This is a genomic window from Bacillota bacterium, from assembly GCA_009711825.1.
In the GTDB taxonomy this organism is placed as follows: Bacteria; Bacillota; Proteinivoracia; order UBA4975; family VEMY01; genus VEMY01.
The window spans coordinates 1-53,661 of record VEMY01000011.1 but is presented as its reverse complement, the minus strand read 5'-3'; the positions used below and the strand labels follow the sequence as shown (position 1 = coordinate 53,661).

At 48.9% G+C, this 53,661-nt stretch carries 60 protein-coding genes and 2 tRNA genes; 53 read left to right on the top strand and 9 right to left on the bottom strand.

Annotated features, from left to right (window positions below):
* From FH749_06180 to FH749_06165, 4 genes are all read right to left on the bottom strand, one after another.
* Nucleotides 1-892 (bottom strand): hypothetical protein (locus FH749_06180; protein ID MTI95064.1); only part of this gene is annotated, 892 nt, incomplete at its 3' end.
* 109 nt (nucleotides 893-1,001) lie between these two features.
* The gene (gene cysK, locus FH749_06175) at nucleotides 1,002-1,910 is read right to left on the bottom strand and encodes a cysteine synthase A (protein MTI95063.1); all 909 of its coding nucleotides are present in this window, start codon (nucleotides 1,908-1,910) and stop codon (nucleotides 1,002-1,004) included.
* A complete protein-coding gene (gene cysE, locus FH749_06170; GenBank protein ID MTI95062.1) occupies nucleotides 1,900-2,499 on the bottom strand; it encodes a serine O-acetyltransferase in 600 nt (199 codons plus the stop codon). Before cysE ends, cysK begins: the two co-directional genes overlap by 11 nt.
* A 128-nt stretch (nucleotides 2,500-2,627) precedes the next feature.
* A tRNA-Val gene (locus FH749_06165) sits at nucleotides 2,628-2,702 on the bottom strand.
* Nucleotides 2,703-2,821: 119 nt separating this feature from the next.
* On the opposite strand from FH749_06165, the gene FH749_06160 reads away from it, so the two are divergent.
* Nucleotides 2,822-4,987, top strand: coding sequence for a M20/M25/M40 family metallo-hydrolase (locus FH749_06160; GenBank protein ID MTI95061.1), 2,166 nt, complete (start codon nucleotides 2,822-2,824; stop codon nucleotides 4,985-4,987).
* Between the two features lie 27 nt (nucleotides 4,988-5,014).
* Nucleotides 5,015-5,875, top strand: a complete 861-nt coding sequence (locus tag FH749_06155; protein MTI95060.1) for an HAD family phosphatase — start codon at nucleotides 5,015-5,017, stop codon at nucleotides 5,873-5,875.
* A 49-nt stretch (nucleotides 5,876-5,924) separates the two neighbouring features.
* Here the strand turns inward: FH749_06155 and FH749_06150 are convergent, their stop codons facing one another.
* The gene (locus FH749_06150) at nucleotides 5,925-6,617 is read right to left on the bottom strand and encodes a manganese catalase family protein (protein MTI95059.1); all 693 of its coding nucleotides are present in this window, start codon (nucleotides 6,615-6,617) and stop codon (nucleotides 5,925-5,927) included.
* 115 nt (nucleotides 6,618-6,732) lie between these two features.
* On the opposite strand from FH749_06150, the gene FH749_06145 reads away from it, so the two are divergent.
* The 3 genes from FH749_06145 to FH749_06135 are packed head-to-tail and all read left to right on the top strand — an operon-like array spanning nucleotide 6,733 to nucleotide 8,655.
* Nucleotides 6,733-7,179, top strand: a complete 447-nt coding sequence (locus tag FH749_06145; GenBank protein ID MTI95058.1) for a hypothetical protein — start codon at nucleotides 6,733-6,735, stop codon at nucleotides 7,177-7,179.
* A gap of 26 nt (nucleotides 7,180-7,205) precedes the next feature.
* Nucleotides 7,206-7,880, top strand: a complete 675-nt coding sequence (locus FH749_06140; protein ID MTI95057.1) for a TIGR01906 family membrane protein — start codon at nucleotides 7,206-7,208, stop codon at nucleotides 7,878-7,880.
* A gap of 46 nt (nucleotides 7,881-7,926) precedes the next feature.
* Nucleotides 7,927-8,655: an Mrp/NBP35 family ATP-binding protein gene (locus FH749_06135; protein MTI95056.1), complete on the top strand. Its 729-nt coding sequence runs from the start codon at nucleotides 7,927-7,929 to the stop codon at nucleotides 8,653-8,655.
* A gap of 65 nt (nucleotides 8,656-8,720) precedes the next feature.
* Here the strand turns inward: FH749_06135 and FH749_06130 are convergent, their stop codons facing one another.
* Nucleotides 8,721-9,194, bottom strand: a complete 474-nt coding sequence (locus tag FH749_06130) for a flavin reductase (protein ID MTI95055.1) — start codon at nucleotides 9,192-9,194, stop codon at nucleotides 8,721-8,723.
* Between the two features lie 122 nt (nucleotides 9,195-9,316).
* On the opposite strand from FH749_06130, the gene FH749_06125 reads away from it, so the two are divergent.
* The 9 genes from FH749_06125 to FH749_06085 all read left to right on the top strand — a co-directional run bounded on the left by FH749_06125 (nucleotide 9,317) and on the right by FH749_06085 (nucleotide 17,142).
* Nucleotides 9,317-10,093, top strand: coding sequence for a hypothetical protein (locus FH749_06125; protein ID MTI95054.1), 777 nt, complete (start codon nucleotides 9,317-9,319; stop codon nucleotides 10,091-10,093).
* 36 nt (nucleotides 10,094-10,129) lie between these two features.
* Nucleotides 10,130-10,549 (top strand): DUF296 domain-containing protein, encoded by a 420-nt coding sequence (locus FH749_06120; protein MTI95053.1) that lies wholly within the window; start codon nucleotides 10,130-10,132, stop codon nucleotides 10,547-10,549.
* A gap of 12 nt (nucleotides 10,550-10,561) precedes the next feature.
* Complete coding sequence (gene nrdR / locus FH749_06115) at nucleotides 10,562-11,044, top strand: transcriptional repressor NrdR (protein MTI95052.1); 483 nt, start codon at nucleotides 10,562-10,564, stop codon at nucleotides 11,042-11,044.
* Entirely contained in the window at nucleotides 10,920-11,723 is an 804-nt protein-coding gene (locus FH749_06110; protein ID MTI95051.1) for a Crp/Fnr family transcriptional regulator, read from the top strand. The genes nrdR and FH749_06110 overlap by 125 nt, the downstream gene beginning before the upstream one ends.
* Nucleotides 11,710-12,321, top strand: coding sequence for a hypothetical protein (locus FH749_06105; protein ID MTI95050.1), 612 nt, complete (start codon nucleotides 11,710-11,712; stop codon nucleotides 12,319-12,321). The genes FH749_06110 and FH749_06105 overlap by 14 nt, the downstream gene beginning before the upstream one ends.
* An 11-nt stretch (nucleotides 12,322-12,332) precedes the next feature.
* A complete protein-coding gene (locus FH749_06100; protein MTI95049.1) occupies nucleotides 12,333-13,739 on the top strand; it encodes a TldD/PmbA family protein in 1,407 nt (468 codons plus the stop codon).
* The gene (locus tag FH749_06095) at nucleotides 13,729-15,081 is read left to right on the top strand and encodes a TldD/PmbA family protein (GenBank protein ID MTI95048.1); all 1,353 of its coding nucleotides are present in this window, start codon (nucleotides 13,729-13,731) and stop codon (nucleotides 15,079-15,081) included. The genes FH749_06100 and FH749_06095 overlap by 11 nt, the downstream gene beginning before the upstream one ends.
* 4 nt (nucleotides 15,082-15,085) lie before the next feature.
* Nucleotides 15,086-16,108, top strand: a complete 1,023-nt coding sequence (locus FH749_06090; protein MTI95047.1) for a hypothetical protein — start codon at nucleotides 15,086-15,088, stop codon at nucleotides 16,106-16,108.
* A gap of 326 nt (nucleotides 16,109-16,434) precedes the next feature.
* Nucleotides 16,435-17,142 (top strand): DUF421 domain-containing protein, encoded by a 708-nt coding sequence (locus tag FH749_06085; protein ID MTI95046.1) that lies wholly within the window; start codon nucleotides 16,435-16,437, stop codon nucleotides 17,140-17,142.
* A gap of 1 nt (nucleotide 17,143) precedes the next feature.
* On the opposite strand, the gene FH749_06080 is transcribed toward FH749_06085, so the two are convergent.
* Both FH749_06080 and FH749_06075 read right to left on the bottom strand, forming a co-directional pair.
* Nucleotides 17,144-17,218 (bottom strand) — tRNA-Arg (locus tag FH749_06080).
* Between the two features lie 63 nt (nucleotides 17,219-17,281).
* The gene (locus tag FH749_06075) at nucleotides 17,282-17,725 is read right to left on the bottom strand and encodes a DMT family transporter (protein MTI95045.1); all 444 of its coding nucleotides are present in this window, start codon (nucleotides 17,723-17,725) and stop codon (nucleotides 17,282-17,284) included.
* A gap of 84 nt (nucleotides 17,726-17,809) precedes the next feature.
* Here FH749_06075 and FH749_06070 point away from each other — a divergent pair, with 84 nt between their 5' ends.
* The 35 genes from FH749_06070 to FH749_05900 all read left to right on the top strand — a co-directional run bounded on the left by FH749_06070 (nucleotide 17,810) and on the right by FH749_05900 (nucleotide 47,400).
* A complete protein-coding gene (locus FH749_06070; protein MTI95044.1) occupies nucleotides 17,810-18,217 on the top strand; it encodes an OsmC family protein in 408 nt (135 codons plus the stop codon).
* Nucleotides 18,213-18,944 carry a prolipoprotein diacylglyceryl transferase gene (locus tag FH749_06065; GenBank protein ID MTI95043.1) on the top strand — a complete coding sequence of 244 codons (732 nt, stop codon included), beginning with the start codon at nucleotides 18,213-18,215 and terminating at the stop codon, nucleotides 18,942-18,944. The genes FH749_06070 and FH749_06065 overlap by 5 nt, the downstream gene beginning before the upstream one ends.
* Complete coding sequence (locus FH749_06060; protein ID MTI95042.1) at nucleotides 18,944-19,147, top strand: heavy-metal-associated domain-containing protein; 204 nt, start codon at nucleotides 18,944-18,946, stop codon at nucleotides 19,145-19,147. Before FH749_06065 ends, FH749_06060 begins: the two co-directional genes overlap by 1 nt.
* 65 nt (nucleotides 19,148-19,212) lie before the next feature.
* On the top strand, nucleotides 19,213-19,872 hold the full coding sequence (locus tag FH749_06055) for a cytochrome c biogenesis protein CcdA (GenBank protein ID MTI95041.1): 660 nt from the start codon (nucleotides 19,213-19,215) through the stop codon (nucleotides 19,870-19,872).
* A gap of 17 nt (nucleotides 19,873-19,889) precedes the next feature.
* Nucleotides 19,890-20,339, top strand: coding sequence for a TlpA family protein disulfide reductase (locus tag FH749_06050; protein MTI95040.1), 450 nt, complete (start codon nucleotides 19,890-19,892; stop codon nucleotides 20,337-20,339).
* A gap of 79 nt (nucleotides 20,340-20,418) precedes the next feature.
* Nucleotides 20,419-21,291, top strand: a complete 873-nt coding sequence (locus FH749_06045) for a hypothetical protein (protein ID MTI95039.1) — start codon at nucleotides 20,419-20,421, stop codon at nucleotides 21,289-21,291.
* 360 nt (nucleotides 21,292-21,651) lie between these two features.
* Complete coding sequence (mraZ, locus tag FH749_06040; GenBank protein MTI95038.1) at nucleotides 21,652-22,077, top strand: division/cell wall cluster transcriptional repressor MraZ; 426 nt, start codon at nucleotides 21,652-21,654, stop codon at nucleotides 22,075-22,077.
* Entirely contained in the window at nucleotides 22,077-23,030 is a 954-nt protein-coding gene (gene rsmH, locus FH749_06035; protein MTI95037.1) for a 16S rRNA (cytosine(1402)-N(4))-methyltransferase RsmH, read from the top strand. Before mraZ ends, rsmH begins: the two co-directional genes overlap by 1 nt.
* Before the next feature lie 5 nt (nucleotides 23,031-23,035).
* Complete coding sequence (locus tag FH749_06030; GenBank protein ID MTI95036.1) at nucleotides 23,036-23,395, top strand: hypothetical protein; 360 nt, start codon at nucleotides 23,036-23,038, stop codon at nucleotides 23,393-23,395.
* A gap of 12 nt (nucleotides 23,396-23,407) precedes the next feature.
* Nucleotides 23,408-25,504 carry a PASTA domain-containing protein gene (locus tag FH749_06025; protein MTI95035.1) on the top strand — a complete coding sequence of 699 codons (2,097 nt, stop codon included), beginning with the start codon at nucleotides 23,408-23,410 and terminating at the stop codon, nucleotides 25,502-25,504.
* Between the two features lie 114 nt (nucleotides 25,505-25,618).
* Nucleotides 25,619-26,998 carry a UDP-N-acetylmuramoyl-tripeptide--D-alanyl-D-alanine ligase gene (locus FH749_06020; GenBank protein ID MTI95034.1) on the top strand — a complete coding sequence of 460 codons (1,380 nt, stop codon included), beginning with the start codon at nucleotides 25,619-25,621 and terminating at the stop codon, nucleotides 26,996-26,998.
* Nucleotides 26,995-27,948 carry a phospho-N-acetylmuramoyl-pentapeptide-transferase gene (locus tag FH749_06015; GenBank protein ID MTI95033.1) on the top strand — a complete coding sequence of 318 codons (954 nt, stop codon included), beginning with the start codon at nucleotides 26,995-26,997 and terminating at the stop codon, nucleotides 27,946-27,948. Before FH749_06020 ends, FH749_06015 begins: the two co-directional genes overlap by 4 nt.
* Before the next feature lie 12 nt (nucleotides 27,949-27,960).
* Nucleotides 27,961-29,316, top strand: a complete 1,356-nt coding sequence (locus tag FH749_06010) for a UDP-N-acetylmuramoyl-L-alanine--D-glutamate ligase (GenBank protein MTI95032.1) — start codon at nucleotides 27,961-27,963, stop codon at nucleotides 29,314-29,316.
* Nucleotides 29,317-29,318: 2 nt separating this feature from the next.
* Nucleotides 29,319-30,419 carry a stage V sporulation protein E gene (spoVE, locus tag FH749_06005; protein ID MTI95031.1) on the top strand — a complete coding sequence of 367 codons (1,101 nt, stop codon included), beginning with the start codon at nucleotides 29,319-29,321 and terminating at the stop codon, nucleotides 30,417-30,419.
* Nucleotides 30,420-30,451: 32 nt separating this feature from the next.
* Nucleotides 30,452-31,759, top strand: coding sequence for a UDP-N-acetylglucosamine 1-carboxyvinyltransferase (gene murA / locus FH749_06000; GenBank protein MTI95030.1), 1,308 nt, complete (start codon nucleotides 30,452-30,454; stop codon nucleotides 31,757-31,759).
* A 14-nt stretch (nucleotides 31,760-31,773) separates the two neighbouring features.
* Nucleotides 31,774-32,601 (top strand): FtsQ-type POTRA domain-containing protein, encoded by an 828-nt coding sequence (locus FH749_05995; GenBank protein MTI95029.1) that lies wholly within the window; start codon nucleotides 31,774-31,776, stop codon nucleotides 32,599-32,601.
* 66 nt (nucleotides 32,602-32,667) lie between these two features.
* Complete coding sequence (gene ftsA, locus FH749_05990; protein MTI95028.1) at nucleotides 32,668-33,888, top strand: cell division protein FtsA; 1,221 nt, start codon at nucleotides 32,668-32,670, stop codon at nucleotides 33,886-33,888.
* A 12-nt stretch (nucleotides 33,889-33,900) separates the two neighbouring features.
* Nucleotides 33,901-34,956, top strand: coding sequence for a cell division protein FtsZ (ftsZ, locus tag FH749_05985; GenBank protein MTI95027.1), 1,056 nt, complete (start codon nucleotides 33,901-33,903; stop codon nucleotides 34,954-34,956).
* Nucleotides 34,928-35,890 (top strand): hypothetical protein, encoded by a 963-nt coding sequence (locus FH749_05980; GenBank protein MTI95026.1) that lies wholly within the window; start codon nucleotides 34,928-34,930, stop codon nucleotides 35,888-35,890. The genes ftsZ and FH749_05980 overlap by 29 nt, the downstream gene beginning before the upstream one ends.
* Before the next feature lie 5 nt (nucleotides 35,891-35,895).
* Nucleotides 35,896-36,615: an RNA polymerase sporulation sigma factor SigE gene (gene sigE / locus FH749_05975; protein MTI95025.1), complete on the top strand. Its 720-nt coding sequence runs from the start codon at nucleotides 35,896-35,898 to the stop codon at nucleotides 36,613-36,615.
* 7 nt (nucleotides 36,616-36,622) lie between these two features.
* Nucleotides 36,623-37,483 (top strand): RNA polymerase sporulation sigma factor SigG, encoded by an 861-nt coding sequence (gene sigG / locus FH749_05970; GenBank protein ID MTI95024.1) that lies wholly within the window; start codon nucleotides 36,623-36,625, stop codon nucleotides 37,481-37,483.
* Nucleotides 37,484-37,551: 68 nt separating this feature from the next.
* Nucleotides 37,552-37,803 (top strand): YlmC/YmxH family sporulation protein, encoded by a 252-nt coding sequence (locus tag FH749_05965; protein MTI95023.1) that lies wholly within the window; start codon nucleotides 37,552-37,554, stop codon nucleotides 37,801-37,803.
* 56 nt (nucleotides 37,804-37,859) lie between these two features.
* Nucleotides 37,860-38,816 (top strand): hypothetical protein, encoded by a 957-nt coding sequence (locus tag FH749_05960; protein ID MTI95022.1) that lies wholly within the window; start codon nucleotides 37,860-37,862, stop codon nucleotides 38,814-38,816.
* Nucleotides 38,809-39,492 carry a YggS family pyridoxal phosphate-dependent enzyme gene (locus tag FH749_05955; protein MTI95021.1) on the top strand — a complete coding sequence of 228 codons (684 nt, stop codon included), beginning with the start codon at nucleotides 38,809-38,811 and terminating at the stop codon, nucleotides 39,490-39,492. Before FH749_05960 ends, FH749_05955 begins: the two co-directional genes overlap by 8 nt.
* A 12-nt stretch (nucleotides 39,493-39,504) precedes the next feature.
* On the top strand, nucleotides 39,505-39,762 hold the full coding sequence (locus FH749_05950; protein ID MTI95020.1) for a YggT family protein: 258 nt from the start codon (nucleotides 39,505-39,507) through the stop codon (nucleotides 39,760-39,762).
* Nucleotides 39,763-40,542, top strand: coding sequence for a hypothetical protein (locus FH749_05945; GenBank protein MTI95019.1), 780 nt, complete (start codon nucleotides 39,763-39,765; stop codon nucleotides 40,540-40,542).
* Between the two features lie 69 nt (nucleotides 40,543-40,611).
* Nucleotides 40,612-41,103: a DivIVA domain-containing protein gene (locus FH749_05940; GenBank protein MTI95018.1), complete on the top strand. Its 492-nt coding sequence runs from the start codon at nucleotides 40,612-40,614 to the stop codon at nucleotides 41,101-41,103.
* 56 nt (nucleotides 41,104-41,159) lie between these two features.
* On the top strand, nucleotides 41,160-42,206 hold the full coding sequence (locus tag FH749_05935) for a chorismate synthase (GenBank protein MTI95017.1): 1,047 nt from the start codon (nucleotides 41,160-41,162) through the stop codon (nucleotides 42,204-42,206).
* Nucleotides 42,173-43,231 (top strand): 3-dehydroquinate synthase, encoded by a 1,059-nt coding sequence (locus FH749_05930; protein ID MTI95016.1) that lies wholly within the window; start codon nucleotides 42,173-42,175, stop codon nucleotides 43,229-43,231. Before FH749_05935 ends, FH749_05930 begins: the two co-directional genes overlap by 34 nt.
* Nucleotides 43,195-44,511: a 3-phosphoshikimate 1-carboxyvinyltransferase gene (gene aroA, locus FH749_05925; GenBank protein MTI95015.1), complete on the top strand. Its 1,317-nt coding sequence runs from the start codon at nucleotides 43,195-43,197 to the stop codon at nucleotides 44,509-44,511. Before FH749_05930 ends, aroA begins: the two co-directional genes overlap by 37 nt.
* 72 nt (nucleotides 44,512-44,583) lie before the next feature.
* Entirely contained in the window at nucleotides 44,584-45,249 is a 666-nt protein-coding gene (locus tag FH749_05920; GenBank protein ID MTI95014.1) for an amino acid racemase, read from the top strand.
* A 17-nt stretch (nucleotides 45,250-45,266) separates the two neighbouring features.
* Complete coding sequence (locus FH749_05915; protein ID MTI95013.1) at nucleotides 45,267-45,563, top strand: hypothetical protein; 297 nt, start codon at nucleotides 45,267-45,269, stop codon at nucleotides 45,561-45,563.
* A 14-nt stretch (nucleotides 45,564-45,577) separates the two neighbouring features.
* A complete protein-coding gene (locus FH749_05910; GenBank protein ID MTI95012.1) occupies nucleotides 45,578-46,036 on the top strand; it encodes a hypothetical protein in 459 nt (152 codons plus the stop codon).
* Between the two features lies 1 nt (nucleotide 46,037).
* Nucleotides 46,038-46,496 carry a signal peptidase II gene (gene lspA / locus FH749_05905; protein MTI95011.1) on the top strand — a complete coding sequence of 153 codons (459 nt, stop codon included), beginning with the start codon at nucleotides 46,038-46,040 and terminating at the stop codon, nucleotides 46,494-46,496.
* Complete coding sequence (locus tag FH749_05900; protein MTI95010.1) at nucleotides 46,486-47,400, top strand: RluA family pseudouridine synthase; 915 nt, start codon at nucleotides 46,486-46,488, stop codon at nucleotides 47,398-47,400. The genes lspA and FH749_05900 overlap by 11 nt, the downstream gene beginning before the upstream one ends.
* Here FH749_05900 and FH749_05895 read toward each other — a convergent pair.
* Nucleotides 47,327-49,066, bottom strand: coding sequence for a fibronectin-binding domain-containing protein (locus tag FH749_05895; GenBank protein ID MTI95009.1), 1,740 nt, complete (start codon nucleotides 49,064-49,066; stop codon nucleotides 47,327-47,329). The two genes, FH749_05900 and FH749_05895, sit on opposite strands and share 74 nt — an antisense overlap.
* Nucleotides 49,067-49,170: 104 nt before the next feature.
* Between FH749_05895 and FH749_05890 the strand changes: the two genes are divergently transcribed.
* The 4 genes from FH749_05890 to FH749_05875 are packed head-to-tail and all read left to right on the top strand — an operon-like array spanning nucleotide 49,171 to nucleotide 53,212.
* Nucleotides 49,171-51,813, top strand: coding sequence for a cation-translocating P-type ATPase (locus FH749_05890; protein MTI95008.1), 2,643 nt, complete (start codon nucleotides 49,171-49,173; stop codon nucleotides 51,811-51,813).
* Nucleotides 51,814-51,864: 51 nt separating this feature from the next.
* Nucleotides 51,865-52,728, top strand: a complete 864-nt coding sequence (locus tag FH749_05885; GenBank protein MTI95007.1) for a YicC family protein — start codon at nucleotides 51,865-51,867, stop codon at nucleotides 52,726-52,728.
* A 14-nt stretch (nucleotides 52,729-52,742) separates the two neighbouring features.
* Nucleotides 52,743-53,006, top strand: coding sequence for a DUF370 domain-containing protein (locus tag FH749_05880; GenBank protein MTI95006.1), 264 nt, complete (start codon nucleotides 52,743-52,745; stop codon nucleotides 53,004-53,006).
* Nucleotides 53,003-53,212, top strand: coding sequence for a DNA-directed RNA polymerase subunit omega (locus FH749_05875; GenBank protein ID MTI95005.1), 210 nt, complete (start codon nucleotides 53,003-53,005; stop codon nucleotides 53,210-53,212). The genes FH749_05880 and FH749_05875 overlap by 4 nt, the downstream gene beginning before the upstream one ends.
* The last annotated feature ends 449 nt before the right edge of the window (nucleotides 53,213-53,661 follow it).

Genomic DNA, 53,661 nt, shown 5'->3' with positions numbered 1-53,661 from the left:
ATGATTTGCGGAGCAAGTGAATCGCAGCTGAAAAGAATTTTTCATTGGCGTACACACAGTTTATAGGGTGAAAACTGATTTGCTTGCAGGTTACGGGCGATTTGCCTGAAGTGTGGAGAATTTTTATTGCTCCAATATCGGGGAGATTCTCACAGATTGTAAACGGGTCTTTACACCCAATCACCAAAGGGATTTCGCGGATACCCCCTGCTTTAACCACCTCAATCAGGATGGGGGGCAAGGTGTCTTTAATAATCAAGATACCGTGGATAAATCCATCTTTAATGAGTTGCGGAAGCAATGGATCTGAAACATCAAAACCAATGTAATTCAGACCTTTTGCCTGTAGTTTGCGGTTGATTTCATTCTGATTGCAAGAAGTTATCACTCCTACCAACGGTTGTGCGGAACCGTAATTGCAGATATTGTTCAGGGTCATGCCGCTGAGGGCAAATACAGCATTGGAGAGCGTAATCTTCCGGACTGAATTGAAGTTCCCGGAAGAACCCGGAATCGGAATTTTAACGATATCACGTCCGCCTAGTGGTGTGATGCCGGGGTCACCCACCAAAAATTTCGGAATCCCAAATGGAAAGCCGGAAAAGACGGCATCGTGTAAGGATGTATCGCTTTTGAGGCCGGAGCTGAGAAAGAGGACTCCATCGACTATGCCCTGGGCATAAAATTTCTTAGTCATTTTTTCTATTGCCACGGCCAGCTCCGAATTGTCAAACAAATATTGCACATCAGCACGATTCAGATCCGCATTACAACTTTCATTGCCTAAATTCACCGTGATTACCCGCACACCGGTAAAGCTGAGCATATCATGGATAAACTCAGCTTCCGGCTGCCATCGTGCCAGGTCGCCAATGAGCATTATTTGTTTCATTTGATCCCCTCCCGTCGAGTATAACTATACATACGCAGGGGGGGCACGGAGTATAACATAAAACGGGCCGACCCGATTATGCTTCGGTCATGGCCCGTTTTTGCACATTCTATTGTGAAAATAACTCAGTTGATAAATAACGTTCTCCGGTATCCGGGGCCAGGGTGACGACATTTTTGTCCGAGCCCAGAGTATTTGCAACTTCGGTGGCTGCCCAGATGGCAGCACCGGATGAAATGCCTGCCAACACCCCTAGCTTTCTGGCCATTTTTCGGGCTGTTGCAAAGGCATTTTCGGCTTCAACCGCAATGACTTGATCAATCAGGCTGGTGTCTAGCACCGCTGGAATAAAGCCAGCGCCGATGCCCTGAATAGGATGGGGCCCCCCTTGCCCGCCGGCGAGCACGGGAGAAAGGGAAGGCTCCACAGCGAAAATTTTCAATTCAGGGATTCGTTCTCTGAGGTAGCGGCCAATGCCTGTCAAGCTGCCGCCGGTGCCGACCCCTAAAACTAGCGCGTCGATTTTTCCCGCTAATTGCTGATATAGTTCGGGGCCGGTTTGGGAGTAATGGATAGCAGGGTTGGCTGGATTGGAAAATTGATCTACATGCCAGTAATTTTTATTCTCAGCCACAAGTTCGCTGACGCGCTCAAGCGCTCCCTTCATGCCTTTGCTTCCGGGAGTTAGCTCCAGGCGGGCGCCATAGGCAGCTAATAGCTGGCGGCGTTCAATACTCATGGTATCCGGCATCACCAGAGTTAAGGGTAGGTTCTGGGCCGCCGCCGCCATTGCCAGGCCAATGCCGGTATTGCCACTGGTAGCTTCAATAACGATAGTTGCTTCAGTAATGAGACCCTTGGCTTTTCCCGCTTGCAGCATCGCGGCGGCGATTCGATCTTTAACACTACCGCCGGGATTGGCGTTCTCCAATTTTACCCAAATCGCTGCCGCCTCCGAGTTTTCACAATATTTGAGGATGGGAGTGTTGCCGATTAAATCAGTAATCTTAGTTTTCATGTTTTGCCTCCAGCAGTTTTTCCAGGTTTTCAACTCGGGAACGGAGTTCGGAGAGTTCACAACGGTGAATACGTCTGCCGCGTTGAACCGGGACCGCAGGAACCCCAACCATTGTCGTTCCCGGCGCCACATCATGCATCACTACCGCCCCGGCGCCGATTCGGGAGTTTTCACCGACATGAATTGGCCCCAGTACTGTGGCGCCAGCGCCAATCAGGACATTTGCGGCCACAGTGGGATGCCGCTTGCCCTTATCCTTGCCGGTTCCGCCGAGGGTGACACCGTGATAGATGCGTACATTCTCTCCAATTTCTGCCGTTTCCCCGATTACGATACCCATTCCATGGTCGATGAAGCAACTGGGGTGAACCTGTGCACCGGGATGAATTTCAATTCCTGTGATAAAGCGGTTTAGATTGCTGATTACTCTTGCCAACAAACAGAATCCCAGTCGCCACAGCCAGTTGGCGGGATAATGCAGCATCAGGGCATGAAGACCGGGGTAGCAAAAAAGTACTTCTAATACCGAGCGGACAGCCGGGTCATGTAAACGAATTGTCTTGATTTGCATAAGGAAAAAAGTAAACATTATCTTTGCCTCAATTCCTAGTAAAATGCTCTGTTTTTTTGCTGTGAGTATACCAGCATCAGCTCGGGGTGTCAATATTACTAAGGGGATAAAAAAACAGGGCTTTTCGCCCTGTTATGCATGAAAGGTGGTGGGGCTGGCGGGTTTCGAACCTGCGGCCTCTTGAATGTGAGTCAAGCGCTCTCCCACTGAGCTACAGCCCCATAACATTATTATAGCAAGTAGGTATTGTATATGCAAAGGGATGTGTAGATAAATTTTGGCAAACCGAATATAATCAATATTAATCCAGGCAGTTCAGGAATGAAGGGGGTAATCACCGGTGAAGATTGCAATTGTCTATAATCACGACAGTCAGGCGATTATTAATTTGTTTGGCGTTCCCAACCGGGAGAAGTACGGTTTGGAAACGATTGACCGCATAAAATCTGCGCTTGAGGCTGGCGGTCATCAGGTTCAGGCATTTGAAGGGGATAAAAACATCATCCATGCATTAGAGGATTTTATGCCGGCTGTAATTTCCGGCGAGCGGCCGGGACTGGTTTTCAATCTCAGCTACGGCATCCAGGGGCGAGCCCGCTATACTCATATACCGGGTATTTTGGAGATGCTGGGCATCCCCTATGTCGGCTCCGGACCCGAGACCCATGCAATCGCACTGGACAAAGTACTGACGAAGATGGTTATGCTGCAGAAAGGGTTGCCCACCCCCAAATTCGCCGTTTTAGAAACGCCGGATTTTCAGTTTCCACTGCCTGAAGGACTGAAATTTCCGTTAATCGTAAAACCCAAGGATGAGGCGGTCTCCATGGGATTGAGGATTGTGCGCAATGCCGATGAACTGAGAGAAGGAGTGCGCACAATCTATGAGACCATGGGCGCCGTTACGCTTGTCGAGGAATACATCGAAGGTCGGGAAATTAATGTTGGCTTGCTTGGCAATTCACCGGTGGAAGCGTTGCCGCCGGTAGAGGTAATTTTTGAGCGCGGGGAGGCAATCTTTACCCATGAGGATAAGGTTGGGCAAAGTACCGACAGGATAAAGAAGGTGTGTCCTGCGGACCTCAGTCCCGACCAAATTGCACAAGTCCAAAAGTTGGCTGTTCAAGCTTTTAAAGCTCTGGGCTGTTTTGACAGCGCTCGGGTCGATTTCCGCTTGGACCGGGCAGGAAACCCTTACATTTTGGAGATCAACTCCATGGCCAGCTTGGGACCTGGCGGGTCATATGTTATGGCCGCGGCCCAAAAAGGTTTGGATTATACGGCGCTGACGAACCGATTAATTGAGATTGCCAGCCAACGATATTTTGGTCCTTTGATACCGGAGGCTGGGAAGCTGGACCAGGTATCAGATGTGCGACAGTCCGCTTTTACATATCTGGTGCAAAATCGGGATTATCTAGAGGAAGAATTGAAGGTTTGGACAAATCTTCAAAGCAGAACCGGGGATCCCACTGGATTAGGAACGGTGTTAAGAAAATTTGAAGCTGAAATGAAATTATTGGATATGGAGTCCAACGCCCAGTTTACCAATCGTCAATCGGCGTGGACCTGGCAGACCCGCTCCGGTTTAGCGGGGGGAACGCTGTTGGTGCTGTGTATTGATGTCCCACGGGAGATAAATAGCTTGCAAGTGCCTTTCCGCCGGGAACCTGAATGGTTGTATGGCGAGGGTGTGGCCTCCAGCCGGGCAGGTTTGACTGGTGTTCTGTTCGCACTGAAGACATTACTGTCGACAGACTCTTTGCATGAGAAACCGGTTGGGGTATTTGTTTATACAGATGAAGGCCGGGGCATGCGCTACTCCAGTTCGTTGCTACAGCAAGCCGCTTGCCAGGCAGCAAGGGTGATTGTGTTTCAACCGGGTTTTCAAGGGGGAAAAATTGTTGACCAGCGCCGGGGGCTGCGGAAATTCAGCATCCTGGTTGAAGGCGCCTCCCGCCGCATTGGCTACCGCCGAGGGGCGGAGGATATTATGAGCTGGTTTTTGAAACGGGCCACAGAGCTTGGAACACTAAGCCAGCCCAATCAGCAATTGAGTTTAGCTGTTCAGGACGTACAATCTGAACGCTATAGCGTTTTGCTTCCCCATAGAATACGGACAACAGTGTATATAACATACCTCTGCTCCGAGCTGGCGGACGCGGCGGAAGCTGAGATTCGTCGCCTTTTCACTTCACCGGCAGATGAACTTTCAGAAACTGTCTGCTATGTGGAAAAACTTGAAGAGCGCCCAGCCCTTAACCGTTCACTTGTCAATCAGGATTTGCTGTCACTGCTCAAAAGAATCAGTTTCGAATGGAAGCTGCCCTTTGGAACAGAATCCGGGCTGCTCCCGTCGGCAGCAGGAGTGATCCCGCCGGAAGTGCCTGTTGTTTGCGGCTTTGGGCCTGCCAGCAGGGACTTGTTCACTCCTGATGAATGTGTGCATCGGGGCGAGTTGCTCCAACGCACCCTGTTGTTGACCTTGGCTCTATTGTCGGTTTAGGTCTGCTCATCGGGCCAAGAATATGTTATGATGGTTTTAGAATTTCTCGGGAGTGGAAAATGCATGACAATCAAATTAGTGGTTACAGATTTGGACGGCACCTGTCTTAACAGCGAAAAACGGGTGTCAGTGGCCAATCGCCGGGCAATCTCCGCTCTCCATGAGCGGGGGATTATGGTGGCGATTGCCACCGGTCGAATGGACAAGAGTATTTGGTCTTTGGCCAGGGATTTGAAAATTGATTTGCCGTTGATATCCAGTAATGGCGCCCTGGTTCGCGATATGCACAGCGGTGAGATAATTTTTGAAAACCCCTTGCCTAAACCGGCGTACAGAAAGATACTGGACAGCTGCCAACAAGCTAATGCCCATTGGATTGTAACTTGTGGCAATGATTTCATCGTCTCTGCACCGGATAATCCCCGCCTACCGGCAGTGGAACAATGGAATTCTACCCTTGCTCCGGATGAACGGGTGGACATATTGACCACAGATGACCCGTATACCGTGATCAATTCCGATGTGACGGTCTATAAGTTGGTGGTATATTCGCAAACGCCACAATTTCTGGCCGGACTTGCGGAAGATTTTTCGTCAATTGAGGGAGTAGCTCCTGTTTTTACAGACCATACCCTGTTGGACATTTGTGGCGCAGGAGCAGATAAAGGACGGTCGGTTGAAATACTGGCAACAAAGCTAGGTCTCACAAGCGACCAGGTGATGACAATCGGGGACCAACAGAACGATATGAGCATGTTGAGCTGGGCAGGTCTTGGCATCGCCATGGGCAATGCCACTGATGCAGTAAAAGCAATCGCAGATGATGTAACAAGCACCAATGACCAGGACGGACTGGCTCTGGCGATTCAGAAGCATCTATTGTCCTAAACTCCAGGAATTATAACAGCCGCTCTTTTTGTGAGCGGCTGTTGTTGTGCTAATGTTGTCCGGGAGGTCGCTGCGGACTGTTAAATGATGGGGACTGAGGATTTTCCAGTTTTTTGCCCACATAGTTTCCTGGTGTGGACAAATCGAAGTAGAGACGTGCATCCTCGTCCACCCCCCAATCCCGGGTCGAGCCAGTGTCTTGGACTTTTTGAAAGCATTCTCTGAACATAGTATTATGGGCTTCTTCGCGGTTGAGCAAAAAGTCAATCATATTGCGGACATGTTTGTCATTGATTTGCCTGTAAAGCAATTCATAAACGACCTTCGCCCTCTGTTCAGCCGCGATGTTGGACAAGAGATCAGCGGGTAAATCACCGGTAACATTGATATAACCGGCTGTCCATAATTGTCCGGACGCATTGTTCAGCATCGGGTTGAGCCCAGTGAGAACATGGGCTTCAATATTGCCCACTGTCGCATTGACCGCTTGGGGGTCATGTCCGTTTAGCAAGTTGATTGCTGTGGCCACCATTTCCATGTGACTTAGTTCCTCGGCTGCTATATCCAGAAATATATCTTTTATCTCCGGATCTTTAATTCGAAAACTTTGGGCCAGATACTGCATAGCCGCTTTTAGTTCACCTTGAGGTCCGCCCAGTTGCTCTTGCAGCATTGCAGCATAGTTGGGGTTTGGCGCCTCTACTTGAACATTCTCCAATAATTGTTTTTCATGCTTGAACAAAATATCACCTCCTGCACTTAAACTTCCAAAATTTTTTATGTAATATGTGAGGAAATACTGTTGTCTTTTGGAAACCAATGCTATACCATTTTAGTGGCAGGTATAGCTCCTGCTCATGCCGAAACTATCAGACGAGGTGATGAATATGCTGCGCAGGGTGTTCCCCGCAATGATTTTGAGTATTTTGCTTATATTGGTGGCCGCTTGTTCGCCCCTGGACTCTTTGGAACGATATCGAACCGGATTGTTGGAAACATGCGTGCAGACTGAATCATATCTGGATTTAGCTGTCAAAGCAGATTCCATCGACGACGCCTTGAGTTATGCTGAAATTGCCCGGCATTATATCGAAGAGGCGTTGACAATCGAACTCCCTGAAGACGTGGATTCTAATTTGCGTTCTGCCCATGCTGCCTTGTTTACACAGATAGAAGCGCTTGACAGCTGGCTTGCTGGACTTAATACTGACTTTGACAGTACCCTTGGCGCTAAACATCTAAAAGACCTGCGCGCAGTACGCCAGGAACTGTTTTTGGTGCTAGACGACTTGGATGTCCAGTGACATGATGCGGGGAGGAGAAACAAGGTATGTTAAAAACCAAAATTGGTCTTTTATTATTTGCAATCTTTTTGTCGCTGACAGTGCTGTTAACTGCGGTGGAATTGGTGGCTTTTAACATCAATCATTATTTGAGCGCCTATGAGCGGCACCAGGTGGTTGAAGCCACCGGAATGGATATGGAAAATCTCGAGCATGTTACACGGGAGATTATTAACTATCTGCGGAACCGTCAGGATGTCCTTAATCCCCAGGCAGTTGTTGATGGTGAACTGCGCTATGTTTACGGAGAACGTGAACAACTGCATATGGTAGACGTAAAGGATTTGTTTAACGCCGGGCGTCAGGTGCGAAATTTCAGTGTGCTTGCGCTCCTGCCGCTTTCCATCTGGTTATTTGCCGGGCGACACCGCGAGAGAAGGATTTTTAAGGGAGTGCTCACGGCCTTTTTAATCAATGCTGGTTTGTTGTTGGTGCTTCTGGCATTGATGTTTATAGATTTTAACCAAGCTTTTACTTGGTTTCATTTGCTGCTCTTTGACAATGATTTGTGGCTGTTACCGTGGTCATCGCTGATGATCCGCATGCTGCCGGAAGTGTTTTTCTTTGAGTCCGCTGTGAAGATACTTGCGATTCATTTTGGTGTCTTATTGGCTTCCACACTTGCTTGTTATGCCCTGTACAAAAAAAAGGGTGAAAATTAAGCAATTGTCACATGCTATATACAGATGATGACAGGAGGTTGAGAACATGAGTTTCAAACACATGTTAGCAATTGCCAGCGGCAAAGGCGGGGTAGGCAAAAGCACAGTTACTGCCAGTCTCGGCTTGGCAGCTGTAGCAGCCGGACACAGTGCCGGCATTATTGATGCTGATTTGCACGGCTACAGTATTCCTCAAATTATGGGCGCCGATACGCAACCATATTATGATGAAAATGAGAATCTGTTTCCCGGGGAAGCAGGCGGGGTAAAGATTGTCTCCATGGGGTATTTTGTTGAAGATAATCCGGTGATCTGGCGTTCACCCTTGTACAGTCAAGCTCTGAACCAATTTGTTAATGATTTTACCTGGGGCGATGTGGATTTGTTATTGCTGGATCTGCCTCCGGGCACCGGTGATATGCCCCTCAATGTTTTGCAACGTTTTCCTAAAACACATATCCTGGTTGTAACAACTCCGCAACCGGCCGCGGCGGAAGTTGCTGCCCGGGTCGCGGTGATGGCTGAGAAGATGAATGCCAGTGTATTGGGTGTTGTAGAAAACATGTCCTGGTTTGAATGCGAGGACTGCGGACATCGGCATGAACTGTTCGGGGCCGGAGGGGGAGCGAAGATGGCCAAAGATTTAAATACCGAAGTCCTGGGTCAATTGCCGTTGCGACCTGACCTCCGGCAAGAAGCCGATGTCGGCCAGTTACAGCTCAGATCTGAGTTCTCGGAGGTATTTGACAGAATCAAAACTAAATTAAATATGTAGACGTTGTTAGGGGCAGCAATGGAAGCACTAAGACCCTGCGTGAGCAGGGTCTTAAATGTGCGACTTTATAGGGATATTAAGTCTCGGTCCACAAAGACCAGTGGTCTGTGCTTTTGTTCGGAAGCTACTGCCCCAGTCACTTCCGCCACGTATAGCACATGGTCGCCATGTAGATTCTCTTCGATAACTTTGCATTCCAAGTTGAGCAAGGCATTTTTTATCCAAGGTGTTGTCAATGCTTCACTATTTACTATTTCCAACCCGGCGGCCTTGATTTTATCAGGTTCCCGGGTTTGATGATGTCCGCAAGTTCTCGCCACAGTTTCTTGGTCACCCCTTAATATGGCCAAGGTGAACTTTTTTTTGGCGGCTAAAGACGGTGTGACCGATGTTTGGGGAGCAATACTTAGAGCAATTAACGGCGGGGTGCGTGAAATTTGAGTAAACCAGGATACTGTGATGACTTCTGGTGGCTGCAGCACAACTCCCACGGGGCAGGGGATTCGATCCAGAGCAGTCTGGATATCTGACATTTTCATCAGCTCCTTTGCAACCCTAGTATTGGTAGCTCAGGAGTAAATAATTCCTGCTTCGGGGAGGGAAAGGTTTTCCGAAAAGCGAATATATACTAACTGAGCTTGTGTGTTTGGAGGTAACGACAGTGAAGCTGCCATTGATTTTACGGAGGAACAAGGCGGAAATTCGTACCGCCACCATGACAATATTCGAGAAACCGCTGCATACATACTTTGTTTCCCCACATGTTCCGACAATCTCTAGACAGCGGGCAGCCTTGGCAAAAGTTGGTCATTTGGGCATCGCGCCCAGCATCTGTAAAGAGTTTCGCCTACGTGGTTTCAATGTTTTGATGGCAAATCACATGCGACTGCAGCCCTATCAACCCCGTCTGCTCGAAGGGTCGCGGGCGGAAAAAATTCAGTTGATTCGCCGCCTGGGGGCTGCAATTGGGATGGGTCATTCAATTCGTGAAGAACGGATTGGCCTGTTGGGCAGCAACACTAAACCATCTGTGGCTGCAATGTTACATCACCTAAATAATATGAGTATGAACGGCGGACGCAAGCGCGAAGTGAGTGAGATTATCAGTAGTTTGTGGACTGAAAGCGGTGGTGCTTTGGTGCTCAATTTTCGTCAATGGCCGCAAGTTAATTTGGCTGACGGCGCTTTATTTTTCATGGATTTTTCCCGAGCGATGATCTTTGATCCCCTATGGGACTTGGCGCGGCTTAACCCCGGAAGTATTGGTTTAGAAGAACTTTTTTTCTGGGAATACTTCCTCCAAGGGTATTGTGCAACTGGGGAACTGCCGGCCAATTGGAAGGAACGGTTGGAGGTATTGACAGGTATTTTGTCCTTGCACTCCAAAACTGCTCGACCGGCGGATTTAAGACGCAAGTGGTGGAAACAATTAATATAATTCAGTAAAAAATTTAATAAACTCGGAGGTAAAGCTATGTATAGTTTTAATATTGAAAGGGTTTTGGTCGGACTGTTGCCGGCGGGAGGCGATCTCTTGTCAGAATTGGAGAGCTTGGCGGTCCGGGAAAATATCGAAGCTGCTGATGTGCAGTTAATCGGGTTCGCCGACGGGGCGACTTTCGGGTACTATGATTCAAAGAGCCAGGAATATATCGAGAAAAAGCTCGCTGGCGAGCTGGAAATTATTTCAGCGGTGGGTAATATCAGCATTAAAGACGGTAAACCCTTTGCCCATTTGCATATAGTGCTAGGTGACGAAAAGGGCGAACTCCGCGGCGGGCATGTTCTGCCGGGAACTAAAATTCTTGTGGCAGAAACGAGGATTACCGTTCTTGCCGGTGGCAGTTTGGTGCGTCAACATGACCGCGATACAGGGCTTTGGTTGTGGAGATAAGGGGGAGTTAAATTGCGTTGTCCGTATTGCAATTTTCTAGAAAGCAAGGTGGTGGACTCCCGGCGCACTGAAGATGACGCTGAGATTCGCAGACGTCGGGAGTGTCTGCACTGCCAAAATCGCTTTACTACTTACGAACGGGTAGAAAAGATGCCCATCATAGTTGTGAAGAAGAATGGGGCCAGGGAGATTTTTGACGGCGGCAAATTACTGCGCGGCCTCATCAAAGCCTGTGAAAAAAGACCGGTATCTGTTGAGACCCTGGAACACTTGGTTGACAATGTAGAAAAAGAAATACGTAATCAGCTGGAACGGGAAGTAACCAGCCAGCAAATTGGTGAACTTGTGATGGACAGGCTCCGAACGATAGATGAGGTCGCCTACGTCCGATTTGCTTCTGTGTACCGACAATTTAGCGATGTCGGCAATTTTTTGCGGGAGTTGGAATCATTGGTTAATAAGCAGGGAACAGGAAATACCAACGGGAGTGATTGAAATTTTATCCGAATTAAAGAATATAAAGCTCTTTTCCAACATACCCCTGGAGCAGGTGAAACAGCTTGCAGCGTTGGTGGAGCCCAAGACTTACAAAAAAGGCGAATTGCTATTTATCGAAGGGGAACCCGCTCGGGGGTTGTTCTATATTCTCCGGGGTAGCGTACAGATGAGTAAAACCAGTATTGAAGGCAAACACCATATATTACAGATATTTGGCCGCGGCGAAGTGTTGGCCGAGGCTGTTCTTTTTTCTGATGCTCCTTATCCAGCCACCGCTGAGGCCTTGGAATCAACGGAAGTTTATTTTATAAGCGTGGCGGGGGTAACGGATCTGATTTTAGAACAGCCGTCGCTGGCGCTCTACATAATCCAGGTCCTCAGTGAACGTCTGCGTTCGGCCCAGGAGAAATTAAAGGCCTGGGCTTTCGCCGGCGCTAATGAGCGTGTCGCCCGTTTGCTGCTGGAACTTGCGGTTAAGCATGGTAAACCGGTCCCCGAGGGTATAATAATAGACACCGAGTTAACCCATGGCCGTCTCGCAGCCCTATTGGGATTTACCCGGGAAACAGTGAGCAGAGTTATCAGTGGTTTACGGACTGAGGGTTTAATTGTCAGTGAGAGCAGAAAGATTACCATAACTGATGTAGAGAGACTCGAGCGCTATGCAGACAATTAAGTATATTTGGAGATTGATGCAGGCAGTTTTCGGGTTAGCCCTGCTGGCGCTGGGACTCGCTATGCTGATTGCAGCCGAGGGCCCTGACCCATGGGGCGTGTTTTTGTTGGGATTGCAACGTTTTCTGCCCCTGACCCTGGGGGTTGTCGCCCAAATTGGAGGCTTGGGTCTGATCATTCTGAATGTCGTTTGGGGGCGGAGAATGCCGGGTCTGGCCACAGTTATGAGCATGTTGCTGGTGGGCTGGTTCCTGGACCTGTTTTTGGCGCGAGGCATTGCGCCGGAACCAGCCAGTTTGCCGGTGCAAATATTGGTGTTGGCGTCCGGAATTTTAATTTTTTCCACAGGGATTGTCACTTATGTACGCGCTGGCTTGGGGGAAGGGCCGGTTGAGGCAATGATGTTTGTGCTTAGCAAACGGCTCAAATTACCTGTGGGGCGGGCAAAGGTGCTTCAGGACTGTATGTTTGTTGTGGGCGGACTTTTTTTGGGCACTCCGTTGCGTTTGGGTACACTAATAACTGCCTTTTCAGTGGGACCAGTAACGGGCTGGTTGTTGGATGTTTTTGAGCGCAGAAGCAATGTAAAGTCTGGATAGGAGGTCGTGATTTGCTGGACAGGAATCTTGTTGGCGATGTATTGGCGGAAACACTGCGCTTCGGCGGCGATTATGGAGAATTTTTTTTGGAAGATCGGTACAGTACCAGATTGGGTTTGGTTGGTGGAAAGGTAGAAACCGGCATTTCCGGACGGGAGTATGGCGTCGGCATCCGGGTATTTGCCGGTTATAACTCGGTCTACGCCTACACCAACCAAGTCACGCGCGAGAACCTGCTAACGGTTGCCAGGGACGCAGCTCAGGCCTTAAACAATCAGAATTCATCGGACACGGTGAGGTTTCGCCACGGAGAGTTTGAGAATCAGCATCCAATCAGAATCTACCCAGAGAGCAAAGATCAACGCTATCGGGTTGAGTTAATGCGCACGGCCTATCACGAAGCCAAGACCTATAACGAACTGATTGAACAGGTTCGTATACGGTTTATGGACGAGGATCAGAAGGTGCTGATTGCCAACACCGACGGCGATTTTGTGGAAGACAGAAGGGTACGAACACGGATGGCAATTGAGGCGATTGCCGCAAAGGGATCGGAAAAGCAATCCGGCTTTTACGGCCCGGGCGCCCATATGGGCTTGGAGTTCTATGATAGGATTGATATCAGTGATTACGCTCGGGAGGCAGCTAGAATTGCCGTGACAATGATTCAGGCTGATCAGTGCCCCAGCGGACGGTTCCCAGTGATTATCGACAATGAGTTCGGCGGTGTTATATTTCATGAAGCTTGTGGCCATGGTCTTGAAGCCAGTTCGGTGGCCAAGAAAACCTCAGTATTTGCTGACAAGCTGGGGGAACAGATTGCATCGCCCCTGGTAACCGCCTGGGATGACGGGACAATTGTCAACGCCTGGGGGTCGCAAAATGTTGACGATGAGGGCACTCCAACCCAGCGAACATTATTAATTGACAAAGGCATTTTGCGGGGATATATGGTCGACAAACTCAATGGCAGACGGATGAACATGCATTCCACAGGCTCCGGCCGTCGCCAATCTTACAAGTTTGCCCCCACCTCACGCATGTCCAACACTTTTATCGATGCTGGTGAATCCACGCCCGAGCAAATTATTGCCAACACTGAATATGGACTCTATGCTCGTTACATGGGAGGCGGTTCTGTAAATCCGGCAACCGGCGAATTTAATTTTGCTGTAAATGAAGGATATATGGTGCGAAATGGCAAAATCGCCGAACCGGTACGGGGCGCTACTTTAATCGGCCGCGGTGCTGAGGTTTTGAAGCAGATCGATATGGTAGGAAACAATCTTGCGCTGGGTCAGGGAATGTGCGGCGCTGCCAGCGGTTCAATCCCAGCCAATGTGGGTCAACCTATGCTGCGCGTCTCAGAGATGACGGTTGGCGGCAGAAAGGGAAAAGGGGATCGGCATGAAGCTTGACGAATTCAAAAACAAGACATTTGCAATGGCAAAAGATAAGGGCTTTGATGCAGTGGAATTATATAATCAAAGCGCCAATCAAGTTCAAATTAAAGTTTTTCAAGGTCAGGTGGATGATTTTGCCCGTGCTGATACAGGTGGCTACTCTTTTCGGGGTTTGTTCAATGGTCGGATGGGCTATGCATTTACTGAGATTCTGGATGGAGAAGCTGTGTCCATGGTTGTGGAGGACGCCAAGGCGAATGCGCTAATCATCGATGAAACTGAACAATCTCCGATCTTTGGCGGGTCTGAAAAGTATCCACAGTATGACGGTTATTCGCCGGAATTGGCCGCAGTATCAACAGAAGATCAAATTGATTTTACCCGGGAGCTGGAAGCAAAGGCGCTGGCCGCCGATAAGCGTGTCAAGACAGTGAGCAATTGTGCTTTCGTCTACGGGGAAAGCAAGACAGGTTTAGTGAACAGCCGGAGACTAGAGTTGAGTCAAAAGGGAAACGGTTGTTATTGTTGGCTGTCGGTGGTGGTAGTTGATCAGGGTGAAACCCGCAGTGCGTTTAAATTCAAATCGGAGCGGGATTTTGCTGCGCTGGACGCCAATGCATTGGCGGAGGAAGCTGTTGGAGAAGCAATCGGTCAGTTGGGGGCCAACTCCGTGGCTTCAGGCGCATATCCGGTGATTCTACGTAACCAAGCGGCAGCCAGTCTTCTAGCCGCCTTTGCCGGTATTTTTTCAGCCGAAAATGTCCACAAAAATTTTTCGCTTTTGAAGGGCAAGCTTGGCCGGCAAATAGCCAATTCTCAAATAACGATTATTGACGATCCGTTATTGCCGGACGGACTGTACTCAACGCCTTTTGACGCAGAAGGTGTTGCAGCCCGAAGGAAAGCCATCGTCAATGACGGCACCCTAGAGACCTATTTACACAACCTGAAATCTGCTGCACGAGACAAGGTGGAGTCGACGGGCAACGCAGTCAAGCATTCGTACAAATCAGAGGTCTCGGTGGCGCCAACCAACCTGTTTTTTCAAAACGGCGGAGCAGGTTTCGATCAATTGGTTCAGACCCTGGACTCTGGATTGATTATTACCGAACTTCAGGGAACACATGCTGGAACAAACCCGGTGTCCGGAGACTTCTCCCTGGCGGCAAATGGCTATCTGGTCAACAAAGGAGAGATTGTTTCCCCTGTGGACCAAATTACTGTTGCCGGTAATTTCCTGGAAATGTTTCATAATGTGGAGGCCGTTGGCAACGATTTGGATTTTGGATTGCCCGGCGGTAGTATGATCGGGTCTCCGTCCCTGTTGATAAACGGATTGGCCATCGCGGGGAAGTAACAGTATGTTTGAGTACAGGGGAAATTTGCATGTTCACAGCAGCCAATCAGATGGTAGTTTGGCTGTGGAAAATATAGCTGAACTTGCAGATAAGTTAAATTTGGATTTTGTGGGATTGAATGATCATCACGTGTTTTATGACTGCGACAAATATTTTGGCCGGGTTTTAGTTTTAATGGGGACGGAGTTTAATGACACCCATAATCATTACCTTGCCTATGGCGCCCCCTTGCCCTTAGATGGTAAACAGTTGGCTGCCAAGGAAGTTGTTGACCATGTAGCTACTCAGGGTGGCCTGGGAATTATTGCCCACCCGTTTGAGAAAGGATCGCCTTTGGTCAGCGGCGGCCGTCACTACCCGTGGCGGAATTGGGATATCGAGGCTGTTGCAGTGGAGATTTGGAACTGCACATCGCAGTGGCGGGATGCTATTAAAGGTTGGACGCAGGCTTTAGGGATGTACCTCTTTAATCGCAACCAACCCTTCGCCAGTGGCCCGTGCCCCTTGGCGCTTGAGCGCTGGGACCAGTTGTGCCGCAAGCGACACGTAACCGCTGTTGCCGGCAGTGACCTTCATGGCCCCCGGCTTGGGCGAGGACTGTTTTCGATTGAGGTCCTGGGCTACAAAATGCTCTTGAAGCTGGTGAATAATTATGTGTTGACGGAAAAACAAATGACAGGTGAGGCGCAAGCTGACGCTGAGCTATTATTGAATGCTTTGCGCAGGGGCCGTGTTTACATAGCGGCAGACTATCTCGCTCCAGGGTCAGGGTTTCGTTTTTGGGCCACAAACAGTAAGCGCATAGTCACCATGGGCGACAAACTCAACTCCGCTGGCGCGGAGTTACAGGTTCAAAGTCCTGCCCCAGCGAGGTTGGATTTATTGCGCAATGGCGAGCGCATACTTAGTTGCCGTGGAACTGAGTTAAACTATTGCGCTCTCGGTCCCGGAGTATACCGGGTTGAGGCGTTTATAGGACATTCCGAAAGGCCCTGGGTGTACACGAATCCGATTTATCTCGATTAAATTAAAAGAGCAGGCGTTGGGCCTACTCTCCAGGGAAAAACTCCATGTCATGGCTTAGTTTTGTGTGCCGGGAAGGACTTCGTTTTGACTCTGCCTTACGAATTGGTTCGACAAATTCTTCAGCGAATTCTTCATCACTGTACCGTAAACCAATGTCCTTACGGGGACGATAACGGGCATATTTACTCTTATACATACACAGCCCTCCTTATGGGTTTGGACTTAGTATGTGCATAATCGCCAATCCTATGACTTAGGTTATTTTTCTGCCGGCGTGGGTACACTTAGACTAAAATGTCTGCGGCGGTGATGTTGTGAGCAGAGAAATTTTAATTATGTTTTTCCGGACAGTTGTCCTCTACTCTTCGGTGTTATTCATGATGCGTCTAATGGGGAAAAGGGAAGTAGGCCAGCTGTCCCTCTTTGATTTGGTTGTGGCGATTATGATTGCCGAATTGGCGGCGATTCCCATGGAAGACACAAGCAAGCCGTTAATTAATGGCTTGCTACCAATTGCTACTTTGGTGCTGATGGAGATAACCCTGTCGTTTATAACCTTAAAAAGCCGTCGTGCACAGGCGATTATTGAAGGCACGCCCAGTATTATTGTCGAACGAGGCCGGATCATCGAAGCGGAAATGCGGCGACTCAGGTACGCTGTTGATGATTTAATATCTCAGCTGCGACAACAGGGCATTCATAATCTTGAGGATGTTGAATATGCAATATTGGAGACAAATGGGAAATTGAGCGTGATTCTTAAGTCTGATCGTCGACCCGTAACGCCCCGGGATATAGGGCTCAACCCCGGCTATGAGGGGTTGCCGATGCCTTTAGTTGTTGATGGCGAACTGCAGACCGAAAACTTGGCCAGGGCTGACAAAACCGTGCAGTGGCTGGAACAGGGTTTAATAAAAGAGGCAAATTGCACAATTAATGAAACTATCTATGCCGTCCTCGACACCAACGGCAAATTATACGTTTACAAAAAGGGAGAAACAAAAAAAACGCCGACTGGCGTTGAAAAAAACTAGATGGTGCGCCTACCAGGACTCGAACCTGGGCTCCCGGCTCCGGAGGCCGGTGCTCTATCCTCTGAGCTATAGGCGCATTTGACAGTCGTAAGCGACATCACTTATTATAACAATAGCAAGCAGCAAAAGCAAGAACCAATTATTTATTAATCGTAAGCCGGGCGCCGATTAACATTAAGGCAACTCCCACCAATCGAACCCATGATATGGGGATTCTTTCCAATGTAAAAATCCCCAGATGGTCTAAGACCACCGCTGTTGTCAATTGACCGATAAGAATTGCACTGATTCCCAATGTGGCGCCGGTCCTGGCAATCGCATAGGCGACACCGCCGATAATAGCGACGTTGAGAATCCCACCTGCATATGCCCAGAGGGGAACGTTTTTAAACTCCTCCAATCTGGGAAACCCGGTGACTGCAATGACTACAAATAAACTGAGGATTGTGCCGACCACATGTACTATCAGCGACATCGGTCCAACACCTATTCGTTTTGAAAGCGCGGAATTGATGGTCCCCTGAAAAGTCATCGCCATACCACTGGCGGCAGCCACCAATAGCGGTACAAGAAAGCCCAGCATATTACCACCCCTTAAATAAACTGTTGTTAGTATTGGCCTTTTGCAGCGGGAATATTTTATAGTTTTAATAAGGAGGAATTGTAAATGAAAGTAAATTTGACCCTAAAGAATGACAATATTTTTGAAGCCACTAATGAGCGGGGTATTACTATCGACCTGGGCGCGGGTATTGAGTCCGGTCCTTCGCCAATGGAAGTGTTGCTGATGGCCGTTGGCGGCTGTTCAGGCATCGATGTGCTCTCTACTTTAAAAAAAATGCGCCAGCCAATCTCAGGTCTGAAGATTTCTGTGGCAGGGACCAGGCGGGATGAGCATCCAAGATACTTTACTGAGGTGCAAGTGACCTACAAGCTTTCCGGAGATCTGGAAAGCGCAAAGGTTCAACGGGCGATAGAATTATCCCTGGACAAATATTGCTCAGTATCTAACATGATTGAACCCAAAGCAAAAGTAAGCTATAAATATGAAATCATTGGAGGCGATTCTAATTAACCCGATTGCTTTTGAGCTGGGGCCATTGCGGGTGCATTGGTACGGCATCATAATCGCTGTCGCGGTGGCCATTGGCTTGCTTGTTGCGCGGCGACTGGGCAAACGCTTTGACTACCCTGCTGGGATTTTTGAGGATTTTCTAATTTACGTTTTGCCTGTCGCTTTAATCGGTGCCAGATTATACTATGTTGCCTTCAACTGGGCGCCCTATGCGGCAGACCCTGCAAGAATTATCGCCGTATGGGAAGGCGGGCTCGCCATCCATGGAGCAGTGCTGGCAGCCATACTGGTCGCCCTTTGGTTTTGCCGCCGCCGAAACATGGATTTCTTCCGCTTTGTCGATATTGCAGCGGGACCATTGATTTTAGGTCAGGCAATCGGCCGGTGGGCAAATTATGTAAATCAGGAGGCATATGGAACGCCAACGGATCTTCCCTGGGCCATGTATATTGCCGGAGAATACAGGCATCCAACCTTTCTCTATGAGTCACTGTGGAATCTGCTGATTTTTGGTATACTGGTCTGGTATCTGCGCAAGCAGCCCCAGCCCGGCCGGGTCTTTGCCATGTATCTTATTGGTTACTCAATTGGCCGTTTTTTTATTGAGGGATTGCGCACAGACAGTCTGATGCTTGGGCCGTTGAGGATTGCCCAGGTAATTAGTATTGCCTTTATTTTGATTGGTATCGGCTATTTTGTTTACACAAAAAGACGGAGGGAAGTCTAATGAAAGAAATTACTTTAAACATTGAGGGCATGAGCTGCAATCATTGCAAACAGGCTTTGGAGACCGCGATTGGTCAATTGGATGGCGTCGAATCGGTGGAAATTGATTTGACCGCCAATACTGCCCAGATTAGGATTGACGATGACAGCCGGATAGAAGAAATTAAGCAAACCGTGACTGAAGCGGGATACTCCGTCAAATAAGTCTTGACGCTGTCTAAGCTTTAGTGATACACTATACCCACTAGGGGTATAGGAGATGATACTTTATGAGCATACCGGCGGCCTTTTTGGCTGGGATTATCGCGTTTTTGTCCCCTTGTGTGTTGCCGTTGTTGCCGGTGTATCTGGCGTTTTTGGGTGGGGGAGGCAACCAATCCCGAAAGCAATTGGCGATAAACATTTTGTTTTTCACCTTGGGTTTTTCGCTTGTGTTTACGGCTCTGGGAGCAGGAGCCACAGCTGTCGGCAGGTTGTTATTTGATATTCAGCCAATCCTTATCAGGGTGGCGGGTATTGTTCTGGTTATTTTTGGCTTGCAAATGTTGGGCTTTTTACAGTTTAAAGCCTTAAGCCACCACCTGGGAATAAATATCCGACCTGCTCGGAGTAAAATTGGTTACTTTCTGTTCGGTGTTACCCTGGCCTTGGGGTGGACTCCATGTATCGGCATAATGCTTGCTTCGATACTGATGTTGGCCGGCAGTCAGGAAACAGTTTATCAGGGCATGCTGCTTTTATTCGTTTTCTCTTTGGGATTTGCAGTACCGTTTTATGCAATCGGTCTCGTCTTTGGGACTGACGGGTTTGGCGTGAAATCACGCCGTGCGGCATTTTGGATTCAGCGTATCGCTGGCGTCGTTTTGCTAATCATGGGCGTACTGTTGTTTTTTAACCTCTGGCAGGTTATCCAGGGTTTGTTTATCTAAACAGGAGGTGGGGCTTTATGCGGAAAGCTATTTTGCTATTTGTGCTTATGTCTTTGGCGGTAAGCGCCGGATGTGCCGCTACTTCAGATAATACCGGCGACTTACCTGAATTCATTGATTCTGCAGACTTGGACCTTCGAAATCTTAACGGCAAGCATATCCTTTATTTCTGGCAGGCATCTTGTCCCCCCTGTGTAGATAAATTGCCGGAGTTGAATGAACTGGTTACCCAACTGCCGGAAGACGTTAAGTTGCTCTTGGTTAACAACCGCGATTCCCAGTCCAGGATGGAGCGCGTACTGGCCGGATATGAGCACCTCACAGTATACAGAAATGGCAATGATATTTTTCAAGCCTATCAGATACGCTATACACCGACATATGTCTTTTTAGATGCAGATGGTGCCGAATACCATCAGCATGTCGGGCCAATTGAAAATAGCGAGATTCTCGATTTGATTAGTTAGGGCAGGCCGTGCGGCCTGTCTTTTGTTTGTTCTAATTTAAACTCCTGGGCAATAAAATTGCACTGGGGAGGGAATAGACATGTCTGGGAAATACTTTTTTCTGGTGTTGTTCCTCAGTAAAAACAGGCGCTTGCTATGGACACTTGCTGTTTTGCTGGGTATTGTTCTTGCCGTTTGGCTCTTAGTTTCGTTCACGAACTTTTTGGTCGCCACCATGGGCCAGGAAGCAGATTTGCCATTTACCGTAGTCTATCAAGATCCGACATGGAAAAGCCAGGTTGAAGATCAGTCATTGCCTCAGTTTTTCGTTGCCGGCGGAATAAGTTATGATGAGGAAATTCTAGTTGAAGGGTGGGGACTTGCCCGGGAGACCCTGGTGCCGGTCGATTACTTTAATGACTTGGGGATCCATGTCTTGCATGGACGAATTGAGCGGGTTAGTTATAGCGACCAACGTCTAAATATTTACATTAACCAAGCCGATGCGGGCTATCAGATGGCAACAATATCAAAGAAACATTTCACAGAAGGCGATTTGCAGGTGGTGTTTGTTGACGAAAAGGGTGTTCCGCTGGCTTATGAAGAAGAATACATCTATTCTGTACCGGTCGAGTATGTTGTGCTGCAGCAAGAGGAGAAGGCGGTAAAGACAGTGTTTATGGAAGTTATTGATGCTGGCGCTTTGGAAGCTGCAACCGGTAGCGATTTGCAGTATGCTGCTGTCCAACCGTATCTGAATGACGACTATTTGGTGCTTTGGGTCCAAGGTGGAACAGTTTCAATTGCCCAGCGTCAGCAAAACACCCTGCGCCTGTATATGAATACAGGTTCTACCACTCAGGTATTGGCTTTCCAACGGGAACAACTGGCCTCGGGCCAGGTCACAGTCCGTCTGATTGATTCAGAAGACCTGAGTTTAAAGGAGCAAATTGACATCCTCAATAATAATTAATAATAGAGGATTGAACTTTTGGAGAAAACTAATTACAACTTACCGAACGGAAAGGGGCTGTTTCCGGTGCAGAAACCAGAGCTGGTGGAGTTTTTATGTTTGAATTGTGGTTTGCAAGGACTACACACAGCGACGACGGCGGTTGAGCAATGTCCCAAATGCGATGAAAAATTACTGACATTATCCAGACCACAGCCCGAGGAAGTTGTTCTGTAAACAATACGATCATTTTAGTTTTCATATTTAGCTTAAAACGGCTTAAAAAGTCGTTTTTTTTTTGTTGTTAGCAGGATTTTGGAGGCGGGGGGAGAATAGTAAAGGTAAAGTGGTGGAAAGTGGTGGACAGTGGGGGGTGGGCACATGTTTTTAGGTGAATATCAACATAGCATTGATGACAAAGGTCGTTTAATTATGCCTGCCCGTTTCCGTGAACAACTGGGTGAGAAATTTATTATCACCCGTGGCCTTGACGGCTGTTTGTTCGTGTACGAACAGTCAGAATGGTCCAAACTGGCACAAGAAGTGCGGGACTTGCCTTTGGCCAAGAAAGATGCCCGAACTTTCAGTCGGATGCTGTTTTCCGGTGCGGTTGAATGTGAATGTGACAAACAGGGCAGGGTTTCAATACCCTGTTCTCTACGCGAGTATGCAAAAATAGACCGGGAAGTGGTTACCATAGGGGTGTCCACCCGTATAGAAATCTGGGCCCATGAACGTTGGGAGGAATTTAATTCTGATGCCGGGGACAAATTTGAAGAATTGGCCGAAAAACTGGAGGGTTTTTAATGGCTGCTGATTTTTCCCACTTACCGGTACTGCAGGACGAGGTTATTTCTTTTATCAAACAAACGCCGATGCGAACTGTTGTGGACTGCACCCTTGGCGGCGGCGGTCACACCTTGTCAATTTTGGAAGCTGCCAGCGCGGAAAGGGTGATTGGAATTGATCAGGATTCCGAGGCCCTGGCAGCGGCCCAGGCCCGGCTCAAGCAATTTGATAATATTGAGTTTGTAAAAAGTAATTTTGGTGATTTGAGGCAGGTGTTGGCAGATTATCAAGCTCCAATTGATGCATTTTTGTTTGACCTTGGTGTTTCGTCTTGGCAATTAGACAGCGCCCAGCGGGGTTTTAGTTATCAGCATAGCGCTCCTCTGGACATGCGCATGGACCAAGACTCTGCTTTAACTGCCCGGGAAATAGTCAATAATTGGTCTCAACAGGAGCTGACCAGGATTTTTCGAGAATTTGGCGAGGAACGTTGGGCATCTCGAATCGCACAATTTATTGTGGAAAGGCGCAATAATCGGGAGATTGTAACCACAGCCGATTTAGTTGAAATAATTAAGGCGGCAATCCCTGCCGCAGCCCGCAGGAAAGGTGGGCATCCTGGACGGCGAGTGTTTCAGGCCTTGCGAATCGCAGTTAATGGGGAGCTGGATAGTTTAGCGGCCGGTTTAGAGGCGGCAATAGATTTGCTGGCGCCGGGTGGAAGAATTATCGTGATTTCTTACCATTCTTTAGAGGACAGGATTGTCAAACGGTTGTTTCGGGAGCAGGCCGAGCCCTGCCGCTGTCCCAAAGAGATACCTGTATGCGTTTGTGGAACTTTGCCGGTGGTACGGGTTGTAAATCGCAAACCAGTTGTTCCAGAGTCCCAGGAGATTGAGTTAAATCCCCGGGCCAGAAGCGCCAAACTGCGGGTTGCCGAAAAGCTCAGTTCTAAAGAAAATCGGGGGTGAATAGCATGGTAGTAGCAAAACGGGCACATGTAAACGTTCCACAGTTTCCAAGACATCAACCTCAGCCCCGAAGGCATGTGCGGCCCAAAAATAAGCTGGATGTACAATTGCTGTATAAAGTAATTACCAGCTTGATAATTGTTGGCCTCGCATTACTTGTGGTATACCGATACGGAGTTATCACACAAAACAATTTTGAAATTCGTCAATTACGGCAAATACGATCCACTCTGGTTGATGAACAGCACCATTTGGAGATACGAATTGCTCAATTGACCAGTTTAGAGCGTCTCGAGTCTATTGCCAGAAGCGAGATGGGATTAAATGACCCGCGCCCGGAGCAAATCAAATTTTTGGATCAGTAAAGTGAGGGATTTATGGTGGGGAACAGGGTCTCATATGTAATGGTCCGAAAAAGACTGCTGGTTTCCTTTGCAGTCTTTGCTTTTTTTCTCACGTCGATGGTAGGCCGCGTGGGCTGGCTGCAATTTGTTCGCGGGCCGGAATTGCAGGGGTTGGCGGTGGAGCAATGGAATAGGCGGCTTACTGTGCAGCCCCAACGGGGAAGAATTTTTGACCGCAACGGCAATTTGTTGGCCGGGAGCGCCACAGCGGAGTCAATTGTGGCTATTCCTGCGGATTTGGGAGACATTGAAGAAACTGCGCGTCTGTTGGCGCCAATTTTGGAGATGAGCGAGGAGTCTTTAATTTCCCGGATGGAAATGAATATGTTTGAGGTTTTTTTAAAGCGAAAGGTAGAAGATGAAGTTGCCCAGGCCGTAAAGGAATTACGGTTACCGGGTATAAGAACCACGATTGAAAGTAAACGTTTTTACCCCCGTGGCAATTTGGCCAGTCATGTCCTGGGATTCGCCGGTGTTGACGAGGGGCTTGAAGGAATAGAGGTTTATTATGAAGAGGAACTGAAGGGCAAACCCGGTTATATAATTTTCGAGTCAGATGCCCGTGGCCGTGAACTACCCGACAGTGTTCAAGCATATCTGGACCCCATAAACGGATATGACCTGGTGTTGACAATCGATGAGGTTATTCAGCATATTGCCGAGCGGGAATTGGATAAGGCCATGGAGGAGTTTGCGCCCAAAGCGGCCGGTGTCTTGGCTGTGAATCCTCAAACAGGCGAAGTGCTTGCCCTTGCGGCACGGCCTGATTTTTACCCTGAACGTTACGGGGACTTTCCCGCTTCCAGCTGGCGAAATCCGCTAATTGCCGATGCTTTTGAGCCCGGCTCCACATTTAAAATTGTCACAATGTCTGCCGCCCTGGAAGAAAATGAAGTGAGTTTACATGATGGTTATTTCTGTAGTGGCGGTATAACAGTATCCGGAACAACGCTCCATTGCTGGCATAGCGGCCATGGGTCCCAGTCCATTCCGGAAGTGGTGTGGAATTCCTGTAACCCGGGCTTTGTGTCCTTTGGCCTCCGATTGGGAAAGGAACGGCTGTTTAATTATATCCACGGTTTCGGATTTGGTTCCCGAACAGGCATTGATCTGTATGGAGAAGCAACGGGAATTTTGTTTAATGTAAATACAATGAGCAATGTGGATCTGGGCGTAACAGCATTTGGCCAGGGCAACGCCGTAACGCCAATTCAGCAGGTGATGGCTGCCGCGGCGGTTGCCAACGGCGGTAAGCTTATGCGGCCGTATCTGGCCAAAGAATTTCGGGATGAGGATGGAAACGTCGTTCAAACTACAGAACCGGAGGTTATCAGGCAAGTGATCTCTTCCGACACTGCGTACGAGGTTACGACGGTGCTTGCCGACGGTGTGGGGGTTGGTTCAGGTCGCTTTGCCGCTGTGGAGGGTTATCGGGTGGCAGGTAAAACTGGCACTGCCCAGAAGATCTCTCCCGACGGTGGTTACCTTGCCGGTCGTTACATGATGTCTTATGTTGGTTTCGCCCCGGCAGAAGACCCGCAAATTGCATTATACGTTATGATTGATGAACCGACACGGGGGCCCCAATGGGGCGGTCAGACGGCAGGGCCGGTGTTTAGGGATATTGTCTCCGAAGTGATGCGCTATTGGAATATACCGCCCGACACTGAATTGCCGCGTCCGGAAATCCCCAGTCAGGCAGTTGTGCCCAATCTGGTTAATTTGACAATTCCAGAGGCACAGGAACGTTTAGAGGTGGAAGGGTTCAATCTGCGCATTGAGGGCGATGGCGAATTGATAATTGCCCAGACGCCAAAGCCGGGAGCAACCGTGCCCATTGAAACGACGATTGTTATTTATACCGGTGGGGCCGGCGATCTGGCTGAAGATGAAGTGACTGTGCCCAGTGTGCTGGGCCTGTCCATGCGGGAAGCTGGCGAGCTCTTTGCGTTGCTGAGCCTGCGAATGGAAGCTTTGGGCAGCGGTATTGCTGTGGAGCAATCTCCCCAGCCCGGGGCCCGGGTAAAGAGTGGTGAAAAAATTCAGGTGAAGTTTGCCCACCCTGATTAACTGGACTGTAATCGGGAACAATGCGGGATAAACATTGATGCAGCCTGAGGCTAAATGTATTATAATGAACAGGTGCTTTAATGTTTGTTAGTAAACGTTGTGAGGGTGAGCATAGTGAATATTCAGGTTTCAACTTTGGCTGCTGTCGTTAATGGTCGCTTGATGGGCGGCGATCCCCTGGCTGCTGTTACCAGCGCATGTATCGACAGTAGAAAAGTGGCGCCCGGCAGTTTGTTTGTCGCCTTTAAAGGAGAAAATACTGATGGGCACCTTTATCTGGAAGATTGCCTGGGCCGGGGCGCCGTAGCGGCATTGGTCGAAAAAGCAGTCGAAGCCCCCGAAGGGTTGGCAGTTATTCATGTACAAAATACATTGATTGCTCTGCAAGAGCTGGCCGCTTGGTGGCGGCGTCGCTTTGCGCTCCAGGCAATAGGGGTCACCGGTAGCAGCGGCAAAACTACAACCAAAGAACTCATAGCAGCCGTTGTCGAGGCTGGATTTACTACCATAAAGACTTTGGGAAATCACAATAATGAAATCGGCTTGCCTTTGCGTATGTTAGATCTCGACGAGAAGCATCAGGTGGCTGTTTTAGAAATGGGTATGGATGCCCGTGGCCAGATTGCCAGATTATGCGAGATCAGCCAGCCGGGAATCGGGGTCATAACAAATATTGGCGACTCCCATCTGGAAAAGCTGGGCTCCCGGGAAAATATTCGTCTGGCAAAGATGGAACTGGCCCACAATCTTACCGAGCCAAAGATTTTAATCGTCAATGGCGATGATCCTTTCCTACGCGATTATGCCTTGGATACGGCTTCAGATTGGACAGCCTTGACCTATGGATTTGGACGCGGCAATAACTTTCGGGCCGGAGAAGTTAAGGAAGGCCCGCGTGGGGTCGATTTTACTGTTTTCTGGGACGATAAGTGTATTGACGTCTCTGTCCCCATGCCGGGTGATCACAATGTCCTCAACGCACTGGCGGCATTTACAGTAGGCATTCAGTTAGGTATGGAGCCGGCGACAATTGTTCGGGGGTTGGAAACTGCCCGGAACGCCGCCGGTCGGCTGAACATCAAACATGTGGGAGAACTTACAGTAATTGACGACTCATATAATTCCAATCCTGATTCAGTGCGGGCCGCGTTTAAAGTTTTACTCCGGCAGCCAGGCAAGCGTCATGTAGCTTTTGTCGGCGATATGTTGGAGCTGGGCTCGTCCACAGAAACCAGCCATTATCAAATGGGGCAAATTGCTGCAAATCTGGGCATAGATTTACTTGTTGCCGTTGGCGACTGGTCCGAGACTGTGGCCACCGGTGCGCTGGCAGCAGGATTGGATGCCGGACAGATTCAAACATATACCGACAGCAGGGCCGCTAGCGCGGCGTTGGCTATGTTGAAGCCAGATGATGTAGTGCTTTTTAAGGGGTCCCGCGGCATTCAAATGGAAACCCTTGTCGCTCTGCTGGAAAATGGAGGACAAAAATGACACTTGAATTGACATTACTGATTTCTGCATTTGTCGCTTCTTTACTTTTGGGTTGGTTGATAATACCACTTTTGCGGCGTTTGAAGATCGGCCAGACTATTCGGGATGTTGGACCGCGCACCCACCTGTCCAAGGCAGGAACACCAACCATGGGCGGACTAATTTTTGCGCTTGTCGCATTAATTTTGGGTTTCGTTTTTTTGCCTCGTGAACCTGCAGGTTTTGTGGCTTTATTTGCAACCCTAGGCTTTGCCGCCGTTGGGTTTGCCGATGACTATTTAAAGGTGGTGCTCAAACAGTCGCTTGGGCTAAAGGCCAGATTTAAGCTCGGTGGACAATTCTTGGTGGTCGCCTTCGTTTATCTGGCGCTGCGCAATCTGGGTGTTGAACATGTGGTGAACATACCTGGAGTGGGCGCTCTGGAGTTGGGTCTTTTTTACCCCCTCTTTATTACAGTCGTTTTTGTCGGGACATCGAATGCAGTTAATCTTACCGATGGCGTGGATGGTCTTGCCGGTGGCACCGCTGTGATTGTCCTCTCCGCCCAGGCGTTGCTGGCCGCGCTCCAGGGGCAGACCGATGTAAGTATATTTGCCCTGCTTCTGGCCGGCAGCATTTTAGGGTATTTGGTGTTTAATCTGCATCCCGCCCGTGTGATTATGGGAGATACCGGAGCCTTGGGTATAGGTGGCGCCATCGCCGCGATTGCTGTTCTCACCGGCACCGAATTGTTATTAGTGCTTTTAGGCGGAGTCTTCGTGCTGGTGACCTTATCGGTAATCATACAGGTAGCAAGCTTTAAGCTCACTGGGCGTAGGGTTTTCTTGATGAGCCCGCTTCATCATCATTTTGAACTTCTGGGCTGGAGTGAGTGGAAAATTTGTCTGGTCTTCTGGTCGTTTCAGCTGGTATTCGCTGGCTTAGCTATATTAATCTGGTTTATTACCTGACAGGAGGCGGCTATGTTTATTGGGAGGCAAGTCTTGGTTGTCGGGGCCGCCCGCAGTGGAATTGCGGCGGCCGAAGTGTTGCTCCAACAGGGAGCACAGGTGACCCTTACTGATATTGCGCCGCTGGAGAAAATGCCCGTTGATGATCAACGGGCGCTTAAACACCTCAAGCTTCGGCTTGTATTGGGAAGTCATCCTTTGTCCTTGTTGGACGGGGTTGATTTAATTGTCAAAAATCCCGGCATTCCACCCGGTATTCCGTTGCTGGATGCTGCACGTCGGCAGGGGATTGAGATTATTAGCGAATTAGAGCTGGCCTATCTGCTCACAGAGGCAGAAGTTGTTGCCGTTACCGGGACCAATGGTAAAACCACCACCACTGCTCTCATCGGCACCTTGTTGGGCTACGGCCGACGGCCGGTTGCTGTGGGCGGTAACATCGGTTTACCTTTGACCAAAATCAGTCAGGGCAAGTCAAAAGATTGGCTGCTTGCTGTAGAGGCGTCTAGTTTTCAATTGGAAGATTGTTATCAATTCCATCCCCGGGTGGCTGTTTATACGAATATCACACCGGATCATTTGGACCGGCATGGCACCATGGAAAGTTATATCGCGGCCAAGGCCCGTCTGTTGCGCAACCAAACCAGCGAAGATTATGTAGTGCTTAATCTTGATGACCCATTTCTTTCCGCACTGCCCACTGGCGCCAGCCGGGTCATTGGCTACAGTTTAAGTTCTGCTCGCGGCGCTCACGCTTATATTAGCGAGGGCTGGTTCTGTTGGGAGGAACGGGGAGCGGTGGAACCGATTGCCCCTCTGAACGCTCTACACTTGCCCGGAGTTCATAATCAGGCCAATGCTTTGGCTGCCATTGCCGCGGCAAAGGTAAGTGGCGTTACTATTCAGCAGATCCGTCAGGGTTTGCAGGATTTTCGGGGCGTCGAGCATCGGTTGGAATTTGTAGCGGAAGTGGGAGGGGTTTTGTATTATAACGATTCAAAGGCAACCAATCCCGATTCGACCATAACTGCGCTTCGATCTTTTGAAGACAAAGTGATTCTATTGGCTGGCGGTTTTGACAAGGGAGCAGATTTTGACGCATTGACCGCCCAGTTTGCGAATAAAGTAAAACTGATGGTTACATTTGGGGACACCGGTTACAAGTTATGCCAACAGGCGAAGGCCGCAGGATTTGCTGCATGCAAGCAGGCAGATGATCTTTCAGATGCATTTGCAATTGCCGCTGAAAACGCCCGGGAAGGCGACTGTGTTCTTTTGTCCCCGGCCTGCGCCAGCTGGGATGCTTTTAGCAGCTTTGAAGAACGGGGATTGCTGTTTAAAGAGCTGGTATCCAAATTGGGGGGGTAAGCATGAAACGGAAAGGGGCGCCGGACTCCCTGTTGATTTTAGCCACTTTTGTTTTGCTGGCTATTGGGCTGGTGATGGTCTACAGTTCCAGCTCGGTTAACTCATTGTATTTATATGGAATCAGTTATTACTATCTTCGGCGCCAGTTTATCTTTGTGGTTCTCGGGTTAGCAGCGATGTTTGTCTGCATGAATTTTAACTATTGGCAGTGGCGTCGATTCGTAAAGTTGTTCTTCTTTATAAATTTTATCCTTCTGGGATTAGTGCTTATCCCCGGGATTGGCGTAGCAAGAACAGATGCCCAGCGGTGGATTGATTTAGGGTTCATGCGTTTTCAGCCTTCTGATTTCACAAAATTTGCCCTTGTTTTGTTTACCGCCAATTACCTGGTTGTAAAACGGGAGATGATTCAGCAATTTAGACGTGGCTTGCTGCCCGTATTACTAATCACCGGTCTTAACTTTGGTTTGATTATGCTCCAGCCCGATTTGGGGACCGGATTGGCAATTGTCGGCAGTATCGTGGTCATGCTCTTTGGCGCCGGTGTTAATGTCTGGCACCTGATTGGCCTGGCTGCGGCTGCAATTCCCGGCATCGTGGCGTTGATTTGGATTGCGCCGTATAGATTGATGCGCTTGTTAATCTTTACTGATCCCTGGCGGGATCCGACCCAGCACGGTTGGCAGATTATCCAATCACTGCTGGCAATCGGCTCCGGCGGCTTTGCCGGTGTGGGATTGGGCGCTAGTAGGCAAAAATACCTATATTTACCGGAACCATGGAATGACTTTATCTTTGCGATTATTTGCGAAGAAATGGGATTTATTGGCGGTGCCACTGTAATTTTATTGTTTTTGATTTTAATATGGCGGGGATTCCGGATAGCGATGAACGCGCCCGATTCCTTTGGCCAGTTCCTGGCCTTGGGACTAACAGCGATAATCGCCGTTCAAGCCAGTATCAATATCGGCGTGGTCACCGGCTCGCTGCCAGTGACAGGAATAAACTTGCCACTAATTAGCTACGGGGGGTCTTCATTGTTAATTACCCTCGGTTGCATTGGGATTTTATTAAACATATCCCGGTATTCAATGAATGGGTAAATAACACACAGCCCACTTTCCATGTGCATACAATGATTCAGAATAGAGCTGCATGGGAAAGGGGAAGAACTGTGGGACGATATATAATCAATGGTGGAAAACCTTTACGCGGTTTGATGGATGTGCATGGCGCCAAAAACTCAGCTTTGCCGATAATGGCTGCTTGTTTGCTTAGCCAAGGTGTTTGTACTATTGGCAATGTGCCTGCTTTGTCAGATGTTGAAATTATGGCAGAGATTCTTGAATGTTCAGGAGCTAAGGCCTCATATGCAGAAGGTGTGCTGCGCATAGATAGCAGTTGTCTTGCCGACGGCGAAATACCTGAGCCACTGATGCGAAAGATGCGCTCGTCCTTTATTGTTGTGGGACCGCTGCTGGCAAGATTGGGCAGAGTAAAGGTAACTTATCCGGGTGGGTGTGCAATTGGAACCCGGGCCATTGATTTGCATCTGAAGGGGTTGGCACGCCTGGGGGTTACAGTCAGGGAAAGCTATGGCTCAATAGAATTTGTTGCAAAACAGCTTCAGGGGGCAAATATCTACCTTGACTATCCAAGTGTGGGCGCTACAGAAAACATAATGATGGCAGCGGTCACAGCGAAAGGCACCACCATTATCAGCAACGCAGCCCGGGAGCCGGAGATTGTCGATTTACAAAACTTTCTTAACCGGCTAGGCGCGAAAATTGCCGGAGCCGGCACAGATCAAATCAGAGTAGATGGAGTTGAGGAACTGGGCAGCGCCACATATGATATTATTCCGGACAGGATTGTTGCCGGGACATTGTTGGTGGCTGCGGCAGCAACAGGTGGGACAATAACACTCCAAAAAGTTATTCCCGAGCATCTGACTTTGGCCACCGGAAAACTGGTGGAGATGGGCGCTTGGATAGAAACAGGAGAAAACTGGATAACTGTCACCGGACCCGAACGTCTGGGGCCGGTAGACAAAATCACCACAGCGCCCCATCCCGGTTTCCCCACCGATATGCAGCCCTTTTTTATGGCGGCATTGGCGGTGGCAGACGGGGTCAGTATTGTTACTGAAATGGTGTTTGACGGTCGCTTTAAACATGTGGATGAGCTGAGACGTATGGGGGCGAATATTAGCATTGATAACCGGGCTGCAATTATCAGGGGTGTCCCCGAATTGACCGGGGCGCTAGTTGAAGCAACCGACCTGCGGGCCGGGGCGGCCCTGACCGTAGCGGGGTTAATCGCCCAAGGAACTACAATAATCGACTGCATTGAGCATGTCGATCGGGGTTATGTTTCACTGGAGGAGCAATTACGTTCATTGGGCGCAGATATCCGGAGGACAGAAGGTGGGGTTTGCTCTTGAGAGACAATATTGTTATGTATCCGCACAGAGCGAAAGTAAAAAAGAAGCGACGGGGAGCCAGAAATGGGTTCTGGCTCCTTTTTACCTTGTTTGTTGTACTGGGTCTGGGCGCCTTGTACCTGGCATCACCACTGGCCTTAATTGCGGATGTGACGGTTATAGGCACTGATAATCTGGAAGCTGAATCGCTGATTATGCAATCCTCGATTCGGGAGGGCGAACATTTTTGGCGCATCAATCTGGGACAAGCCCGAAAAGATCTGCTCAGCAATTATTGGTTGCAATCGGTCCAAATTAAAAGGCAGTTTCCCAATTCAATCTTGATTGAAGTGACGGAGCAGCGTCCGCTGGCTTTAATTGCCGATAGTGAATCTAGTTCCGAATACATAGTCAGTAAGACAGGATTAATTCTTTCGGAAAATAGCGGCTTTTCATTGCCCTACATAACCGGCCACGAGATCCGTGTAGATGCAGGCGTTGACCTGTCTCTCCACGACTCGGTGACGGCTGCCCTCAGGTCGATTGAGAGTTTATTGCTGATAGAAACCGAGCTTTCAGAAGTAAATATAGAACATTATCCGGTGAATTTACAATTATTTACCACCGACGGCTACCGAATCCTGGCCAGCCCTCACCAATTAGATGACAGGGTAAATGATCTCCTGGCTATGTTGGCTCAACTGCGGAGACAAGCACTCAGGGGAACGATCGATTTACGGGGCAAACAAGGTGTAGTTAGTTTTACCCCATACGAAACAACGGAGCCGGATGATTCTTTACCTGACCCAGAGTCGGAATCTGAGCAAATTCCAGAGCCAGATGCGGATAATGATAATTTTTAAGCGAATAGAAAGGGAAAATACAACATGTGTTGAATACATTATTTAGAACGATGCGGGGGGATAGAGATGTCAAAAAACCAGTTTTTATGCAGTTTAGATATTGGGACTACAAATACCCGCGCAATAGTTGGCGAATTCGACCGCGATGGCCAGATTAATGTTGTCGGTATCGGCCAGAGTCGCTCCAGCGGCCTGAAAAGGGGCACAATTATTGATATTGATGCTACCGTCAAGGGAATTTCGGAAGCCGTAGAGCAGGCAGAGCGTATGATTGGTGAAGAAATTGACCAGGTTTATGTTGGAATTGGCGGACCCCAGACCAGCTTATTGCGCAATCGGGGTGTAGTAGCCGTTCAAAATGAAGACCGGGAAATTACCGATCAGGATATTGAGCGGGTAATGCAGGCAGCTCAGGTGTTGGCAATTCCACCGGAGCGGGAAATAATCAATATCCGGCCGATTACATACGTTGTCGACGGTTATGATGGGATTATAGATCCTAAGGGGATGATTGGTGTCCGCCTTGAAATGGAAGCACTGATTGTAACCGGCAAAGCCACCTATGTGCAAAATATCAAACGTTGTGTGGAACGGGCCGATTTAGAGGTGGGCGGCATTGTCTTAAAGGGGTTGTCCTCTGGTATGTTGGCCATGAATCCGGATGAACGGGAGTTGGGGTGTGCCCTGATTGACATTGGCGGCGGGGTGACAGAGATATCAATCTTTGAAAATGATGTTCTCCGGCACTTTGTGTCCATTCCCCAGGGCGGCGATTTAGTTACCTACGATTTGGCTCACGGTTTAAAGGTTCCCTATGCACAAGCTGAACAGATAAAAATTGTTTACGGAGCTGCCAGTCCGGAACATGCTGGTGACGGTTCAATCAGCATTGAGAGTGTCGGTGCATCTCGACCCGTTGATGTTCCGGCTGCTGAGTTAGTCTACTATATTCAGCCGCGGGTGGAAGAGATTTTTGACTATATCCGGACAGAATTGATTAGGGCTGGCTTTCAGCAACCACCCACCGGCGGTGTAGTTCTCACCGGAGGTGCTTGTCAGCTCCCCGGGCTGCTGGAAATAGCTGAAAGCAAGCTGACAACGAATGTCCGTCTTTACCGTCCCGGTCAGGTCGGTGTGGCAGATCCTTCATTTACTGCCAGTACATCCTTGCTGCATTATGTTGCCGGTGTGAGCCCGGTTGTCCCACAGAAGAAACCTGCCCGCAAGGGAAACAGCCGGCCTGTATTTAACAAAATCAAATCATTGTTCTCAGAATTGTTCGGATAGGGAGGGACGGTAATGGTTGAGTTTTTAGAGATTGATATGGAGCAATATGCGCATATAAAAGTCATTGGCGTTGGCGGTGGCGGCAATAATGCCGTAAACCGGATGATTAATGCTGGCGTCAAAGGGGTAGAGTTTATCGCTGTTAACACTGATGCCCAGGCATTGCATATGTCTCGGGCTGATATCCGCATCCAGATTGGCGCCAAATTGACCCGGGGATTGGGGGCAGGCGCCAACCCGGAAGTGGGCCGTAAAGCTGCTGAAGAAAGCATTGAGCAGCTGCAAAAACATGTCGCTGGTGCGGACATGGTATTTGTCACTGCCGGCATGGGGGGCGGCACTGGTACAGGTGCTGCACCGGTAATCGCTGAACTGACTAAAGCTTCGGGCGCGCTCACCGTCGGAGTGGTCACCAAGCCATTTTCCTTTGAGGGGCGTCGCCGGGAGTTATATGCCGAAAAGGGTATAGAAGCTTTGCGCGCAGCTGTGGATACCCTGATTGTTATTCCCAACGACAGGTTGTATGAGGTGGTGGAAGAAAGCACACCGATTGTCGAAGCCTTTCGCATCGCCGATGATGTGCTCCGCCAGGGCGTCCAGGGGCTGTCGGATTTAATCACCAATCCTGGTCTGATTAACCTGGATTTTGCCGATGTGCGCACAATTATGGAGGAAACCGGCGCCGCGCTGATGGGAATCGGACGGGCCAAAGGTGAGAACCGTTCGATTGAGGCGGCGAAAGTAGCCATCAATAGTCCTTTGCTGGAAACCTCGATTGAAGGGGCCAAAGGTGTCATCCTTAACGTCACTGGCGGTGAAAACCTCAGTATCACTGAGGCAAAGGAAGCTGCGAGAATAATTAAGGAGCACGCCGATAAAAACGTTAATCTAATCTATGGATTGGTGATAAATCAGGAATTAAAGGACGAAGTTTGCGTCACTGTTATCGCCACCGGCATCGAGGGCAAAAGACAACAAAAGACAACGGAAAATTGGAAGCCCCTGGAAGAAAGGGAGAATCAAATCGAAATCCCGGCCTATGTGCGAAAAAAAAACCGGACAGATTAAGTTCTGTCCGGTTTTTTTGACATTTTTCGCATATTTTTTTTGCTATTCTGAGGGGGGAAGGTGTTGCCCGGTGATTGTTTATTTAGATATCTTGTTGACAATAAATTTTTTGATAAACTTGCTGCTAATATTTGTCGGCGGCTGGATTCTGCTGCAACCGCCTCGGTGGAAGCGGTATCTGTTGGCGGCCCTGGCCGGTACAGGAATCTATTTCATATTTTTTGTGTACAGCCAATACATATTTATAGAATGGATTTGTCGGCTCGGTGGCGTTGTGGCGATGGCCTGGATTGCCTATGCTCCCCGTTTAAAAAGCTTGTTTGCCCGCAGCCTGACCTTGCTGATAGTGGGGCAGCTCACAGGGGGAGTGATTTACAGCTTTATTTTTTCTGTATCAGGCACTGTTTTGGGTAACGCCAAATTGGACAATGTATCTGTATTCTGGGTTTTGGCTGGCTCGATAGTTATATTATGTTCCGCTGGATTGATTAGCGCTGTTGCCCAGCGCTTTAAAAAGCAAGTATCCTACCTGGGTGTGGTCAGTATCGCATTAGATGGGCGAAGGGTTGAGGCAAAGGCATTACTGGATTCAGGAAACACGCTCCGCCATCCCGTGAACGGATGGCCAGTTATACTCTGCGAGCAAAATGTCATTGCCCAATTGGCTAAGGATCTGGCCGTTTGGGCGGAGGATTTTACCCGTCCGCCGCCCCCGCCGGTGGCCACCCGGGTCGCGCTCTTTCCTTACAAATCCGTGGGCGGAACTGGTATGTTACCAGGTTTTCGCCCTGATTCTATTACAATTGCCGCCGCAGGGCAGCGGATTATGTTGACCCAGGTGTTTGTGGCAATCCGCAGTAAAGCCGAAAAATCGCTCTCATACCCAGTGATTGCGTTTCCTATTCATTCTTTGGAAGAAGGTGATATTAAGTGAGAAAGATGTGGATTAGGATTTATTGGTCGGTAAAGTTGTGGTTCTACAAGCTTACGGCCTGGATTATGCCGGAAGCAGATTTTGACTTTGTCGGTAGTAATGAAGCATTGCCGCCCCCCCTTTCCGTGGATGAGGAATCTTATTTAATTCAAAAACTCAGTGATGGCGAGGAAACTGTCAAACGGGTCTTGATTGAACGCAATTTACGGCTTGTGGTCTATATTGCCCGAAAGTTTGAAAACACGGGGATAGGGTTGGAAGATCTCGCCTCTATAGGTACGATTGGATTGATTAAGGCAGTCAATACCTTTGACCCGGAAAAGAAAATCAAGCTGGCTACCTATGCCTCCAAATGTATAGAAAATGAAATACTTATGTACCTGAGGCGCAATAATAAGCTTCGGGCGGAGGTGTCTTTTGACGAACCGCTTAACGTAGATTGGGACGGCAATGAATTGCTGTTGTCAGATGTACTGGGAACAGAGCCAGATGTGATCCACAAAAATCTTGAATACCAGGTTAACAAGAAATTGCTCTTGGGCGCTCTGGATAAACTTTCTGCCCGGGAGCGAAAAATAATGGAGCTTAGATTTGGTTTAGGCGACGGCATGGAACGGACGCAGAAACAGGTTGCCGAATATCTGGGAATCTCGCAATCTTATATATCTCGGCTTGAGAAAAAAATTATTGTGCGTCTTAAGAAAGAGATGGCCAGACTGGGATAAGATGGGGATGTTCCCCCCGCATATTTTAAGCCGCCCGGGAGATACTTTATGCTGTACTGGCATACCATACAGGGAGGCAACATCTGTGATTAACAAAGTTGAGATATGCGGGGTCAATACAGCGAAGCTCCCGGTCCTTAAAAATGCACAAATGCGCAGTCTATTTGTTTCTCTGCAAAAGGGTGATTATTCTGCCCGACAGCAGTTGATCAATGGAAATCTGCGCTTGGTTCTCAGTGTGATTCAACGGTTTAACAACCGCGGTGAATGTGTTGATGATTTGTTTCAAGTCGGTTGTATCGGTCTGATGAAGGCAATTGACAATTTTGATCTCAGTCAGAATGTAAAGTTCTCCACCTATGCGGTTCCGATGATTATCGGTGAAATCCGCAGATATTTACGGGATAATAATCCAATTCGAGTCAGTCGTTCATTGCGGGATGTTGCATATAAAGCGCTGCAAGTCCGGGATGAGTTGGTTAATAAAAATGCCAGAGAACCAACAGTGGCCGAAATTGCAGAGGCGCTGCAGGTAAAGCGGGAAGAGGTAGTGTTTGCCCTAGATGCTATTCAGGAGCCCGTCTCACTTTTTGAGCCAATTTATCACGACGGCGGCGATCCGATTTTTGTCATGGACCAAATCGGCGATGCCAAACAGAGCGATAAGATCTGGTTGGAAGAAATCGCCCTCAAAGAGGCGCTGCATCGGCTGAACGTACGTGAGAAATCTATTTTAAACCTGCGTTTTTTCGAAGGTAAAACGCAGATGGAGGTTGCCGATGAAATTGGCATCTCCCAAGCCCAGGTTTCACGTCTTGAAAAGGCGGCGTTAAAAAATCTACGGAAGTATATTAAAGAAGATAATTAAGGTCCCGGCGGACCTTTTTGTTTTATCTGATGAGGCTCTAGTCATATCATGTACTGGGAGGGAGTGCTATGAAAATATCAGATTTAAAAAGTTTACGGGTTGTAAATTTGGAAAACGGTAAGGTATTGGGCCGAATTCATGATTTAGTTCTGGACGTCAATGAAGGAACTGTGAAGGCAATGATACTCCCGGGAGAGGGCAAGTGGCGTTTATTTTCCTCCACCGAAAAGGAATTGGAGGTGCCGTGGGAGAAAATTAGGAAATTGGGCAAGGATGTTATTTTAGTCGAGGTCGCCCAGTCCTGGCCGCTTAAAGAATGAAAGCTTAATTTGCACTCTGTTCTATGTTATAATTACTGGGGCAGAGGTGGAAGAGAATGAGAAAACGCCAGTTCACAGTGGTAAAAGGCGGCAAAACAGCCAAACGAAGATTAAATCTCCGACGGAATTTATTAATTATTACCGTCTGTTTCGTTATGCTGTTATTAGGCTTTCAGCTCCTCGACCGCTTGCAGGTAAGTTTGGTGCAGAAAGTTGTAGTTCGCTATACCAACCATGAGGTTGTCACCGAGACCGGTTCGGTGGTACTGCGGAACGAACATATAGTGGCGGCGCCTGTTACGGGCACATATGAGCCAAGTATTGATAATGGGAGCAGGACTAGGGTCGGTCAGACAATTGCTGTGTTCAACGAACAGGCTGGGTTGGCCGTTACAACACCGATGGCGGGCTTAGTAAATTATCATCCCGATGGGCATGAACAAAAACTAGGGCTGCAAACGCAATTGAGCCCGGATACCATTATCGCTGCTGAGGCAGTTATTGAGCATGGCGTCGAGACCCAATCTAGCTTCGGTGTTGACAAGGGACAGGCTCTTGCAACAATTATTGAGAACATTTCTTTTCAATTGTTGACCCCTTTGGCTGGTTATCCTGAGTATTCGGCGCGCACTTTGCTTATTTCTTCATCGACAGGCAGCACAGTGCGGGCACGGGGCATTGTCCGGGATGTACTTTTAAAGAATGATAGATTTTGGGTGCTCTGGTCTGTCCCCGAATTGCCAGATCGGTTTGTCTTGGAACGTCAACTTTCTGTCTCTGTGGTTGAAGATAATATTTTCAGGGCAGAATTGCCTAAGGAGGCGCTTTATTCCGACGGCGATCAGACGGGGGTTTTTGTGCTTAGAGGCAACACGCCGGTATATGCTGCAATTGAAGAATACTATGCTGATGGTGAATCTGTATATGTGTCCTGTCTCCGTGAGGGCCAGCAAGTTCTTGTTCCGCCGAGATGGGCTTCATTCTTGAAACGGTGGTGGCTAAGGAATGGATAGTTTACAAACCAACTTAATCGAGATTCGCAGGCGAATAGAGCGGGCTGCCCAGTCGGCAGGGAGAGACCCCTGTGATATTCGCCTGATTGCGGTCAGTAAAGCTGCGTCTGTAGATGCAATTCAAACTTTAATTGCTGCCGGACATTGCGATTTTGGCGAAAACCGATTGCCGGCAGGATTGAAAAAGCTACAGGCGGTGGAAGCGGAGGTTCGTTGGCATATGATTGGCCGTATCCAAACTAACAAAATTAAGTATTTACCACAGTTTTCTTTGATTCATTCACTGGACCGCTGGCCGCTTGCTGTGGCGCTAAATGAATACGCTTTAAAAAAAGATCTGCGCTTCCGCTGTTTGGTTCAGGTGAATATTGCCCGGGATCCCAATAAGGCAGGAATTTTGCCTGGCGAACTTCCGGATTTCATCACATCTCTATCGGAGTTGAACAATCTCGAAATCCAGGGATTGATGACTATTCCCGCCCTGGAAGCCGATAGTCAGCAAACACGCTCGTGGTATGCTAACCTTGCCAATCAATTCGCTGAAACAGGCGCCGGCAAATTGCCGGGCAATGTTAAGATGCGCTGGCTTTCCATGGGTATGTCCGATGACTTTGAACTGGCTGTGGCAGCTGGGGCTAACATGGTCCGGGTCGGCAGTGCAATTTTTTCTAATTAAGGAGTGACTAGGATGCCAATAAACTATTTCTTAAGCAGGCTGGTTGTTTTTTTCACATATTTGCTCTGGGCTAGAATTATCCTTTCGTGGTTTCCCGCCCGCCCCGGTGGGTTGCTTGGTGAAGCGTTCGCTGTCTTACATGCAATCACTGAACCTGTGCTAGCGCCGCTGCGGAAAGTTATTCCACCAATCCAAATGGGACATGGTTACCTTGATCTGGCGCCGATAATTTTGCTGATCTTACTAAGCTTTCTCCGGGGAGCGTTGTAAGTGAATCGAAAATTTTTGGATGGACTGCCCCAGGGTGTAGAAAAAATTCTAATCGCAAGAGTGCTTGATTGTTGTGATATTGTCAGTGAACGCCAGCAGACGAAGTTTACAGATTTTCTCGACCCTTTTCACCGGGACTTTGTTCGCCCATTGGTCGGAAATTATTTTGGCGTTAGATTTTCAGAGTCAGGGGGCTATCCTGACGCAGAATATCAAAGACTTGCCATTTACCCCGATTATTTACGTCCCGATGATATCGAATTTCCGATAAATCTCCTGGAAATCTCACTCTCAGACCACACCCGGCATTTATCGCACCGGGATTATCTAGGTGCACTTTTGGGATTGGGGATCAAGCGCAATATGGTTGGCGATATCTTAACATTTGATGGTGGCGCACAGGTCTTTGCGGCTGAGGAAATCAGCGCAACTTTACTGTCAATTGATCAGATTAACCGCCTGAAGGCCACTGCGGTGGAAGTGCCGCCGTACACAGTAAAATATAATCAAGAGCCGGTACGAACTGTATCGACCACTGTCGCTTCCGCCAGACTTGACTCGGTATTAGGCGCCGGACTGGGAACTAGCCGTAACCGAGTTGTAGATTTAATTAAATCCGAAAAAGTCAAGGTTAATTGGCGTCAGATCAGCCAACCCTCTTTCCAACTGAATGCCGGCGATGTGATCTCTGTTCGTGGCAAGGGCCGGGTTGAGTTGGCCGAACTGGGGCCTGAGACGAGAAAGGGCCGCCTGAAAATAATCGTAAAAAAGTATATGTAGCTGAAGGATAAATTCGGAAATTGTCGAATTCTAGTGTATCAGCGCAAAATCAGGATGGGGGTGAAGAATATGCCATTAACGCCATTGGATATTCACAACAAAGAATTTAGCAAGGGTTTTCGTGGATATGATGAAGATGAAGTAAATGAGTTTCTCGATCGGATTGTTAAAGACTATGAGGCAATCGTCAAAGAAAATATGGCAATGAAGCAGAAAATCGAGGAATATAAAGACAAGCTCGAGCATTATACAAAGATTGAGGAAACCCTGCATAATGCGATAGTTGTCGCTCAACAGACTGCCAAAGAAGTCAAGGAAACTGCGATGAGCGAAGCGGAGCTGATTCGTAAGGAAGCTGAGCGAGAGTCCCGCCGGGGTATTGAAGAATCCCAGGTTCGGGCCAAGAAAATTCAGCGTGAAGTTGAAGAGCTGGTCAAGCAGGCCCATGTTTTCCGCAGCCGTTTCCGCAGTCTTCTGGAAGCGCAGTTGGAGATAGTTAACAGCGACGATTGGAGTGAGATTGAACGGTTTGGATCTTTAAATGCCAGTGAAATTGAGTAAGACGGGCGCTTCAGCGCCCATTTTTGTTCATACTATTAGCAAAGGAGCGTGAACGGATGCGATTTCTTACAGCCGGTGAGTCCCATGGCAACCAGGTAGGGGCAATTATTGAAGGTTTTCCTGCCCAGGTTCCGGTGAACGAGGCCACGCTGGCCGAGTTGCTGGAACGCCGCCGCATGGCGCCGGGGCGCGGGCCGCGGATGAAAACCGAGCAGGATAAGTTTCAAATCGTATCAGGTGTTGCCCAGGGCCGTACTCTGGGCACGCCGATAATGGTGCTTGTTCCCAACCAGGTAAGGGATCGTCCGCAAAACCCCGTGACTGTTCCCCGGCCCGGACATGCCGATTTGCCCGGTTTAGTAAAATATGAGCTGGCTGACATCCATGATGTGGCCGAGAGGGCCAGCGCCCGGGAGACGGTTGTGCGTACAGTTGTGGGCGGTTTAGCTCTGCAATTGCTTCGGCCCCTAGGAATTGAGATAAAAAGTCGAATCAAAACCATCGCCGGTAGAACTGAGTATGACCGAATCTTGGATCAGGCACGGGAAACGGGGGACACCCTAGGAGGTGTGGTCGAACTTACTGTGACCGGGCTTTGTGGTGGTGTAGGCACTTTTGCCCACTGGGACCGGCGACTGGATGTGCTTTTAGGCGGAGCAATGTTTGGTATCCCTGGGGTGAAAGGGGTGGAATTTGGGCAGGCTTTTGCGTTGACAAACGCCCCCGGTTCCCAATACCACGATGCCTTTACCCCGATAGACGGGCACTTCCGACGGGAAACTAACAACGCCGGAGGCATTGAGGGTGGGATGAGCAACGGAGAACAGATTATCCTGGAACTGGCGGTAAAGCCAATACCGACCCTGGATCAACCCCTGTCCAGCTTTGATACGGTCAGCGGTAGACCGGCGCCGGCACCGGTTCTCAGGCATGATGTTACCGCCGTTGGCGCGGTGGCGCCCATTGCGGAAGCTGTATGTGCCTGGGAGTTGGCGGCAAGCCTAGTAAAGCAACTGGGAGGCGACACCCTTTCTGAATTGAACGCCGCTTATCAAAGCTTGCAGAATAAATGGCTGCAGAGGACTCAGGCATGCAAATCTTAGAGGGTTATCATCCCCACGGCCAGTGCAGGATATTTATTGGCAGGCAGCTGGAGGAAATGGCGGCGGCTTTCAAACCCCAGGCACAAGTGCTGCTGCTCTCCGAGAAAATTGTAATCGCTTTACACGGCGATAAATTGGCAACTGAAGGGATAAAGCCTGATGCTCAATTGGTTTTGCCTTCCTTGGGCGATGGTCTCAAATCTCCCAGCTATCTAAACAGGATCTTGCACTGGTTTAATGCTCATAATGTAACTCGGAATTCCTATTTAATTATCCTTGGTGGCGGTGCTCTGTGCGATTTGGGCGGGTTCGCCGCGTCTGTATGGAAACGGGGTATCAGGACAATTCTGGTTCCCACAACTTTGCTCGCACAGGTGGATGTTTCTGTTGGCGGCAAATGCGGGATAAACTTTCTCGGAGCGAAAAATTTGCTTGGTGCCTTTTGGTTTCCGGAGCTTGTGTGGGCGGCATCTGAGTTTCTCCATACGTTGCCGCCGCGTCAGTTATTTTCGGGCTGGGGTGAGGTCTGTAAATACCAGTTGTTATGGGGCGAATTACCATCTTTCCGGCCGGAACTTCCAGCTCCAGCTATGATCGCCAGGTGCCTTAGCTACAAGAATCAGATTGTGGCGTCCGACCCGTTGGACAAAAGGGAGTGTCGGCAGGTCTTGAACTTGGGACATACTTTAGCCCACGCCCTGGAGGCGGCGGGTTCTGGATTATGGCATGGAGAAGCAGTACTTTGGGGTCTTGAATTCAGTATTCATCTGGCTGTCTCCAAAGCGCTGCTGGCCGCTGATTATGCTGAAAAGCTTTTGGTCCGTTTGCGCATGACCCCGCGGCCGCCATTGCCGGATATCTCCGGCGATACATTGCTGGCGCTGATGAAACGGGACAAAAAGAATCGCTCTGATTTGGTAACAATAATTCTGCCTCGTAAAGGCGGGGGAGTGGCTCAGGTTGAGTTTGAAGGAAAGGAGTTGCGTGATTGCTGGCGAAACATGCGGCAAAGGAAATTATCGTAGACGGCCCTGTCAACATCTGTGGCCAGCCCTTTGTTCCCGGAGACAAGTCTATCAGCCATCGGGCGTTGATTTTTAGTTTTCTGACCGGCAAGCAAAGCTTGGTAAGTAATCTCAATACCGGACGGGATTGCCTGCATACTCTGCTTGCTTTACATGCCCTGGGAGGGAACTATTCCTGGCAGGGGGCGGAGCTCTTGACCAGCAGCCCTAGAACTGGCTGGCAAAAGCGCAAATGTCAGATTTATGCTGGAAATTCTGGGACCACAGCACGTTTAATGATGGGACTAGGCGCTCACTTCACCAACGGCTCCCTGCACATTATTGGTGATAAATCATTGAGCCAGCGCCCAATGGCCAGGGTAGGCGACTATCTGCAGACAATGGGGATGCATGTAAATTACTTAAACAATTACGGCCAGTTGCCACTGGTCATTGCCCCAGGCCAGCCACAGCCGGCAACTCACAAGCTGACAGTGCCCAGTGCCCAGGTAAAGAGCGCGATATTGCTGGCAGGTTTAGCTGTTGACGGCGAAACTGAGATTATTCAAAAGGAGCAAACCCGTGATCATACCGAGCGGTTGCTGAAGCTGATGGGAGCTGATCTGAAGACAAGAGAGCCCTCCATCACCCTGCAGGGGCGCAGAAACTTAAATTTCCCCGCTAAGTACACCGTTCCGGGCGATATATCGGCAGCGGCTTTCTGGTTGGCATGTGCAGCAGCGGGAGGACAAATAACACTCACTGGTGTTGGCATTAATCCGACCCGAACGGGCATCTTAAAGCTTCTAGAAGCAATGGGCGCAACAATTCAATACTCCAATGCTCGTTGTTTGCATGGCGAACCAGTTGCAGACTTGATAATCGGAGAATCTGAGCTGCGGGGCATCGATGTGCCCCCGGAAGTGATTCCATTTTGCATCGACGAATTACCGATACTGGCCGCTCTGGCCGCCTGTGCCCGCGGCCGAACTGTGGTCCGGGGGGCAAGGGAGCTGCGGTTTAAAGAATCCGATCGTCTCGCAGGCATCCTCACGCTGATGAAGAGGTTTGGAGTGGATTGTGAGCAAGTGGAAGATGGGCTTGTGATCTGGGGGGGGCGTCGCTTTCGGCCAGCTAATTTCTACTCGGAGGATCATCGCCTGCTGATGGCTGCGGCGTTGTTGGCCAGCCGTGCCGATGGCCAGTCCCGGATTGGGCCGGTTCGCTGGTTGGATGTATCGTACCCGGGATTTGGCCGGCAGTTATCTTTGCTGGCTACCGGAAATGTTTGCCTGGCTTAAGGGGATGCAGTATAATTAATTTTTGACGGGCCTGTGGCAGCTACAACTAGTGTGAAGGAGGCCACAAGTATAATGATGAAGACAATCGGTATCCTAGGCGGTATGGGACCAATGGCGACAGTAGATTTCATGACCAAACTCTATCAAGCGCTACCGGTAGAGAATGAACAGGAGCATCTGCGTGTCCTTGTCGACAGCAATCCTGCTGTTCCCGACCGGACTTTGGCAATCTTACATAATGAGCCGGAACCTGTCGTTTCACAACTTACGCAAATGGCCCAAGGGTTAATTAATCAAGGTGCCCATCTACTGGCTGTCGCTTGCAACACCGCCCATTATTTTTTGCCTGTGGTTGAACGTAATCTATCCATAGAATTCGTCAATATGATCTCTGTAACCCTGGACGCTGTGTCCGATTGCAGACAGGTTGGGGTTTTGGCCACCGATGGGACTCTGGCTGCCGGTCTCTATCGCAGAAAACATGTGCCATTCCTTTATCCCGACGCCGAGGCCCAGAAGCTCTTGATGACTGCAATTTATGGATTTAAAGCCGGGGAAGTGGAATTGAGCAGGCAACAGGCCAAAGAAGTCTACCGGCATCTTAAAACCCGGGGAGCCGAGACAGTTATCGCTGCCTGCACAGAGCTACCGTTACTGCTGGAAGGGGTGGAAATTATCGATCCCGGGGAACTATTGGCCCGGAAGTTGGTTGAAATGGCTGTTGCCGGGGAAAGGTAAAAGAGGGGTGGCGAACTGTGGACGACGAGACTAGAATTCCAGATAAGTTATACAAAGAGTTGCAACGGGCGTCGGCTAATATGGAAAAGTTCAATATCGCTGATTATCTGGAAATGCTCAACAATCCTCGTCGCTATTTAATGGTAAATTTCATCGGTGGTTTGTCCCGGGGTTTTGGTATCGCCATCGGCATGACGTTGTTGGGTGCGTTCACCATTTACATCCTGCAACGGCTTGTGGTGTTGAACCTGCCGCTGATTGGCGATTTTATTGCTGATTTAATTGTGATTGTACAACAACATTTGAATCCTTAGAAGGGAAGACAGTAATGAACCTCCAAATCCAAAAACAACGGCTTTTAAAAATGTTGGCAGAGGTTGAAGCTGTAACGAACGAAGACGGCAGCGAAAATTTACGGGATTACAGCCATGAGCTGACGGTGTTTGACAACCATCCAGCTGATGTGGCCACAGATAATTATACCCGGAATATGGATGCTGCCTTTTCGGCAAACAATGAGCATGTGGCAGGCCAAATCCGGCTGGCGCTTGAACGTATAGAAAGTGGGGAGTATTTTACCTGTTCCAGTTGTCATCGGCCAATTGATGCCGAAAGGTTGCAAGCGCTGCCGTATGCCAGCACCTGCCTGCGCTGCAGCGATAATGAATTGGGTGGCAGCGGCAAACCCGTTTCTGAACCTGCATATAGTACCGGCTTTACCTGGCCGAAGTTCGAAACATACGGGACCAGTGATTCAGTGCAGGAACAGCCCCGTCAGGAGGAATGAAATGAAGAAGTTTTTTTCATTGGCACTCTTAGTCATCGTCATTGACCAGGTCAGTAAGTACCTGGTTACAGCTTCTTTAAATGTGGGGCAAACAGTGCCGATTATCCCTGATATATTCCATATTACTTACATACGCAATCCGGGTGCTGCTTTTGGCATTTTGCCCAATCAACGGCTCTTTTTTATACTTGTTACCTTGGCTGTGATTACAGTGCTGATTGTCTATGCACGACAGATGAAGCATCATGCATTGCTGCAGATTGCCTTTGGCCTGCAATTAGGAGGCGCCGCAGGCAATTTGATTGATCGGCTGTTTCACGGACCGGTTGTTGACTTTCTGGATTTTAGGTTTTGGCCGGTGTTTAATATAGCTGATTCGGCGATAGTTATTGGAGTCGGGCTGTTTGCCCTGGACCTGTTTGTTGACTGGCGGGGGGAGCGGAGTAAACATGGAACATAGATTTGTTGTCGACGCTGAAAGCGCAGGCACTCGACTGGATAAATATCTGGCGCTGACCAATACTCATTTAAGCCGCAGCAGCGTGCAGAACCATATAAACAGGGGAATGGTGACTGTCAATGGTCAAGTGATAACAAAGAAGCGTCATGTTCTGGGTACGGGGGACACAATCATCTTGACACAGCTACCCGAACCGGACACAGTTTGCCATGAGGATATTCGCTTGGACATTCGCTATCAGGATGAATGGCTGCTAATTGTGAACAAGCCGGTAGGAATGGTGGTGCATCCAGCACCAGGGCATCATTCAGGCACCCTTGTCAACGCGCTCCTGGGGACTGGCGTCGGCTTATCAGAAACAGAGGCGCATCGGCCGGGAATTGTTCATCGGCTGGATAAAGATACATCCGGGCTCCTGCTGGTGGCAAAAACCAATCAGTGCCAATGGCGCCTTTCAGAGATGTTAAAAGCCAGGCAGATCTCGCGGACCTACCTGGCTTTGGTTCATGGCATTGTTTCCCATGACAAGGGACGAATTGAGGGACCGATTGGCAGACATCCAAAGAACAGGACGAAAATGGCGATAGTCGAAAACGGCAAGGAGGCAATCACCCACTTTAACGTTCTCAGGCGGTTCCAGCGCCATACCTTGCTGGCGGTTAAACTGGAAACCGGTCGTACCCACCAAATCAGAGTACACTTTTCGCGCATGGGATTTCCGGTAGTCGGGGACACAACCTATGGTCATAGCGACCCCCAGCTTGCAGGGCATCTGCTTCATGCGAGAACTCTAGAATTTCAACATCCTATTACCAGCATGCCAGTCAGTGTTACTGTCGGTCCTCCCGAGGAGTTCCGCCAGCGGTTGCGGGAGTTGTTTGCATATGAGCACGGGGGTCGATAACAAGTGAGCGGTAATTGTAATAATTAACCATTCCCGGTTTTCCGCCGGGGATTTTTTTTACATTGCGGACCGAAGTATACACTACTTCAACCTTGGCGGCGCCGCGGGCCTTGGAATGCCATGCGGCCAGTGAAGCCGCATATTCAAGCGAATTTTGGTCCGGGTCGGGTGTCTCGAGAATCACATGACTGCCGGGGTAATCCCTGACATGCAGCCAGATATGGTTTTTGTTTGCAACATGTAAAGTCAACAAATCATTTTGGCGATTGTTTTTGCCAATCAACACGTTCTCACCTAAGGGTGTCTGTTGACGAATAAATTCCGAGCGGAGTTTGGCTTCTCCCTTAGCAGACTTTTTCTGCCGCTTTTTAAACAGGCCCTGCTCACGCATTTCGGTGATGATTTCTTCCAGCTCTGCAGAGTTTTTACATTGTTCGAGGCTATAGTGCAGGGATTCTAAGTAATTTATCAGTTGGCGGCTTTTGTTAATTTGCTGCTGAACAATTTTTGCTGCATCTTTGTATTTACGGGCTTTGCGATAATAACTTTGAGCGTTTTCTGAGGCCGACAGCTCCGGATTTAACCGAATCTCCATTGACTTTGCATTATGCGGATTGATCAGTTCTACAGTTGATTGACCTTTACCAATTTGATATAAGCCCGCAAGCAATGTGTCGCCAATTTCTCTGAATTGCTGATGGTTTTTGGCAGTCTCTAATTCCTTTAACTGCTTGCCGAGTTTTTTTTCCGTTCGTTTCAGTCGGGCGTGAATATGTTTGGCAATGTTTTGTTTATCTTTGATTAGTTGCTGATTGCGCCAAGCGCTGAATTGCAGTGCCAATGCCTGGCTCAGTGATGCAAGACGTTCTTCCCTGAGTTCATGGAGATGGGTGAGCTCGGTCCAGTAAATGCTGTGTAATTCGTTGCCATTAAAGTATGCAACCGGACGGACATTGTTTTCCAGGCAATTCATTGTCAGTACGTTTATGACTTGAATCAGGTGAGGGATATCATCGATATTCGCCGGTTGCCTGGGGTCAATTTTGGCGCGGTGACAAATTTCAGTTGCCAATACAACACTGACGCCAAAAACCAGCCTAACTAGACTTTGGGCGATTTTTTCCGCGGGGCGTTGAGCCAGGAGTTGTTCCAAATAATCAGCAGAGAGATCTTGAGGTTTAAGCTTGTTTGAAGTTGGTGGTGGCGTAAATCTATGCCCGGGCTGGAGTGTGCGCTGTTCTGAGTCGCCAATCCGGGAGGTAGCGATGATTTTCGTGTTATCAGTAAGGGTTAAATCGTTTTGGCGTCCCATAAGCTCCAGTTCCAGGGTATAGGCGGGTGAAGCGTCCGGTGTGTCGGCAAAGTAGAAACTAGCCCAGCGATCAAATGCGGAATTGGTGATTTTGGTCAGGAATTTGCCGGCCAGGGCATTGCGCAGAACTTGCGTAAACCCGGTTCGGTTTTTACTCCCGACAGTTTCTGCCAAGAAAAAAGTAAATGGCGGCGAAATCACGGATATCATAAGTTTTTGAGTGCGACCAGGCGCCCGAAGCTGAAGATACAGTTTGTTATCAGAATCCGTGTACACTTCCTCAACGCGACTGCCGGTTAATTCGGTTTCTAATTCTTTTATTAAGGCGGTAAAAAAGAAGCCGTCTAGATTCATTGCAATCCCCCCTGAATCTAAAGTATAGAATAGAGCCCTTGTAAAAACAACTCTAATACTGGCGCCCCCTCCGGCATATTTATAAAAAATGGGGAGGGGGAGCTGTGAAAATTTCTGACCTTGGAAATCTGGAGCAGTTGTTTCTGAGTCTGGATACAGACCCTGGCAAGGGTTTGAGCGGTAAGAGACGTCAAGAACTATTGGCTAAACACGGCGCAAACAAATTGGATACAGAGTCAAATAAGTCTGCCCTATTAATGCTGTTAAGCCAATTTGGCGATATTATGGTCCTAATTCTGCTGGCAGCGACTTTGGTTTCTGCTTTTCTGGGCGAGTTTCACGATGCGCTCACAATCCTTATAATTATAATCCTCAACGCAATACTGGGCTTTGCTCAAGAATACAAGGCTGAACGCTCGCTGGAAGCGTTACAGAATCTGACCGCTCCCAATGCACGTGTATTATGTAATGGCGAAATCACCCAGGTGCCGGCGGAATCTTTGGTGCCGGGCGATATTGTTTTCCTCAGGGCAGGCGATAAAGTGCCGGCCGATATCCGAATCTTCGATTCCATTAGTTTGGAAGTTGAAGAATCCCCATTGACCGGAGAGACTGTGCCGGTTGCCAAATCTGAAAAGGGAGAAGATTCACAGGTAATGGCATATATGGGGTGCCTGGTGACCAGGGGGCGCAGCAGCGGCATAGTTGTTGCCACCGGTATGAAAACCAAGATGGGACAAATTGCCGGCATGATGCAGCATGCCCAGACTGACCCTACTCCACTGCAAATGCGTCTTAACCGTTTAGGGAGGGTGCTGGTTACAGTCTGTGTATTGATTAGCGTTTTTGTGGCAGTCGCGGGTATGCTGCGGGGTGAAGCAATATACAAGATGTTTATGGCCGGAGTCAGTTTGGCTGTGGCCGCAATTCCGGAAGGGTTGCCTGCAGTGGTAACCTTATGCCTGGCCATTGGCCTACAACGGATGCTAAGGCGAAAAGCGATTGTCCGGAAATTGCCGGCAGTAGAAACTTTGGGCTGTGCGACTGTGATCTGTTCTGATAAAACCGGGACGCTGACCCAGAATCAAATGACTGTAGATAAGGTCTATCTTGCCGGTGAACAGCTCTCTGTCACCGGCAAGGGCTATGCGCCGGTGGGTGAGGTTCTGGGCCTTAACAGGGTGCGCGGGGAGGCCCGGGAAATCTATGCAGAGATAAGCGCCCTCTGTAATAATTCTCATTTACAGGGGGATAAGCAGCGGGGTTATACAATTATCGGTGACCCAACTGACGGCGCTTTGCTGGTTCTGGCTCGAAAATTTGGGGTTTCCAGGGGATTTCTGTCAACGAAATATGAGGCGGTTGAGGAATTTCCCTTTGACTCCAGTAAAAAAATGATGAGCACTGTGGTTCGTCATGCTGCCCGAGGACATTATCTTGTCCTGGCTAAAGGGGCTCCCGATGTGATTTTATCTCGCTGCAGCACCTATTTTACCCAACGGGGAGTCGCCCCCCTGGGGCCGGCGACGGTGGCGGAAATTAAACAAGTTAATGAAAAGTGGGCCAATCAGGCTTATCGGGTAATTGCCTTGGCCTATAAGGCTTCAGCAGCTTGCCCCCGGCAACGTGAACAGGCTGATACAGATCTGGTGTTTGTTGGCTTTGCGGCGCTGGATGATCCTCCGCGTCCGGAAGTGGCCAGCGCGGTTCTAGCATGTCTGCGCGGTGGAATCAGACCGGTGATGATAACCGGCGACCATAAGGCGACTGCCCTTGCGATTGCCAGACGGATAAACCTTCCCTATTCCCAGGACAGCGTAATTACCGGCGCTGAAATAGAAGCGCTATCTGACAAAGCTTTGCTGCGTCGGGTTGACAGGTTGTCGGTGTGTGCCCGGGTCTATCCGGAACATAAGATGCGCTTAGTCCGAGCTCTCAAGCAACGGGGGCATGTGGTGGCAATGACCGGGGACGGGGTAAACGATGCTCCGGCTGTAAAAGAGGCGAATATAGGAATCGCAATGGGAGTGACAGGCACTGAGGTCACCAAAGAAGCGGCCAGCCTGGTATTGGCCGACGATAACTTTGCCACAATCGTTGCTGCCGTGGAAGAGGGCAGAATTATTTACGATAATATACGTAAGTTTATCCGCTTTTTGCTCTCATGTAACGCCGGTGAAATCTGTACAATGTTTTTTGCGATGTTGCTCGGATTTCCGTTGCCATTACGGGCGATTCAGATTCTGTGGGTTAACCTGGTAACAGACGGTCTGCCCGCGCTTGCTTTGGGTATGGAACCCGGAAGTCCTGGCATAATGAAGCGTCCGCCCCGACCGGTTGATGAGGGAATTCTCGCAAGAGGCATGGGGGCGGGAATCCTTTTTACCGGTCTCAGTATCGGTGTGCTTACGTTAATGGTTTTTGCCATCGGATTGGCCCGGGGTTTAACTCTGGAACATGCTAGAACGATGGCCCTTTCTACACTTATATGCGTGCAGCTCATTTACTCGCTTGCCTGTCGGGCTGATGACAGTGGCAGGGCGGCGCCTCTAAGTGCGAATATGTGGTTTGTGGGTGCGATAATCTTTTCGTTCGCCCTCTTGGGGTTGGCGGTGTATAATCCTGTGTTGCAAAAGGTTTTTGACACAGTTGCTTTATGTCCGTCTGACTGGCTGTTAATTGGCGGAGCATCTGTAATTCCGCTCATCCTCGGACGGATGCGGAGGTTGTTGCTTCCGAGTAGATAATGCTTGTAATCTATTACCATCTTCGGTAAAATAGTTGCGTGACGGGAGGCGATGCGTGTGATTGCCAGTATGACTGGTTTTAAATCTGGAACCGTTAAAGCAGGAGATAGTCTTTACCTTGTCGATATTCGAACTCTCAATCATCGTTTTCTGGACATTCATTGCCGAATGCCGGAAAATTTGTTTCACTTGGAGATGCCAGTTCGTAATCTTATAAAAAAGCATCTGAAACGGGGCCGGGTCGACATACGCGTGCAGCCGGAACGGCTGGAGGGAAAGGGAAATATTCGCCTCAATCAGGATGTGTATCAGGATTATATGACAATTTTGGATACAATAATGGCGGAGCGCAAATTGGAAAGTTTTGATCCCGTTCGCCTGTTGACCTTACCGGATATGATTGGCGCTGGTGCTCAGCGCGAGGCCGACGCCGACCAGTTTTGCCAGGGTGTGGAAGTATTGGTGCAGAGCTTGGTCGCAGACCGGTTGCGCGAAGGTGAATATTTGTGGCAGGATCTACTTAATACCCTTGCCAATATCGAAACTATGACGGGGGAATTAGCAAATTTGGCCTCTGTTCAAAAGGATACTGTCGCACAGCGTTTTCGCGAGCGTATAGTCCGCCTTGACGAGCAAATCGATGATGTCCGCGTGTTAACAGAGATTGCGCTTTTGATTGATAAGTCTGATATAAACGAGGAGTTAGTGCGGCTGCGCGAACATATCAGAGAGTTTGGCGCAGTTCAGCAGACAAACGAACCGAAGGGGCGCAAGCTGGAATTTTTGGGGCAAGAAATGCTGAGAGAGGTCAATACCATTGCTTCAAAAAGCGCATTATATCCAATTTCAAATCTAGCAGTAAATATCAAATCTGAACTGGAGAAAATTCGCGAACAGGTTCAGAATATAGAATAGGGGTGTTTTTTGAGATGCAAATGGTCAATATTGGATTTGGCAACATAGTTGCTTCAAGTCGGATCGTCGGCGTGATTAGCCCGGAAAGCGCTCCTGTAAAACGTTTAATCCAGGAAGCCCGGGAGCGGGGTTACCTTATTGATGCAACATATGGCCGGAAAACCAGGGCGGTTTTAATCATGGACAGCCAGCATGTAATTCTCTCATCGGTTCAGCCGGAAACTTTTGCCCATCGCTTGGCATCGAAAAGTGAACAATTTGAGGAGGCACTTAAATGATTTATCCATCCATTGATAAACTATTGACAAAAGTTGAAAGCAAGTACACTTTGGTTGTTTCCAGTGCCCGGCGGGCTAGATTGCTGCAACAAGGTGCTGCACAGCTTGTGAAAAGCAAATCAAAGAAGTCGGTTACCATTGCCCTGGAGGAGATTTTGGCCGGGCAGGTTCAGTACCAGCGTATAAAAGAAGGGACTTTGAAATAAGCGTCTGTGGCGCTTATTTTTTATTAAGTTTATTTTTTCACGTTGAAGGAATAAAGCAACTGTTGACGAAAATCTGATATAAGTATAATAAAGAGTGACAATTAATCTGAGATGTCAGGAGGGATTATATGTCATCCGTAGTTATGCGAAATGCACTTTTACGGATTGTTTTCCTGGTAGCGATGCTTTTTGGGATATTTAAATTTGTGCGTTTATTCTTGGCGGTTTAACCGCTGTTTTTTTTATGCTATCACCCGAGTTTTACAGTTCAATGATTACAAAAACCCCAGCGAAGCCTGAAATCACTGGGATTTTCAATCTGGGACAAAAGAACTAAATTATGGTCATATAACCGTTGCTTTATCGAAGCTGTATTTGAGTTGTCTAAGTTCGCTAACCGTTGGCAGTTTTAGATTGGCGTTTATGCCCCATGAGTCAAGGATTAGCTG

Bases quoted from the DNA above. Each gene is read 5' to 3' on its own strand.
- FH749_05960 (MTI95022.1), top strand. From the start codon at position 37,860: ATGAGAAAACGCCAGTTCACAGTGGTAAAAGGCGGCAAAACAGCCAAA.
- FH749_06110 (MTI95051.1), top strand. From the start codon at position 10,920: ATGAGGTCGCCTACGTCCGATTTGCTTCTGTGTACCGACAATTTAGCG.
- murA (MTI95030.1), top strand. From the start codon at position 30,452: ATGATTCAGAATAGAGCTGCATGGGAAAGGGGAAGAACTGTGGGACGA.
- mraZ (MTI95038.1), top strand. From the start codon at position 21,652: ATGTTTTTAGGTGAATATCAACATAGCATTGATGACAAAGGTCGTTTA.
- spoVE (MTI95031.1), top strand. From the start codon at position 29,319: ATGAAACGGAAAGGGGCGCCGGACTCCCTGTTGATTTTAGCCACTTTT.
- FH749_05995 (MTI95029.1), top strand. From the start codon at position 31,774: ATGTATCCGCACAGAGCGAAAGTAAAAAAGAAGCGACGGGGAGCCAGA.
- FH749_05880 (MTI95006.1), top strand. From the start codon at position 52,743: ATGCAAATGGTCAATATTGGATTTGGCAACATAGTTGCTTCAAGTCGG.
- lspA (MTI95011.1), top strand. From the start codon at position 46,038: ATGAAGAAGTTTTTTTCATTGGCACTCTTAGTCATCGTCATTGACCAG.
- FH749_06070 (MTI95044.1), top strand. From the start codon at position 17,810: ATGAAAGTAAATTTGACCCTAAAGAATGACAATATTTTTGAAGCCACT.
- FH749_06090 (MTI95047.1), top strand. From the start codon at position 15,086: ATGTTTGAGTACAGGGGAAATTTGCATGTTCACAGCAGCCAATCAGAT.
- ftsA (MTI95028.1), top strand. From the start codon at position 32,668: ATGTCAAAAAACCAGTTTTTATGCAGTTTAGATATTGGGACTACAAAT.
- FH749_06055 (MTI95041.1), top strand. From the start codon at position 19,213: ATGAGCATACCGGCGGCCTTTTTGGCTGGGATTATCGCGTTTTTGTCC.
- FH749_06105 (MTI95050.1), top strand. From the start codon at position 11,710: ATGCAGACAATTAAGTATATTTGGAGATTGATGCAGGCAGTTTTCGGG.
- FH749_06060 (MTI95042.1), top strand. From the start codon at position 18,944: ATGAAAGAAATTACTTTAAACATTGAGGGCATGAGCTGCAATCATTGC.
- FH749_06075 (MTI95045.1), bottom strand. From the start codon at position 17,725: ATGCTGGGCTTTCTTGTACCGCTATTGGTGGCTGCCGCCAGTGGTATG.
- FH749_06120 (MTI95053.1), top strand. From the start codon at position 10,130: ATGTATAGTTTTAATATTGAAAGGGTTTTGGTCGGACTGTTGCCGGCG.
- sigG (MTI95024.1), top strand. From the start codon at position 36,623: ATGTTCCCCCCGCATATTTTAAGCCGCCCGGGAGATACTTTATGCTGT.
- FH749_06045 (MTI95039.1), top strand. From the start codon at position 20,419: ATGTCTGGGAAATACTTTTTTCTGGTGTTGTTCCTCAGTAAAAACAGG.
- FH749_06030 (MTI95036.1), top strand. From the start codon at position 23,036: ATGGTAGTAGCAAAACGGGCACATGTAAACGTTCCACAGTTTCCAAGA.
- FH749_05965 (MTI95023.1), top strand. From the start codon at position 37,552: ATGAAAATATCAGATTTAAAAAGTTTACGGGTTGTAAATTTGGAAAAC.
- cysE (MTI95062.1), bottom strand. From the start codon at position 2,499: ATGTTTACTTTTTTCCTTATGCAAATCAAGACAATTCGTTTACATGAC.
- cysK (MTI95063.1), bottom strand. From the start codon at position 1,910: ATGAAAACTAAGATTACTGATTTAATCGGCAACACTCCCATCCTCAAA.
- FH749_05910 (MTI95012.1), top strand. From the start codon at position 45,578: ATGAACCTCCAAATCCAAAAACAACGGCTTTTAAAAATGTTGGCAGAG.
- sigE (MTI95025.1), top strand. From the start codon at position 35,896: ATGTGGATTAGGATTTATTGGTCGGTAAAGTTGTGGTTCTACAAGCTT.
- FH749_06135 (MTI95056.1), top strand. From the start codon at position 7,927: ATGAGTTTCAAACACATGTTAGCAATTGCCAGCGGCAAAGGCGGGGTA.
- FH749_06095 (MTI95048.1), top strand. From the start codon at position 13,729: ATGAAGCTTGACGAATTCAAAAACAAGACATTTGCAATGGCAAAAGAT.
- FH749_05920 (MTI95014.1), top strand. From the start codon at position 44,584: ATGATGAAGACAATCGGTATCCTAGGCGGTATGGGACCAATGGCGACA.
- FH749_06015 (MTI95033.1), top strand. From the start codon at position 26,995: ATGACACTTGAATTGACATTACTGATTTCTGCATTTGTCGCTTCTTTA.
- FH749_05955 (MTI95021.1), top strand. From the start codon at position 38,809: ATGGATAGTTTACAAACCAACTTAATCGAGATTCGCAGGCGAATAGAG.
- FH749_06140 (MTI95057.1), top strand. From the start codon at position 7,206: ATGTTAAAAACCAAAATTGGTCTTTTATTATTTGCAATCTTTTTGTCG.
- ftsZ (MTI95027.1), top strand. From the start codon at position 33,901: ATGGTTGAGTTTTTAGAGATTGATATGGAGCAATATGCGCATATAAAA.
- FH749_05940 (MTI95018.1), top strand. From the start codon at position 40,612: ATGCCATTAACGCCATTGGATATTCACAACAAAGAATTTAGCAAGGGT.
- FH749_05875 (MTI95005.1), top strand. From the start codon at position 53,003: ATGATTTATCCATCCATTGATAAACTATTGACAAAAGTTGAAAGCAAG.
- FH749_05895 (MTI95009.1), bottom strand. From the start codon at position 49,066: ATGAATCTAGACGGCTTCTTTTTTACCGCCTTAATAAAAGAATTAGAA.
- FH749_06025 (MTI95035.1), top strand. From the start codon at position 23,408: ATGGTGGGGAACAGGGTCTCATATGTAATGGTCCGAAAAAGACTGCTG.
- FH749_05885 (MTI95007.1), top strand. From the start codon at position 51,865: ATGCGTGTGATTGCCAGTATGACTGGTTTTAAATCTGGAACCGTTAAA.
- FH749_06050 (MTI95040.1), top strand. From the start codon at position 19,890: ATGCGGAAAGCTATTTTGCTATTTGTGCTTATGTCTTTGGCGGTAAGC.
- FH749_06010 (MTI95032.1), top strand. From the start codon at position 27,961: ATGTTTATTGGGAGGCAAGTCTTGGTTGTCGGGGCCGCCCGCAGTGGA.
- FH749_05980 (MTI95026.1), top strand. From the start codon at position 34,928: ATGTGCGAAAAAAAAACCGGACAGATTAAGTTCTGTCCGGTTTTTTTG.
- FH749_05930 (MTI95016.1), top strand. From the start codon at position 42,173: ATGGCTGCAGAGGACTCAGGCATGCAAATCTTAGAGGGTTATCATCCC.
- rsmH (MTI95037.1), top strand. From the start codon at position 22,077: ATGGCTGCTGATTTTTCCCACTTACCGGTACTGCAGGACGAGGTTATT.
- FH749_06155 (MTI95060.1), top strand. From the start codon at position 5,015: ATGATGGTTTTAGAATTTCTCGGGAGTGGAAAATGCATGACAATCAAA.
- FH749_05900 (MTI95010.1), top strand. From the start codon at position 46,486: ATGGAACATAGATTTGTTGTCGACGCTGAAAGCGCAGGCACTCGACTG.
- FH749_06130 (MTI95055.1), bottom strand. From the start codon at position 9,194: ATGAAAATGTCAGATATCCAGACTGCTCTGGATCGAATCCCCTGCCCC.
- FH749_05935 (MTI95017.1), top strand. From the start codon at position 41,160: ATGCGATTTCTTACAGCCGGTGAGTCCCATGGCAACCAGGTAGGGGCA.
- FH749_06145 (MTI95058.1), top strand. From the start codon at position 6,733: ATGCCGAAACTATCAGACGAGGTGATGAATATGCTGCGCAGGGTGTTC.
- FH749_05950 (MTI95020.1), top strand. From the start codon at position 39,505: ATGCCAATAAACTATTTCTTAAGCAGGCTGGTTGTTTTTTTCACATAT.